Origin of the sequence: Streptomyces sp. MRC013, from assembly GCF_023614235.1 — a bacterium.
Taxonomy (GTDB): domain Bacteria; phylum Actinomycetota; class Actinomycetes; order Streptomycetales; family Streptomycetaceae; genus Streptomyces.
Map to the genome: position 1 here is coordinate 1,086,696 of NZ_CP094264.1, position 56,741 is coordinate 1,143,436.

Here is a 56,741-nt window from a genome sequence, read left to right on the forward strand (position 1 = left end):
AGGTTAGCCGGGCGGCCCCGGCCTGCGGAAATCAGTTGCCGCGCGGGTCGCGCCGCCCGGGCCGCCCCGGGGTGCCCGGCCCGCCGCCGGCCCGCCGCCCGCGCAGGGGCAGGGGGGGCGCCCATCACCGCGTACGGGCGGGTGGCGCTCGGGAAGTGGACCCGGCGGGCGAGGTCCTCGTAGCCGAGGGAGCGGTAGAGCCTGCGGGCGGGGCTCTCCGTGTCGATCGCCGAGAGGATCGAGCGGGGCTCCCGCGCCGTGCCGGTGATGGTGGTGATCAGCTCCGTGCCGATGCCGCGGGCCTGGTGGGCGGGGTGGACGTGGAGCTCGGTGATGACGAACGAGTCGTCCAGCCAGTCCTCGTTGCCCTCGCGGACCAGGTAGGGCTGGACGACCGTCGACCACCAGTGGGCGCGGTCGTTGGGCATGCCGTACACGAAGCCGACGAGGCGCCCGTCGGGGGTGGTCGCGCCGTACGCGCGGGCGCCCCGGCAGGCCATGTGGCGGACCACGATGTGGCGGCGCACCGCGACCTCGGCCCCGCTCAGCCCGAAGGCGAGGGCCTGCACGGCCAGCGCGTCGTCCACCCGTGCCGTCAGGTCGAGCGGTCCGACCACCGCGGCGTCATCCATAGCCGAACCCTACGTCGCGTCCGCGCCCTCAGAACAGCACGCTCATGAACGCGCCCACCTCGCGGAAGCCGACCCTGCGGTACGCGGCCCGGGCGGGCTTGTTGTAGTCGTTGACGTACAGGCTGGCCACCGGCGCCACGTCCGCGAGGGCGTACCGCAGGACGGCGGCCATGCCGGTCTCCGACAGGCCCCGGCCCCGGTACTCGGGGGCGACCCAGACCCCCTGGATCTGGCACGCCCTGGGCGTGGCCGCGCCGATCTCCGCCTTGAAGACGACCCGGCCGTCCTCCACGCGCGCGAAGGACCGGCCGGAGGAGACCAGTTCGGCGACGCGCGCCTGGTACAGCAGCCCGCCGTCGCCCGCCGTCGGGGAGACGCCGACCTCCTCGGTGAACATCGCCACGCACGCCGGCATGATCAGGTCCATCTCGTCCTTGCGGACGCGGCGGACCAGCGGGTCCGGCTCCACGTCGGCGGCGGGCCGCTCGGCGACCATCAGCGGCTGGTGGGGCCGTACGTCGCGGGCGGGGCCCCAGCCGGGTTCGAGGAGGCGCCACAGCTCGGCGGTCGGCTCGGCGGGGCCGACGATGGAGGAGCAGCGGCGGCCGGTGCGGCGGGCGCGGTCGGCGAAGGCGCGGACCGCTTCGGGGGTGGCGCAGACGGGGACGAGGTTGGCGCCCGCGTAGCACAGGGAGCGCAGCCGCCCCCCGGAGTACCAGCCCCACATCTCGCCGCCGAGGCGCCACGGGTCGAGGCCGGCGGCCCGGACGCGGGCGGTGACGAACGTGTTGGCGACGGGCTCGCTGTCGAGGACTGCGAGCGCGGCGCCGAGGTCCCCGGGCTCGAGGACCCGGGTGGTGGTGTGCGTCAACACGGGGGCCTCACCAGTGGGTCTGTCGGTTCCCGCACTGTACCCGGCGGCACCGCGACCGTGCGGGGCGCTCTCCCCGGGGGCCGCTCCGCCCCCGGGGCCGCCCGGCGTCCTTCCGGCGGCCGGCCGTGTCCGCCGCCCCGCGTCCGCGTGGCCCCGTGCCGGCCCCGCCTCCGCGAGCCGGGGCCGGGGCCGGGGCGCCGGCGGGGCGGGAGGGTCAGCCGACGGAGACCTCGGGCCCCCGGAGGGCACACCGTCCTTCTCCATCTGCTCGGCGATCTTCAACGCCTCCTCGATCAGCGTCTCGACGATCTTCGACTCGGGCACCGTCTTGATGACCTCGCCCTTCACGAAGATCTGTCCCTTGCCGTTGCCCGAGGCCACGCCCAGGTCCGCCTCGCGGGCCTCGCCGGGGCCGTTGACGACGCAGCCCATGACGGCGACGCGCAGCGGGACCTCCATGCCCTCGAGCCCCGCGGTCACCTCGTCGGCGAGCTTGTACACGTCGACCTGGGCGCGGCCGCACGACGGGCACGAGACGATCTCCAGCCGGCGCTGGCGCAGGTTCAGCGCCTCCAGGATCTGGATGCCGACCTTCACCTCCTCCGCCGGCGGGGCCGACAGGGAGACGCGGATGGTGTCGCCGATGCCCTCCGACAGCAGCGCGCCGAAGGCCACCGCCGACTTGATCGTGCCCTGGAAGGCCGGTCCCGCCTCGGTGACCCCGAGGTGGAGGGGGTAGTCGCACTGCTCGGCCAGTTGCCGGTAGGCGTTGACCATCACGACCGGGTCGTTGTGCTTCACCGAGATCTTGATGTCGTGGAAGCCGTGCTCCTCGAAGAGGGACGCCTCCCACAGGGCGGACTCGACCAGCGCCTCCGGGGTGGCCTTGCCGTACTTCTGCAGCAGCCGCCGGTCCAGGGAACCGGCGTTCACCCCGATGCGGATCGGGGTGCCGTGGTCCTTCGCCGCCCGGGCGATCTCCTTGACCTTGTCGTCGAACTGCTTGATGTTGCCCGGGTTCACCCGGACCGCCGCGCAGCCGGCCTCGATGGCGGCGAACACGTACTTCGGCTGGAAGTGGATGTCCGCGATGACCGGGATCTGCGACTTCCTCGCGATCACGGGGAGCGCGTCAGCGTCGTCCTGCGTGGGGCAGGCCACGCGGACGATCTGGCAGCCGGACGCGGTCAGTTCGGCGATCTGCTGGAGCGTCGCGCCGACGTCGGACGTACGGGTCGTGGTCATGGACTGCACCGACACGGGCGCGTCACCGCCCACGGCGACGGGACCGACCTGGATCTGCCGACTCTTCCGGCGCTCGGCCAGCTTGGTCGGAACGGACGGCATGCCGAGAGAAATCGCGGTCATCTGCTGTGCAACCCCAAGGTGTGATCGAGGTCCCGGTATCGGCGGGCTCCGGGCTCCGAGATTACAGGTGGGCCACGCCCGGCGGCACACCACGGCGGGGCGTGCCGCTCCCGGGCGGCGACCGGAGGCTCCCGGCCGTCCGGCCGCCGTCCGGGCCGCCCGGGAGCGGGGTGCGGGCTACGAGATCCTCACCGGGTTCACGATGTCGGCGAGGAGCACCAGCACCGTGAAGCAGACGAAGACGCCCGCGACGACGTACGCCACCGGCATCAGCTTCGCGACGTCGAAGGGGCCCGGGTCGGGGCGGCGCAGCAGCCTCGCCAGGTGACGCCGCGCCGACTCCCACAGGGCGCCCGCGATGTGGCCGCCGTCGAGAGGCAGCAGGGGCAGCATGTTGAAGAGGAACAGCGACAGGTTGAACGTCGCGAGGACCAGCAGGAACGACGCGGCGATGTTCTGCGTCGGCACGTCGAGGTTCATGACCTCGCCGCTGATGCGGGCGGCGCCGACGATGCCGACCGGGGAGTCGGCCCCGCGCTCGCCGTCGCCGAAGGTGGCGTCCCACAGGTCGGGGACCTTGCCGGGGAGCGCGACGACGGCGTGGACGCCGTCCTCGATCATGTCGCCCATGCGGTCCACGGACTGGCCGAAGGTGAGCGGGACGATCTCGGTCCTGGCCGCGAAGCCGAGGTAGCCGGCCGGGACGTACTCGCCGGGGACCGCCTCTCCGTCGGCGTCCTTCTTCACCACCATGTTCTTCTCGAGCACGGGGTGGAGGTCGAGCCGCCGGCCGTCGCGCTCGACGGTGATCGTGGCGGGGCCGATCGTGTCGCGGATGCGGCCGGACAGCTCGGCCCAGTCGGCGACGGGCTCGCCGTCGAAGGCGACGATCCGGTCGCCCTCCCTCAGGCCGGCGGCGTGGGCCGGGGACTCCCTGTCGCCCCTGGCGCACGTGTCGCGCTCCTCGCTCTGCGCGATGACGCACCTCTGGACGCCGGCGACCTCGGTGGTCTGCGTGGCGAAGCCGAACGACATGGCGACGCCGAGGAAGATCGCGACGGCGAGGACCAGGTTCATGAACGGTCCGGCGAACATGACGACGACGCGCTTCCACGGCTTGCGCGTGTAGAACAGCCGCTTCTCGTCGCCCGGCTGCAGTTCCTCGTACGCCGCCGAGCGCGCGTCCTCGATCATGCCGCGCCAGGGGGAGGTGGAGCGGGCCTCGACGCGGCCGTCCTCGCCGGGCGGGAACATGCCGATCATGCGGATGTAGCCGCCCAGGGGGACGGCTTTGATCCCGTACTCCGTCTCGCCCTTCCTGCGGGACCAGAGGGTCGGGCCGAAGCCGACCATGTACTGGGGGACGCGGATGCCGAACAGCTTGGCCGTGGACAGGTGGCCCAGCTCGTGCCAGGCGATGGAGATCAGCAGTCCCACGGCGAACAGCGCGATGCCGAGGATCGTCAGCAGTACGGTCATGCGCGGACCTCCACGGTCGTTCCTGCGGCCTCGGCGGCCAGCTCGCGGGCCCGGGAGCGGGCCCATGCCTCCGCTTCCAGGACGTCCTCGACCGTCAGCGGGGTTCCCGGGTCGGGTGCGCCGTGCTCGGCGACGACCTCGGTGACCGTGTCCATGATGCCGGTGAAGGGCAGCGCGCCGGCGAGGAAGGCGTCGACGCACTCCTCGTTGGCGGCGTTGAACACGGCCGGGGCCGTGCCTCCCAGTCCGCCGACGTGCCGGGCCAGGCCGACGGAGGGGAACGCCTCCGTGTCGAGCGGGAAGAACTCCCAGGTGGACGCCGTGGACCAGTCGAAGGCGGGGGCGGCGTCCGGAACGCGCTCGGGCCAGCCCAGGCCGATGGCGATGGGGCCGCGCATGTCGGGCGGGGTGGCCTGGGCGAGGGTGGAGCCGTCGGTGAACTCCACCATCGAGTGCACGTAGGACTGCGGGTGGACGACGACCTCGATGCGCTCGAAGGGGATGTCGTACAGCAGGTGGGCCTCGATGACCTCCAGGCCCTTGTTGACGAGCGTGGCGCTGTTGACGGTGATGACGGGGCCCATCGCCCAGGTGGGGTGGGCGAGGGCGTCCTCGCGGGTGACGCCGGCCAGCTCGGCGCGGGTGCGGCCGCGGAAGGGGCCGCCGGACGCGGTGACGACGAGCTTGCGGACGTCGGCGCGGGTGCCGGCGGCGAGGGCCTGGAACAGCGCGGCGTGCTCGGAGTCGACCGGGATGATCTGGCCGGGCTTGGCGACGGCCTTGACCAGGGGGGCCGCCGACGATGAGCGACTCCTTGTTGGCGAGGGCCAGGGTGCGGCCGGCTTCGAGGGCGGCGAGCGTCGGGGCCAGGCCGATGGAGCCGGTGATGCCGTTGAGGACCGTGTGGCAGTCGGACGCGGCGAGCCGGGAGGCGGCGTCCGGGCCGGCGAGGATCTCGGGGAGCGGCTCGGTCCCGTACCGCTCCGCCAGCGCCTCCCGCAGGGCCGGCACCGCGTCCTCACGGGCCACGGCGACCGTGCGGACGCGCAGCCGGTGCGCCTGCTCGGCGAGGAGCCCGGGCCGGCCACCCGCGGCGGAGAGCGCGGTGACGCGGAACCGGCCGGGGTTGCGCAGCACCAGGTCGATGGCCTGGGTGCCGATGGACCCGGTGGAGCCGAGGACGACGACGTCCCGGCGGCCTTCGGCCGGATCGAAGGCGATGTGCGGGTCGGCGAGGGGTGCTGGGCTGTCGCTCATGCCCCCATTCTCGCCGCATCGGGCACCGGTGTTGACCGGCTTCCCCGATGACGCCCCCGGAGGGCGCCGGGGGGCGCGGTGCCGGGGGTCCCGGGCGGGGGCCGGTGCCGCGGCGGGCGTGCGGGGCCGCCCCCGCGGTGTGCCCCTCCCGCGCACGGCGACGGGCCGGGGCCCGCGTTCACACCGGCCGGCCCGGCGGAACGCTAAGGCGGCCGGAGCCCCTGCGCAGTGGGCTAGCTTTGCCGCCCCTGACCTGCTGTTTCTTCCTGACCTGCGGGCTTGCGACGCTTTTCCTCCCGCATCTTTCCTCATCTGCCCGCATCCCCCATCGCTGGAGACCTCCCCTGTTCCCGCGGGAACAGGGCGGGAACACCAGCCAGGCCCCGGACAGAGGGAAGGCCCGGCGGTCGGCCGCCGGGCCTCCTCACATCACGCCCCGTCAGCTTACGGAGCATGGACCGGAACGCACTCGCCGGCAATTGCCAGTCGGGTTTGCACACGCTCGGATCATGTCCGAAAACGTGTATGACACACAAGTCCCGGCCGCCACCAGCTCCCCGCCTCACACGCGTCCGGCAACCTCGTTCACCCGAAAGGGTGGACGGACAGCGAAGCCCCGTGCCCCGCTGTAAAACCTGATCGCCACGCCCTTCGCCGCCGCCGCGCCTGCCCCCTGACCCCCGGCGGCAGGCACACCACGGCCCCGACACCATTCCCCTCTGGCGCCGGGGCCGACGCTCCGGGACGTCGCGGCGCTCGCCGGCGTGTCCACGGGCACGGTGTCCAACGTCCTCAACCGGCCCGAGACTGTGAGGGAGACCACACGGACACGGGTCGAGAAGGCCATCGCCGAAGTCGGCTTCGTCCGGTCGGCCGGCACAACACGGGAAGCCGCCCACTGGCGCCGGTCCGGCCACGCACAGTGGATCTTCACTCCGGCCGCCACCGGCTGGTACCCGAAGAAGGCGCCGGCCGAGGCGCATCCCGTTCCAGTGACCGGCGGTCCCTTCCCCGGCGCCCCTGTGCGCGGCCGTAACGCCTCCGGGCGAGCCGAGGCGTGCTGGGTGCCGATCAAGGACCGGCTGCCCCGCCACGGCCTCCGTCACGGCCACCGCACGCTCATGGAGGAGCTGGGCACCCCCAAGGTCCTGATGGACGAGCGGATGGGCCACGAGGACGGATCGGTCGGCGCGCGGTATTCGCACGTGACCGACTCCCTGCGCGCCACGCTCATGGAACAGCTCACCGAGGTCTGGCACGCCTCCCTGGCCGACCGTCTCGCTCTCCACCCCCGGTCGCCGGTGCCGGTGCTCGACCGGCTGTTGCAGGAGTTCGCCCAAGCCGCGTGACACCCTAAAACAAGATCACACCTAGTTGAGACCCAGGCACCCAGATACAAAGCAATCAGGGCCGGTCTCCCCGAAGGGAAACCGGCCCTGACCTGGTACTTCACTGTCGGGGTGGCGGGATTTGAACCCACGACCTCTTCGTCCCGAATTAGGGACGCTACGTAACTGACGTGTGGCCCGCGACTCTCTGACCTGCACTGTAGTATTGCAAACGCGCAGGTCAGGGGCGTGAATTCAAGACTTTTCCCCGGTCCCGTGACGTCTGGCCGATCGCTGGAACACCTCTCCCGCATGTCTGACTTCTTCAAGATCACACCTGGTTTACACCCAGAATCGGCAGAAGTGTGTCAGACGTACGCCCAGGTCAGGGTGCGGGTAATAGTGCCGCCCCGCACCTCGCGCGACACCCTCAGAACTGGATGCCACACCCGGGACTCTGGTCAGTTCACCGGCCACAGGACGAGCGCGCGAACGGCTTCACCCACGGAGCTGGTTGATCCGATCCCAGGTGCCCACGTCCATCACAGACCCCCGTCCGGGGCGTGCGCCAGCGTCGCCGCCCGCTCCGCCATCGACCGCTTCCATTCCGTGCCGTCCTCGTCGGCGATCTCCCGCCACAGAGCCGCGGTAGCCAGACCGAGCGCGCTGAGTGCTTCCTGCGACGCACTGCGCCACGACGGGAACCGTCCGGCGAAGGTGAGCGCCGAGTCCACCGAGTGGCCGGCCTCCATGAGCCGCAGCGCTAGGGCGCCCGGGTCGATCCACGCCGCGCCCCGCGTCGGCCATGCCCAGTCCACGAGCCGGGCCCGATCGCCGACGATCAGGACGTTGTCCGGCGCGAAGTCTGTGTGCAGCAGCGTCGTCCCCGCGAACAGATGCAACGTGCCCGGCGGCGCGTAGTCCGCCCACCGGTCGACCGCGTCCTTGATGTCGACGTCGGTCGGGGCCGTGACCCCTTGCAGCTCGGTGAGCGCCGCTTCCACGAGCGGCAGATCCGCCGACCCGGGCGCGTAGTCGGCGTGCCGACCGTCAACCACCTCGTAGCCCAGCAGGCTCCAGCCGTCCAGCTCTAGATGCCAATACAGGCGCGGGCAGGACGTCGGCAGGTGCGGAGCCACAGCCGCCTCACGGCGCTGGGCGCTCACCTGCGGATGGTCGGCCGGGATGCCCTTCACGAAGACGCTGCCGCTGTCGGTCTCCAGGACCGAAGCGATGCCGGAATTCATGCCGCCGCTCACGGTCACCGCCTGATGTACGGCGCCGGTCTTGTCCGCAACGGCCTGGAGGACATCGTCGGGAAGCTGCTCGAAGGGGATACGGGTCATCGACACGCGCGGGTCCTTGGGTGCTCGGGGGAAAGGGGATGCCGCCCCGGCCAGGGTACGGCCGGGGCGGCATCAGGGGTGGAACGATCGGAAGCGGGTCGAGCCCGCCCCGGTCCTAGTAGGGCTGGTCGTCACCGGCCGAGCAGGAGCACTCGGCTCCCTCGGCGGCCGTGTCCAGGTCAGCGATGATCTGGAACTCGTTGTCGCCGATCGTCGCGGCGGGCAACGGCACCGGCAGCGCGCCGACCGGCCCGTCCGACGGGCGGCGGCCGATGGTGACCGCCACGGGCTGGCGCGGCGGGGCGAGGGCGGCAGTGGGCGGAGTCATGATCCGTAACCTCCATGCTGGCAGTAGAGCTCTCGACGGTCCCCCGCCTCCTGGTAGAGCTTGGCAAGCGGCCGACACGTGCGACACGTGTCCACCTTCGTGCAGCCAGAGCATCCACCGGTGCGGAGCTGTAGGGACTCGGCGATCACGCCGAGTCGGGTGAGGGCTTCGACGCCCTCGGTGACGAGGTTCACGTTCGGGTCGCGGCCGACCTTGCAGACCGACGCGATGCCGTGCGGGTTCACGTGGAAGAACGTCCGCCCGGCATTGCAGCCCGTGAAGATGCTCCGGGGCTTGAGGTCTGCGTACGACTGCGAGGCGAGGGGATTCGCGCCGCCGTCGATCGTCGGCGACATGTTCGTGAACACCTCGTGGTGGAAGCCGTACGACTGGCACAGGGCCACCATCGCGTCGACCTCGTGGGCGTTGTCGTCCGACACGATCACGTTCAGTCGGACCGGTAGGCCGTCCTCGCGGGCGGCGTCCAGGCCCTTGATCCACCGGTCGTAGGCGCCGCGGTTCTTGGCGACCTTGTCGTACGTCTCGGCGGCCGCCCCATAGACGCTCACCGTCAGCCGGTACGGCCGGTGGCGGCGGAACAGGTCCCGGATCTGCGGCTTGCGCAGCGACGACCCGTTCGTGGAGACCTGGACCATCATGCCGAGCTGGTGGGCGTAGATGTACGCGGCGCCGAACTGCTTGTCGATCAGAGCCTCGCCGCCGGTGATCTGCAACCACAGCACGCCGGCCTCCTGCATCACCTGGAGGAGGCGCTGCTTGCCGTCCCAAGGCAGGCCGGAGAACTTCTTCTCGGGGAGGTAGCAGAAGTCGCAGTCGTAGTCACAGCCGAGGTTGATCTCCCACGAAGCCCGCCCGTACCCGTAAGCCGAGCGCTCGCGGACCAGGAGGACGTCGCCGGCCGGGGCTTCGGGCAGCTTGATACCCCACGCCTGTGCCGCCGCGTCGCCCACCCAGGCCGGGAGCACCAGACCTTCGCGGGTCGCGGTCGCCAGCTCCTCGTAGCGGACCTCGGGAATCCGTACGCCCGATGCCTGGCCCGGCCGCAGCAGGAGGTACTGGGCGAGGAACGGGCTCGCCACGAGCTGCGGTACATCGGTGCGATCCTCCTGTGCTGGTCTGGGACTCGTCGTTGTTGTCACGGCGACCTCCACGATTGGTCAGGCCGATGCGGCCTCAAAGCCGCGGGTGGTGTGCAGGTGGATCAGGGCTTCCAAGCGCCGAATGCAGCGGGTGCAGCACGTGAACGGCGCTTCCCCTGCCTCCGCGCTCTGTATGGGCCCGATCCACAGGACGGGCACGTCTGTGGCTTCGCAGCGCCAGCACAGACCGATGACCCAGGCGCTATCCTTGGCGCTCACCCGGTCTTGACCCCGAAGCAGAGGGCACCAAGCATCCCGACGAGGATCACCACATAGAGGACTTGTCTCCCCCGCTCAGCCACCGGGGGCCTCCGCGTCGGCGTCGAGATTGGCCCACACGCGCTTGCCCCACCGCAGGGGCTCGACGCCCCACCGGCCGGGACACAGAGCCTCCACGATGAGCAGGCCGCGGCCGGACTCCGCCAGGTCCACGACGGGGCGCAGGAGCAGCGCCGGCAGGATGCGGGACAGGTCCACCACAGCTACCTGGACGACGGACCGGTCCACCCGCGAGGCGGTCACCCGGATCGTGTCCCGCCGGCCGTGGTTCACGGCGTTGGCCACCAGCTCGGTCACGACGAGCTGCGCGGAGTCGGTGACGACCTCCAGGCCCCACAGCCGCAGCGCGCGGTCCACCAGGCGCCGCGCCGCACCGGCGGACTCCGCACGGCGAGGCAGGCACTCCGTGAACGCGGGCTTCCCGCGCACCAGGGTCTCGACCATCAGGCGCGCACCGTTCCTCGTGAACCGGGGGGCCAGGCCATCGGCCGAGGCCGGGAGCGGCGCCTCTGCGGGGCAGGGCGGGGTGGACAGGGCCTTACGCATCGCCGTCGCCTTCCTCGCCGGTGGGCTCACGGGTAGCCGCCACCCCCAGGGAGACGAGGGCCGCGAGTCTGTCCGGCGGACACAGCAGACCCGGACCGTCGAGCGGCACCACCCACCACGGCCCGGCCTTTTGAGGCTCAATCACATCCGGGGCCGGGACCAGCAGCAGCGCGCGGTAGGGGTGGCTCATGGAGCCCTCCACCTGCCACGTCATGGCCACGGACGGGGGCACGAGGGCCGTGTAGGACCCCTGGTCCGGGAACCCGTCGCGGCTGTAGAAGACGGGACCGCCCTCCAGGCTCTCCGCGAGCGGCGGCGCGCACTTCACCGGGTCGTCAGGGCGAGCGCGGCGTGGACCAGCTCCTCGCGGATGATGACCGCCCCGAACAGGACACCCGGGCGCAGCCACGCCGCGCCCCGGTTCTTCCACTCCGCGATGCCCTGCTGAATTGACGGGGCGGAAGGCAGGGGCCACGTCCCGTCTGTGAACGCCCTCTCACCGGCGGTCGCCACCCAAGTGATCGACTCCTCCACGCGCTGTTCCATGTATGCCCCCAAGCGGCATTTATCTGGATCGCTGTGACCTACGTCATGCAACCGGCGCTACCGTGACGGGGACAACACCGGTTGGCGCCCGATGCGTTTACCGGGTTTAACGCCCTGCTTGGGAGGGTGCACACACCGTGACGACTTCTCGCGCGCGCAATGAAACTCTCCGACTCGCCTTGGAACAGGCGGGTCTGACGTACGACCAGTTCGCCGCAGACATCCGCCGCATCGCGGCCGAGGCCGGCGAGACTCTCCGCACGAACCGGTCCGCCGTGGCCCACTGGGTCGCCGGCCAACCACCCTCCCCGGAAACCGCCGCCTACATTGCGGAAGCCCTGTCCCGTCGCCTCGGGCGGCACCTCACCCCGGCCAATCTCGGCTGGCAGGTGCCCGAACATGGCAACGGGTCCGACGCCCGGCTTGGGTTGGGCATCGGACCCGATCCAGTGGACATCGTACGGCGAATCGGGGAGGCCGACATCAACCGCCGAAAGATCCTTACGGGAGCCGCGTACAGCGTTGCCGCCGCTGCCCTGCCTCTTGGCCTCGCACAGGCGGCGGAAGCACAGGAGCGCGCAGCGGGCGCAGCAGGGCGCATGGTCGGGGAAGGCGACATCGACGCCGTCCGCTCCATGCTCAAGGCGTTCACCGCGATCGACGAGCGCCAAGGCGGGCTGCACGGCCGTTCCGCCGTCATCCAGTGCCTCCGGACCGACGTCGCCGACCTCACCCGGGCCCGGTTCGCGAAGGAGGCCGTACGCGGGGATGCCCTCACGGCCGTGGCTGCTTTCGTGTTCCTCGCCGGGTGGAAGGCCTACGACGCCGGGGAACACGGCCTCGCCCAGCGCTACTACCTCCAGAGCCTGGGCCTGACCCGGGAGGCCGGCAACCCGCTCCACGAGGCGTGGGTGCTGCGGATCATGGCCCACAACGGGATGGACATCGCCCGCCCCGAGCACACGCTGGACCTCGCGGACGCTGCCCTGTCCCTGGCCACGGGCCGCGCCGAGCCCGGGATACTGTCCATGTTCGTCGTCTGCCGGGCCCGCGCGCTCGCGGTCGCCGGCCGCGGCCCGGAGGCCGTCGCGGAGGTCCGCCGGGCCCAAGACCTCGCCATCCGGGGCGAGGACGACGTCCTGCCGTACTGGCTCACCCTGTCCGGCTCCCCCCGCGCGGCCGTGGCCTCCCACGCCGCGAAGGTGTTCCGTGCTCTCAAGGACCACCCCAACGCGGCCAAGCAGTACGCCTCCGCCGGGCGCGGCTACGGCGCCGTCGACCAAGGCGGCCTGTCCCGCATCACGGCCCTGTCCCTGGCCGCCCTGGGCAAGGAGCAAGCCGCCCAGGGGCACCTGGAGCAGGCGTGCACCACGTGGGACCAGGCCCTCACGTACTTCAGCGGGGTGTACTCCGATCGGGCGGTCAAGCAGGTCGGTTCCATTCGCCGGCAGCTCACCGTCTTCGAGCGGCGCGGCGTCGGCGCTGCCTCGCTCCTCAATGAGCGGGCCCGCTCCTGGCAGCTCACCCATGCCTGACCTGGGCACACGAATACGCCTCGCTCGGGTTGGCGGTGAGCGGGGCGTCTCCGTCGGGACGCGTAGCACTTCAGCAGCATCAGCATCGGTAACTGACGGACCCGCAATAGGCCGCACGTGTAGTGACGTTCCTGTGACACGAGGCAGAGGGCGGCCCGCTCCCGGAGTCGTGGAGGGGGACGCCCGGCATCACCCTCCGGGGGGCAGTTGTTGGTGGTGCTCGGGGTCCTCGCGTTCCGAGCCGCACAATCGGGCCAGGCGCCGGGTTGGCCCGCTCGCGCTTCTGCTCGCGAGCAGGTGAGCCCGACACCGGGACCGGCACGACCTCAGCCCGGCGAAGACCAGGCCGCCCGGACACGTCCGGACACGTGTCCGGCCTGGTCGGGGGGCGGCCGGATCCTCGGGCACGGGGACCTGAGCCGTCGCACAGTGGGCTCCGGCCGCCGGGCCGGCCGTACGGGCGGCCGGGTTACAGGGCCAGTCCGGTGAGGACCAGGACCCGCTCGTAGGTGTAGTCCTCCATGGCGTACGCGACGCCCTCGCGGCCGACGCCGGACTGCTTGACGCCGCCGTACGGCATCTGGTCGGCGCGGTACGAGGGGACGTCGCCGACGACCACGCCGCCGACCTCCAGCGCGCGGTGGGCGCGGAAGGCGGTCCGCAGGTCGCGGGTGAAGACACCGGCCTGGAGGCCGAACCTGGAGTCGTTGACCTCGGCGAAGGCGGCGGTCTCGCCGTCCACCCGGTGCAGGGTCAGGACCGGGCCGAAGACCTCCTCGCAGGCGAGGGTCGTGCCGGCGGGCAGGTCGGCGAGCACGGTCGGGGCGTAGGAGGCGCCCTCGCGCTTGCCGCCGGTGAGGAGGGCGGCGCCGCCCTTGACGGCCTCGTCGACCCACGCCTCGACGCGCTTGGCGGCGTCCTCGCTGACGAGCGGGCCCACGTCGGTCGACTCGTCGCCCGGGTCGCCGGTGCCCTGCGCCTCGACCGCGGCGACGATCTTCGGGACGAGCCGGTCGTAGACCGAGGCGTCCGCGACGACCCGCTGGACGGAGATGCAGGACTGCCCGGCCTGGTAGTTGGAGAAGGTGGCGATGCGGGTCGCCGCCCAGTCGAGGTCCTCCTCGGAGGACCAGTCGGCCAGCACCACGGCCGCGGCGTTGCCGCCGAGCTCCAGGGTGCAGTGCTTGTGCGGCACGGACTGCTGGATGGCGTAGCCGACCTTGTCGGAGCCGGTGAAGGAGATGACCGGCAGGCGCTCGTCCTGGACCAGCGCGGGCATGCGGTCGTTGGACACCGGCAGGACGGACCAGGAGCCGGCGGGCAGGTCGGTCTCGCCGAGCAGTTCGCCCAGGAGCAGGGCGGAGAGCGGGGTGGCCGGGGCCGGCTTGAGGATGATGGGGGCGCCGACGGCGATGGCCGGGGCGACCTTGTGGGCGCACAGGTTCAGCGGGAAGTTGAACGGTGCGATGCCGAGGACGGCGCCCTTGGGGAAGCGGCGCGTCAGGGCGAGGCGGCCGGTGCCGCCGGCGTCGGTGTCGAGGCGCTGGGCCTCGCCGCCGTTGAAGCGGCGGGCCTCCTCGGCGGCGAAGCGGAAGACGGAGACGGCGCGGCCGACCTCGCCCCGGGCCCACTTGAGGGGCTTGCCGTTCTCGGCGGTGATGAGGCGCGCGATCTCCTCGGTGCGCTCGGCGAGCCGCTTCGACACGTGGTCGAGGGCGGCGGCGCGGACGTGCGCGGGGGTGGCGGCGAACTCGTCGACGACGGCGTGGGCGGCGGCCACGGCCTCTTCGACCTGGGCCTCGGTGGGCACGCTCACCCGGCCGACGAGGCGGCCGTCCCAGGGGGAGGTGACGTCGAAGGTGGTCTCGCCGGCGGCCTGGCGGCCGGCGAGCCAGAAGGCGTGGGTGGCAGTCATCGCGGTCCCGGCCCTTCCGAGTAGTGGGGTGTCTGGCACACGTGCTTGGCGCTCACCTCACACGGTAGGCCCGGTGGAGCGGCTGGGGGTTTGTCCGCCGTGGAGTGGTAGCGGATCCGGCTCCGCCGGTTCGGCGGGGACGGGGCGCCGTTCGGCGCGGACGATCAGCCAGACGCCGGCGACGACGACGGCGCCGCCGAGGGCGATGGACCAGGTCAGCGCCTCGTCGAGGATCAGCCAGCCGAGGAGGACGGCGACGACCGGGTTGACGTAGGCGTAGGTGGCGGTGAGGGAGAGCGGGGCGCTCTGCAGGAGCCAGGCGTACGCGGTGAAGGCGATCAGCGAGCCGAAGACGGCCAGGTAGGCGAGAGCGGCCCAGGAGCGGGTGGAGACGTCGGCCAGGTCCAGTCCGCGCTGCTCGCCGCGGACGAGGCCGACGAGGGCGCAGCCGAGGCCGCCGGCCAGCATCTCGTAGGCGCTGGCGGTGAAGGGGTTGCGGGGCATCGGGATGCGGGAGGAGGAGAAGGAGCCCGCGGACCACATGAGGGTGGCGACGACGATGGTGAGGACGCCGCCGATGTGGACGTCGCCGCTCAGACCCGGGAGGCTGAGGACGGCGAGCCCGGCGAGCCCGAGCAGGACGCCGGCGTACGCCGAGGGGCCGGGGCGCTCGCCGAACACGCTGCGCAGGAGGACCACCCAGGCCGGCATGACGGCGACGAGGAGGGCGGTGAGGCCGGAGGGCACGGAGGTCTCGGCGAGGACGACGAGCCCGTTGCCGCCGACGAGCAGCAGGAGGCCGACGGCGGCGGCGGAGGCGAGCTGGGGCCGGGTGACCTTCAGGGCGCCGGGTCCGTGGCGCCAGGCGAGCAGCGCGGCGAGGAGGAGGCCGGCGACGACGAAGCGGGCGCCGGCGGAGAGGAAGGGAGGCAGGGTCTCGACGGCGATGCGGATGCCCAGGTAGGTGGAGCCCCACACGAGGTACACGATCGCCAGTGCGGCCCATACGGCGCCGCTGATGCGCGCGGTTGTCATGAGCAGGAGAGTAGGGACGCGGCGGCCGTTCGGCAAAGAACCTGCCCGTTTCCGGGCACGGGGCCATGGGTTCTGGTATCGATGGGGCGGTTTTCCCTCTACTTGGCAGGTTGGTCGCGCTTCGTCGGCCGGTCGCCCGTCGCCTTGAGGGCGAGCCACAGCTCCATGCGCACGTCCGGGTCGTCCAGGGAGCGGCCCAGGATCTCCTCGACCCGCCGCATCCGGTACCGCAGCGTGTGGCGGTGCACGCCCAGGTCCGCCGCGGCGGCGTCCCACTGCCCGTGCCGGGAGAGCCAGGCGCGGACGGAGGCGACGAGGTCGCCGCGGCCGGTCGCGTCGTGCTCGTACAGCGCCCGCAGCATGCCGTCGGCGAAGGCCCGTACGGCGTCGTCGGCCAGGAGCGGCAGCAGGGACCCCGTCGCCAGCTCCTCGTGCTCGACGAGGGCGCGGCCGCGCCGGCGGGCCACCGACAGGGCCTGCTCGGCCTGCTTGTAGGCGGTGGCCGCCGCTATCGGGCCGGCCGGGGCGGACAGGCCGATGACGACCCCGGCGTCGCCGGCCTCGCGGGCGGCGTACGCGTCGCAGGCGGCGACCACCGCTCCCCCGTCCCCGGCCAGGGCGACCAGCCGGTCGTCGCCCTCCGGGACCGTCAGCACGGCCTCCCCCGCGTGGGCGGCGGCCGCCTCCAGCGCGTCGGCGAGCACGGCGAGCGGGGGTTCGGCACCCGCCTCCGCCTCGCCCGCCGCCTCCGCGGCCAGCAGCCGGAACGGGGCGTCGAGCAGGCTCCCGTACAGGTCCCCGGCGACCGTGCGGGCGTGGTCGGGCTGCCCGGCGAGCATCATCCTCAGCACCGCCGCGCCGAGCCGCTGCTCGGCGGCCTGCAGGGACCGCGACCGCTCCGTGGTGAGGGTGAGCAGCGCGATCGCCGAGTGCACGGCGTACCGCTCCGCCGTGCCGGGGGCCGCCCCCGTGCCGACCGCCAGCACGCCGCGCACGCGCCGCCCGGTGCCCAGCGACTGGAGCTCGACCCGGTCGTCGGTGCCCCCGACGACGGTGCTGGCCGGGGCGGGGCGGTCCCTCAGCCGCTCCACGTCCGGGGTGAGCCGGGCGGCCCGCCGCGCCGCCCAGTCGGGCGCGGCGGTCAGGACGGCGCCGGACGCGTCGTACAGCGCCGCCCAGCCGTCGACGTGCGCGGCCAGCCTGGCCACCACGGCGTCGGGGCCCTCGGCCAGCGCCGCCCGGGTCAGCTCCCGCTGTGCCTCGAACCCGGCGGTCACGGCCCGGTACTGGTCGGCGGCGAGCGCGGCGGAGACCGCCTTGGAGATGGCGAGGAACGGGGTGCGGCGCGGCACCTCCAGCAACGGCAGCCCCTCCTCGCGGGCGGCCTGGAGCAGGGCGGCCGGGATCTCGTCGTGGTTCACGCCGACCGCGAAGCCGACCCCCACCACCCCGGCCCGGGCCAGCCGGCGGACGTACCGGCGCATCGCCCCGGCGTCCTGGGCGTCGAGCGTCATGGCGGTGGTGAGCAGCAGCTCGCCGCCCTCCATGTACGGGACGGGATCGGCGAGCTCGCTGACGTGGGCCCAGCGGACGGGCGTGTCCAGGCGGTCCGCGCCGGTACGCACGACGAGCTTGAGCGCGGAGTGCTGGACGAGCGAGGCGAGGGTGAGCGGCATGGGACCGGCGGGCCTTCGGGAGGGGATACGGGGGACGGTTTTTCGCCGTCCCGTATGAACGGCTCCCTTCGATTCTGCCAGGACGTATGACTGCCGCCCACGGTGCGGCTCATCCCCGCAGGTCGACCAGGAGCGGCGGCGCGTGCTCGCCGTGGACGCCGGTGACCGACAGGACGGCGTGCCCGGCGGGCACCCCGTGCGCCAGTTCGGAGGCCGACCAGCGCTGCCGCTCGACCTCCCGGACCGTGACGGCCTCGGCGGTGGCGGCGCGGCCGGTGACCAGGCGCCGCACGAAGTGCACGGCCTTGGTGAACGGTTCGTCGGAGACGATCTGCCGGTTGGTGACGTCCCGCGCCTGCACCCACTCGGTGCCCCACACCTCCGCGAACCTGCCGCCGTCCCACGGCGCGAGGCCCGCGAACGCCATCCGGCAGCCGACCGCCCCCAGCAGCGGCCCGCGCAGCGCCTCCGGCACGTCCTCCAGGGTGCGCAGCGACAGCACCACCCCCGCGTGCGCGGAACGCAGCCGCTGGACGGCGCGCACGGAGTCGGCGGTGATCGTGTCGGTCGCGTCGTCCAGCACGAGGCAGGCGAACAGCGACCGGTCGGCGCGGGCCAGGGCGGCCTCGGCGAACTGCGCGAGCAGCAGCCGGGTGATGATCCGGGACGCCTCGGCGTGGCCGCGCTCCGGCAGGTCGACGCGGACGCGCAGCGGGTGCTCGACGGCGCGCAGCGAGAAGCGGCGGTCCTCCCCGTCGGTGGGGAGGAGGCCCGCGAAGGCGGGCCGGTCCAGGAAGGCGACGCGCTCGGCGAGGAGGACCGCGACGTCGTCGCCGCGCTCGACCTGCCGGGCCCGGGCGTCCAGCTCGCGCAGCTGAGCGGGGTCCCCGGCGACGTCGGCGCGCAGCCGGGCGAGCGCCTCCGGGGCGCCGCCGAGGAGCTCGCGCAGCTCCGGTACGGCGGGGAAGCGGCCGTGGGCGGCCCGGTACGGTCCGATGAGCTGGGCCAGCGCGGTCGCGGCGCGGCGGGTCTCCGGGAGGAGGTCGCCGACCAGGGCCTCGGCGAGGGTGCGGGCGGCCTCGTCGGGGTCGTCGGCACCGCCGTACAGGTCGAGGCGGTGCCGTGCGTCGGGGCGGCCGACCGCGATGACGACGTCGAACGCCGCGTCCGGGGCGAGGGGCGAGCCCTGGGCGGTGACGGCGACGACGGCGGCCCGGTTGGCGAGCGCCTGGAGGCACAGCGACTCGGTGACGGGCCGGACGAGGCGGGCGGTCTTGCCGGACGCGGCCGGGCCCACGGCGAGGAGGGACGTGCCGAGCAGCGCCGGTTCGAGGGCGACGCCGATGGTGCGGCGGGCGTACGGGTTGCGGGGGTGGTCGGCGGCGGCGCCGATGCGGACCTGGCCGGTGGCGAGGTCGTGCACGGCGGTGCGGACCGGGAGGTCCCGCTCGCCGGAGGGGTGGGCGCAGGCGGCGGGGCCCTGGGCGCGCACCGCGTCGGTGAACGCGGCGAGGCGGCCGGGGTGGGTGCGCACACCCTGCCAGGCACGCTGGATGCGGGCGTAGTCCACGTCGCCGAGCGCGCCGGTGCGGACGGCCTCGGCGAGCCGGTCCGCGGCCTCCACCAGGCCGGCGGCGCGCAATTCGGGCCAGTCGGCGGGGTCGGCGCCGTGGCGGGGCGGCGGGGGCGGGGCGGCCTCGGCGCGGGAGCGGCGGGCGTAGCGGCGGAAGATCTCCGGGACGTGGCCGACGCGGGCGAAGAAGACGAGGAGGCCGCCGCCGACCAGCGCGTAGTAGACGTAACTGGCGGTGGCCCAGGTGGACGGCTCGTAGCGCCAGGAGTCCGGGGTGAGGACGAGGAAGGGCCACAGCCAGTAGTGGCCGAGGTAGCCGTTCCACAGCAGGGACCACAGCAGCCAGCCGCTGAGCAGGGAGATCACCGCGCCCGCGAGGAGCCTCCGGAGGGGGACGAGCTCGGGCTCCTCCCGGGGGGCGGGGGCGGTGGCCGAACCGCCACACGCCCGGCTCGGCCTGCGGGCGCGGGGTGCGCAGCCAGTCGGCGACGGACGCCCCGCCCGGCGGCGCGGGCGGGACCGGCGGCGGGGGCGGCGTGCTCCGGGCCGCCGCTCCCGGCGGGGCCGGCGGGAGCGGCGGCGGACCGGCCGGGCGCGGGACGGGACCGGCGTGGGCGCCCCGTGCCTCGTACGACGTACCGTCCCTGTCCATCAATCCTGCCCCCCTGAGCTGCCGGGCCGCGCGCGTCTGTGCACCGGTCAATCTAATGCCCGCGCGGGGTGCCGGGGCCGGTCGGCGCGGACGCGGGCGTCCCCGGGGCGGCGCTATGTCCGCCGCGGACAACGGCGCCGGCCGGACCACTCCCGAACGGCGCATGCCGGGGTGACCCGCCGGGGCCTAGCCTGCGGGGGAGAGCAGACACAGCGTCCGTAAGCACCCCCAGGAGCCCCGCATGACCGAAATTCCGCAGGAGCGCCGCGTCGTCACCGCCATCCCGGGCCCGAAGTCGCAGGAGCTCCAGGCCCGCCGCGTCGCCTCCGTCGCGGGCGGCGTCGGTTCCGTGCTGCCGGTGTTCACCGCCCGCGCGGGCGGCGGCGTCATCGAGGACGTCGACGGCAACCGCCTCATCGACTTCGGCTCCGGCATCGCCGTGACCTCCGTGGGCGCCTCCGCCGAGGCCGTCGTCCGCCGCGCCTCCGCGCAGCTGGCGGACTTCACCCACACCTGCTTCATGGTCACGCCGTACGAGGGGTACGTGGAGGTCTGCGAGGCGCTGGCCGAGCTGACGCCGGGCGACCACGCGAAGAAGTCGGCGCTGTTCAACAGCGGTGCCGAGGCCGTCGAGAACGCGGTCAAGATCGCCCGTTCGTACACCGGGCGCCAGGCCGTCGTCGTCTTCGACCACGGCTACCACGGCCGCACCAACCTCACGATGGCGCTGACCGCCAAGAACATGCCGTACAAGCAGGGCTTCGGGCCGTTCGCGCCCGAGGTCTACCGCGTCCCGGTCGCCTACGGCTACCGCTGGCCGACCGGCCCGGAGAACTGCGGCCCCGAGGCCGCCGCGCAGGCGATCGACCAGATCACCAAGCAGATCGGCGCCGAGAACGTCGCCGCGATCATCATCGAGCCGGTCCTCGGCGAGGGCGGCTTCATCGAGCCGGCCAAGGGCTTCCTCCCGGCCCTGGTGAAGTTCGCCGACGACAACGGCATCGTCTTCGTCGCGGACGAGATCCAGTCCGGCTTCTGCCGCACCGGCCGGTGGTTCGCCTGCGAGGACGAGGGCGTCGTCCCGGACCTGATCACCACCGCCAAGGGCATCGCGGGCGGTCTGCCGCTCGCCGCCGTCACCGGCCGCGCCGAGATCATGGACGCCGTGCACGGCGGCGGCCTGGGCGGCACCTACGGCGGCAACCCGGTGGCCTGCGCCGGCGCGCTCGGCGCCATCGAGACGATGAAGGAGCTCGACCTCAACGGCAGGGCCGGGCGCATCGAGGAGGTCATGAAGGGCCGCCTCGCCGCCATGCAGGAGAAGTACGAGGTCATCGGGGACGTCCGCGGCCGCGGCGCCATGATCGCGATCGAGCTGGTGAAGGACCCGGCGACCAAGGAGCCGAACCCGGAGGTCGCCGCCGCGCTGGCGAAGGCCTGCCACGCCGAGGGCCTGCTGGTCCTGACCTGCGGCACCTACGGCAACGTGCTGCGCTTCCTGCCCCCGCTGGTGATCGGCGAGGACCTGCTGAACGAGGGCCTCGACATCCTCGAGGGCGCCTTCGCGGGCATCTGACCCGCGGGGACGTGAAGAAGGTGTGGGGGGCCGATGGCGGGTTGGGGATCCGTCTGTCGGTCCCCCCTTCCGGTCGCGTAACGTCGGGGCCGATGAGAGAAGGACCCCGCCCGCAGGGGACTGCGGGCGGATCCGGGCCGGGGCCTCCCCAGTTCCGCCCCGGACGTGCCATAGCGCACACCGCCGGGACTCCGCGTACCGGCGATCCTCACCGATCGGGCCGCCGCCCGCCCCACACCCCCCGGGGCGAGCGGCACACCGGTCCTGACGGCCGTCCCGGAACACCCCCTGTTCCGGGACGGCCGGCTTTCGTCGTGGCGCTGCTCTCCCTGTGCGGGTTCCTGCTCGTCACCTGGCAGGTGGCGGTGGACGGCCCGCTCGCCGGGCTGGACGAGCGCGTCGGGCGGTCCCTGGTCGGCCGCGGCCCCGAGCGGTTCGCGGAACTGGGCGCTGACCTCGGCAACGTGCCCGTCGCCCTGCCCGTGCTGGCCACCGCCGCGGCGTACGCCGTACGGCGCGGGCGGCGGCGGGCGGCCCTGTACGCGGGCGCGGCCATGGCGCTCGTGCCGGCCCTGGTGGTCCCCCCTGAAGCTCCTCCTCGACCGGCCCGGCCCGCTCACCGACGCGGCGGGCCACTACCCCTCCGGGCACACGGCGACCGCGGTGGTGGCGTACGGCGCGGCGGCGCTGCTGGTGCACCGGCGCGCGCTGGTGCCCGTCGCCGCGGTGCTGACGGCGGCGACGGGGGCCGGCCTGGTGCTGCGCGGCTACCACTGGCCCCTGGACGTGGTGGGCGCGGTGCTGCTGTTCGGAACCGGTTTCGCGGGTTTCGCCGGCTTCGCCGCCCGCGGGCCCCGGGACCCCGCAGGGCCCCCGGCCGCCGAGGCGGGGCGTGCCCGTGCGGGGTGCCGGCGGCGGCTGCCATGCTGGCGCGCATGGAACGACGGGAAGAGCTGGTCGAGCGGGTCGGCAGGGGGGAGCGGGTGAAGTTCCTGCACTTCTGGGGGCACCGCCCGCGTCCCGACGGACGGATCGGGGCGGGTTGCCTGAGCCAGTGGTGGCCGTCGCCGTTCACGGTGGACGGCGTCGTCTACGCGACGGCGGAGCACTGGATGATGGCCGCCAAGGCGCGGTTGTTCGGCGACGCCGAGGCGGAGCGGGAGGCGGTCTCGGCGGCCGGTCCGGCGCTCGCCAAGAGGGCGGGGCGGCTGGTGCGCGGCTTCGACGAGGCCGTCTGGGAGCGCGAGCGGTACGGGATCGTGGTGGCGGGCAGCCGCCACAAGTTCGCCCACCACCCGGAGCTGCTGGGTTTCCTGCTCGGCACGGGTGAGCGGGTCCTGGTGGAGGCCAGCCCGATGGACCGCGTGTGGGGCATCGGGCTCGCCGCCGACGACGAGCGCGCCCGCGACCCGGCCCGCTGGCGGGGTCTCAACCTGCTGGGCTTCGCGCTCATGGACGCCCGCGAGGAGCTGCGCGGACGGTAGGGCGGCGGCGGGGGCCGGACGACGGCGGCCCGGCGCACCCGGGAGGTGTGCCGGGCCGCGCGGGCCGACGGGGACGGGGCCGGTCAGCCGGCGGGGGACGCCATGCCCATGGCGCTGGCGAACACCAGCAGGAGGAGGGCGGGGAACAGGACGGCCGAGATGATGCCGGTGACGAGACCCGCCGTGGCCGCGCCCTTGTTGGTCGCCTCGCCTCGGTTGGCCTTGCCGCGGCCGACCGCGCCGAAGATGATCGCGAGGATGCCCAGGATCACGCCGATGAACCAGAGGGCGACGGTCAGGTTGCAGACGACGCCGATGATGCCGAGCACCAGGCCCGCGGTGCCCAGTCCGTTGCTGGGCTGGGGCACCGGCACGCCGTAGGCGGGCGCGGGCGCCGCGTACGGCGAGGGCTGCGGGGCGACCGGGTAGCCGGCCGGGGGCGGTGTGGGGGCGGCCGGTGCCGGGTACCCGTAACCGGGCTGCGGTGGCCGGCCGTCGCCGTACGGACCGGGTCCGAAGCCACCGGGCTGCTGATACGGGTCGGACATGCGTGGTCTCCCCTCCGAGAACTCGTCGGCCCATCGTATGGCCCGACGATCACCTGGAGGGCGTGGTCCCCGGATCCGCGAGGGACAGGAAGGTGGCGTACCGGTCGCCGTGGTCCCGGTCGCCGTCTTCCTCGCCGCTCTGGACGATCGCCCAGACGATGGCGCCCAGGATCAGGACGCCGAGCACGATGCCGACCGCGCCGGTGACGATGCCCGCCGTGGCCATGCCGCCGTTGTCCGCCTCGCCCCGCTGGACGCGCTTGCGGCCGATGATGCCGAAGACCAGGGCGAGGATGCCGAGGACGATGCCGAGGCCGTAGAGGAAGCACGTCACGATCGAGACGATGCCGATGACCATCGAGGCGACGCCCAGCCCGTTCACCGGTCGGGGGCCCCACGCGCCGACGCCGCCGTACGTCCCGTGGTGCGAGCCGGGGTAGGGGCCCGGGTAGCCGTAGCCGCCCGTGGCGGGCGGCGCCGGGTAGCCGTACGGGCCGGGGGCGGGCTGCGCGGGCCCGCCGGGCGCGACCGGGGGCGGCGGCAGCCGGTCGCCGGCCGACGCGCCGAAGCCGGCGGCGGGCATCGACGTCACCGTCGGCTGATCGTGCCGCGCGGACGGCACGGGCCGGCCCGGACCGGACCCCTGCGGCGGCCGGCTCTCCGGCGGCGCCCAGGGATCGTTCCGCTCGGTGTTCTCTGACATGAGGCTCCCCCATCGTGTCCGGACATGCTAGCGACCCGCCTACGATGATCCGTGACCCGGGACGGCTCACCCACGCGGAGGACCACGATGACCGATCTGCGCCCCTTCATCGCGGGCCTGCCCAAGGCGGAACTGCACGTCCACCACGTCGGTTCGGCCTCCCCCCGGATCGTCTCCGAGCTGGCCGCCCGCCACCCCGACTCGAAGGTGCCCACGGACCCCGAGGCGCTGGCGGACTACTTCACCTTCACCGACTTCGCACACTTCATCGACGTCTACCTGTCGGTCGTCGACCTGGTCCGCACCCCCGAGGACGTCCGGCTGCTCACCTACGAGGTCGCCCGCGACATGGCGCGGCAGAACATCCGGTACGCGGAGTTGACGATCACCCCGTTCAGCTCGACGCGGCGCGGGATCGACGAGAAGGCGTTCATGGCGGCCATCGAGGACGCCCGCACCGCCGCCGAGACCGAACTCGGCGTGATCCTGCGCTGGTGCTTCGACATCCCCGGCGAGGCCGGTCTGGAGGCCGCGGAGGAGACCACCCGCCTCGCCCTGGACCTGCGGCCCGAGGGGCTCGTGTCGTTCGGCCTCGGCGGGCCGGAGATCGGCGTGCCGCGGCCGCAGTTCAAGCCGTACTTCGACCGGGCCGTCGCGGCCGGCCTGCACTCCGTGCCGCACGCCGGCGAGACGACCGGCCCGCAGACCGTCTGGGACGCGCTGAACCACCTGCGCGCCGAGCGCATCGGCCACGGCACGAGCGCCCCGCGTGACCCGGCGCTCCTCGCCCACCTCGCCGAGCACCGCATCCCCCTGGAGGTCTGCCCCACCTCCAACATCGCCACCCGCGCCGTCGCCGACCTCGACCGGCACCCGATCAGGGAGATGGCGGCCGCCGGAGTCCTCGTCACCGTCAACTCCGACGACCCGCCGATGTTCGGCACCGACCTGAACACCGAATACGAGGTCGCCGCCCGCCTCCTCGGCCTCGACGAGCGGGGCGTCGCCGCCCTGGCGAAGAACGCCGTCGAGGCGTCCTTCCTCGACCCGGCCGGCAAGGAGCGGATCGCCGCGGAGATCGAGGCGTACACGGAACGGTGGCTCGTGCTCTGACCCGCGCCGACAATGGGGCACATGCGCACCGTCACCGTCGTGGGGCACCGGGGCGACCCGTACCGGGTCCGTGAGAACACGGTCGCGTCGATCCGCTCGGCGCTGGCCCGCGGCGCGGACGCCGTGGAGGTCGACGTCCGGCTCACCTGGGACGGCGTCCCGGTCCTCCTCCACGACGACACCCTGCGGCGGCTGTGGCGCGTCGACCGGCCGCTCGCGGCGCTGAGCTTCGCCGAGGTGCGGGAGCTGACCGGACCGGAGGGCGTGCCGACGCTCCACGAGGCGCTGGCCGCGTCCGCCCCGCACCGCGTGATGATCGACCTGCCGGGCGCCACCGAGGCGTCCGTGCGCGCCGTCGTCGGCGCCGTCCGCGAGTGCGACGCCGAGGACCGCGTGTACTACTGCTCCGGCGCGCCCGCCATGCTGCTCGTCCGCGCCGCCGACCCGGCCGCCGAGATCGCCCTGACCTGGACGACGCTCGCGCCGGTCCGCCCCGTCCTGCTGGACGCGCTGACCCCGCGGTGGCTCAACTACCGTTTCGGACTGGTCGGCAGGGCGCTCGCGGACCGGGCCCACCGCGACGGGCTGCTCGTCTCCGCGTGGACGGCCGACACCCGCAGGACCATGCGCAAGCTGATCGCCGACGGGGTGGACTCGATCACCACCAACCGCGTGGACGCGCTCAACGCCGTACTGACGGGAGCCCGTACGTGACGGGCGGCCGCGCCGGTGCCGCCCGCGGCGCGCGGGCCCGAAGCCGCCGACCGGGCGGGGCGGAGGCGGCGGGCCGTCCGCGGGGCGCCCCGCGCGGAGACGGCCGGAGGGCGGACCCCGCGGGGTCCGCCCTCCGGCGCGTCGTCGGGCGTCAGCCCAGGGAGGTCATCACGTGCTTGATGCGGGTGTAGTCCTCGAAGCCGTACGCGGAGAGGTCCTTGCCGTAACCGGACTTCTTGAAGCCGCCGTGCGGCATCTCGGCGACCAGCGGGATGTGGGTGTTGATCCAGACGCAGCCGAAGTCCAGCGCCTTGGACATGCGCATCGCGCGCGCGTGGTCCCTGGTCCAGACGGAGGAGGCCAGGGCGTACTCGACGCCGTTGGCGTACTCCAGTGCCTGCTCCTCGTCGCGGAAGGACTGGACGGTGATGACCGGGCCGAAGACCTCGTTCTGGACGATCTCGTCCTCCTGCTTGAGGCCGGAGACGACGGTCGGCGCGTAGAAGTAGCCCTTGTCGCCGACGCGGTGGCCGCCCGCCTCCACCTTGGCGTGCGCGGGAAGGCGGTCGATGAAGCCGCTGACCTGCTTGAGCTGGTTGGCGTTGTTCAGCGGCCCGTACAGCACGTCCTCGTCGTCAGGCGCGCCGGTCCTCGTGCCGGCGGCGGCCTTGGCGAGGGCGGCGACGAACTCGTCGTGGATCGACTCGTGGACCAGGACGCGGGTGGCCGCCGTGCAGTCCTGGCCGGCGTTGAAGAAGCCGGCGACGGAGATGTCCTCGACGGCCTTGTCGACGTCGACGTCCTCGAAGACGACGACCGGGGCCTTGCCGCCGAGCTCCAGGTGGACGCGCTTGACGTCCTTGGCGGCCGACTCGGCGACCTGCATGCCGGCGCGTACGGAGCCGGTGATGGAGGCCATGGCCGGGGTCGGGTGCTCGACCATCATCCGGCCGGTGTCGCGGTCGCCGCAGACGACGTTGAAGACGCCCTTGGGGAGGATCGAGCCGATGATCTCGGCGATCAGGACCGTCGAGGCGGGCGTCGTGTCGGACGGCTTGAGGACGACGGTGTTGCCCGCGGCGAGGGCCGGGGCGAACTTCCACACGGCCATCATCATCGGGTAGTTCCACGGCGCGACCTGGGCGCAGACGCCGACCGGCTCGCGCCGGACGATCGAGGTCATGCCCTCCATGTACTCGCCCGCGGAACGGCCCTCCAGCAGCCGGGCGGCGCCCGCGAAGAAGCGGATCTGGTCCACCATCGGGGGCAGTTCCTCGGTCCGCGTGAGGCCGACGGGCTTGCCGGTGTTCTCGCACTCGGCGGCGACCAGGTCCTCGGCGCGCTCCTCGAAGGCGTCCGCGATCCTCAGCAGGGCCTTCTGGCGCTCGGCGGGGGTGGTGTCCCGCCAGGCGGGGAACGCCGCGGCGGCGGCCTCCATCGCGGCGTCCACGTCGGCCTGGCCCGAGAGCGGAGAGGTGGCGTAGACCTCCCCGGTGGCGGGGTTGACGACGTCGATGGTCCGTCCGTCGGCGGCATCCCGGAACTCGCCGTTGATGTAGTTGCGCAGACGACGCAGTTCGGTGGTCACGTGGCCACCCCTCCTGTCGATTTCGGTGTCCGTGGTCACCCCCGGTCCGGTGGTGCCGTTCGGCGGGTGGAACACCCAGCCTAGTCGCTCATATCACGCTTTCGACAGGCCCGACGCTCCGTCACTTTTCTTTCTGCGGAAAAGCTGGCATCGCACCATTGATTCCATGGTCGTCGAGTTGTCGGGGCGACGAGTCCTGGCGCAGAGCGGGGTACGGCCCGCCGAAGCGCGGGTTCCGGGTCCGTCGGCGGACGGCCCCCGCGATCGACGCCGTGTCCCCGGCGACCACCCGAGGGCGGCCCGGACGCGCCCGCGCGGGTGCATCCGGGTCGCGGGCGTTCCCCGCGGCGGCGCCGTCCCGCGGGGACCGGCGGACTACGTGTTATGTTCCGACCGGTTCGGGGGGATGGTCAGAAGGCTCCGAGCTGATCCGAGGGGATGAGAGACATGGCGGCCCCGCCCGACAACGACGTGCTGTGGGCGCGTTCCCTGCACCACACGCACAACGGCTCCCCCGCCCTCAGCGGCGTCTCACTCGGCGTCCGCGAAGGCGAGATCCTCGCCGTCCACGGCCCGCGCGGCTGTGGGAAAACGACTCTGCTGCACTGCCTCGCCGGCCGGACCGTCCCCGAGGAGGGGGAGGTCTGGTTCGACGGCGCGCCCGTCCACACCATGGGTCCGCCCCAGCGGGAACGGCTCGGCCGCGACCGGTTCGCCTGGATCGACCCCGAGCCCGCCCTCGTACCCGAGCTCACCGCCTGGGAGAACGCCGCCCTGCCCCTGCTGCTGCGCGGCGTCCCCCGCCGGACGGCCAAGGCCGCCGCCCTCGAGTGGCTGGAGCGGCTCGACGTCGGCGACTGCGCCAAGCGGCGGCCCCGCGCCCTGCTCCAGTCGCAGCGCCAGCGCGTCAGCGTCGCCCGCGCGTTCGCCGCCGAGCCCGCCGTCCTCTTCGCCGACGAGCCCGCCGCCGCCCTGCACAGCGCGGAGGGGACGCGGGTCCTGCGCGCCCTCACCGCCGCGGCGCGCTCGCACCGGGTCACGGTCGTCCTCGCCACGTACGACGCGGAGGTCGCCGCCCTCGCCGACCGCGCCGTCGCCCTGTTCGACGGACGCCGCGTCGACGCCCCGCGGGCCGCCGAGGTGGAGGGGCGCGACGCGTGCTCGCTCTCCGTCTGACCCGCGGCGCCCACCCCTCCCTCCTGCTGCGGCGGCTGCTCGTCGCCGTGGCGTCGGCCGGGACGGGCTTCCTGCTGCTGTGCGTCCTCGGGCACGCCGTGGCGCACCCCGACCGGGCTCCCGCCTCCCTGCTCCGGCTCGCCTGGTGCGCCCTGCCGCTCGCCGCCGCCGTGCACCTGGCGGTCGCCGTGGCGCGCACCGATCCGGGAGCCCGCCCCCGCCCCGGGCTCTTCTCCGCCGGGCTCGGCCCGTTCCGGCTCGCCGCCGTCGCGGCCGCGTCGACCGCCGCCGCCTGCGCGCTCGGCTCGGCGCTCGCGCTCCTGTCCTACCTGCTCCTGCGCGGTGGCCTGCCCGGCCTGCCCGGCCTGCCGCCGAACGGGGCCGCGGCCGGGCCGTCGGCCGGCACGCGGCCCCTGCCGGTGCCGGCCGCGCTGACGCTGCTCGCGCTGGTTCCGGCCGCCGCCTCCACCGCCGTCGCCCTGGCCCTGCGCCCCGGCGGGCGCGCGTCCGGCCGGCGGCGGCCCCCCGCCGCAACGGGCACCGCCGGTGCCACTGCCCCCCTCCCCGCCGCCCGCGAGCCGTCCGGCCCGGCGCCGGCCGGCCTGCCCTGGGGCGTCGCCCTCGTGGCGGCGGGCCTGGCCCTGGAGGTGTACGGGACGCGCGGCGCGGGCGGCGGGGTGCCGCTGCCGGGCGGCGTGCCCGGCGGCCCCGCCCCCGTACTGGCCGGCTGGGCCCTCACCGCCCTGGGCCTGGTCGTGGCCGGGCCCGGCCTCGCCCACCTGTGCGGGCGGCTCCTGCAGGCGTACCGGCCGGGTACGGTGCGGCTCCTCGCGGGCCGCGCCCTGATGGACGAGTCCCGCCGCATCGGCCGGCCCCTCGGCGTGCTGTGCGCGGTCGTCTCCGCGGGGGTCGCGGTGAGCGCCCTGTACGCGCGGACGGACGCCCGGCCCCCCGGCCCGCTGTCCGGGCTCGGCGCGGCCCTCGTCCTGGTGTGCGCGGTGGCCGCCCTGTCCGCCGCCGCCGTGGAGAGCCGCCAGCACCGGGCGGGCACGACCGCCGTCCTGCGCCGGCTCGGCGCCCCGACGGGCCTGCTCCGCTCGGCCGCACTGCTGCGCGCGGCGGTTCTGGTCGCCGGGTTCGCCCCGCTGGCCTGGCTGACGGCCGCGCTGACCGCGCTTCCGCTCCGCCCCTGAGACCGGCGGGCCCGGCGGTCGCGGAACGCCCCGGATCCGATGGCCGCACGGCACGCCTCCGCCCCACTGCCGCGGCCGCGGCCACCGGATCCGGACGCCGGAGGCGTTCGATCGGGCCGCCGCGGGCGGCGGCCCCGCCGGGCGGCGCGTAGGACCCCTTGAACCCAAGAAGGCCCCCCGGCGGCCTCCCGCGCCGCCCCGGCCGACACGGTGGAGGAGGCCGCGGCGGAACCGCTCCGCCCCGCGGGCCGCTGGGCCGCCGGGGGGCGCCGGCCGCACGAGCCGGGACGCGGGCGCTCCCCGCGGGGCGGAACGGGACCCTCCCCCGGGGCGACGTCCGCGCGGACCCGCGCCGGAAGCCTGGCCGCATGGGACCGAAACGGTGGTGGGCGGCGTGGCCGTCCTGGGCGGGGAGCGCCGCCTTCGTGTGGAGCGCGCTGTACGCGGCGGGTGCGGCACTGGCCGCGGCGACCGGCCCGGCGTTCGGGTACGCCCTGCTCGGCGGGGCCGCCCGGGGCGCGGCGGCGCAGTGGGCGTCGGCCGCGCTGTACGGGGGCGCGGCGGCGCTGGCGTACGGGATGCGGCGGTGGCCGGGACGGGTGTGGCCCGGGCGTGCGGCGTGGGGGGTGGTGGTGCTGTGCCTGACGTCCGGGTTCGGCTTCCTGCTGAGCCTGACGCGGGTGCTGGCGTTCCTCAGCCGCGACCAGCCGCCGATGGACTGGGCCGCGTGGGCCAACCAGGGCGTCGCCCTGGCGGGCGCCGCGCTGTGGCTGGGCGCGGCGTTGGCGCACCGGCGGCACGGGCGGGGCGTGTGCGCGCACTGCGGGGGCGTCCGCGCGTCCACGGACGCCCGGCCCACGAGGGCGGGGCTGGTCGCTGCGGCCGCACTCGTGCCGTACGCGGTGACGAAGACGGCCTGGGCGCTGGGCTGGACGGCCGGGTACGCCGGTGAGGGCCGTCCCGGCCTGGATCCGCGCTACGCGAGCGACCTGGCGATCCGGCTGTACGCGCACGGGGTGGACGCGACCGCCGTGCTGGCCGTCGTCGGGATGGGGCTAGCGCTGGCGCTCACCCGCTCGTGGAGCGCGGCGCCGGTACGGGCGGTGCTGCTGGCGCTCGGGTGGGCGGGGGCCGCGGCGCTCGTCCCGTTCGGGGTGTTCCTGGCGGTGACGGGGGTGCTGGTGTGGGCCGGGCCGGTCGACGTGGGGCTCGGGGACCACGCCCCTTGGGTGGTGGCCGTCGCGTACGGGGGCTTCTCGGTGTACGGGGCGGCACTGGGGCGCGCGACGGGGACGTACCGAGCGCGGACGCGCCGCCCGTGTACACGGTGCTGATCGTCAGCCGAGGACGACGACCTCGTCCGGGGTGAACGCGACGCCGACCACCGCGCCCCGCTCCGGCGCGTCCCGCAGGGCGCACTCGGCCTCCAGCGGGGGCGCGTCCGCGCCGTCGGGCCGCAGCAGGACCGCCACGTGGTGGCCCCGGAACGTCCGCCCCTCGACCGTGCACCGCAGTCCGCCGGCGGGGGCGCCGAGCCGTACGCCGGCGGGTCGCACCAGCAGCCGCGCGGCGCCCCGCGGGGTTCCGGGCGGTACGGGCACCCGGCCCCACGCGGTGTCGGCGGTGTCACCGCTCACGGTCGCGGCGACCACGTTGCCGAAGCCGAGGAACCGGGCGACGAACTCCGACGCGGGCCGCTGCCACACCTCCAGCGGCGTGCCCGCCTGCGCGACGCGGCCCTCGTGCATGACGACGACCCGGTCGGCGAGCGCGAACGCCTCGGACTGGTCGTGCGTGACGGCCAGCACGGTCGTGCCCAGCCGGCCGAACAGCCCGCGCAGCTCCGTGACGAGCCGCTCCCGCAGGCCCCGGTCGAGCTGGCCCAGCGGCTCGTCCAGCATCAGCAGCCGGGGACCGGGGGCCAGCGCCCTGGCGAGCGCGACGCGCTGCTGCTCACCGCCGGACAGCGCGGCGACCGACCTGCGCTCGGCGCCCGGCAGGCCCACGAGGTCCAGCAGCTCCGCGACGCGCGCGGCCCGCTCGGCGCGCGGCACCCCGCGCATCCGCAGCCCGAACGCGACGTTCCCGGCCACGTCCCGCTGCGGGAACAGCTGGTGGTCCTGGAACATCAGCCCGACCCCGCGCCGGTGCACGGGCACGCCGACCTGGTCGGCACCGTCCAGCAGCACCCGGCCGGCGTCGGCCGGCTGGAGCCCGGCGACCACCCGCAGCAGGGTCGACTTGCCGCTGCCGCTGGGTCCGAGGACGCACACGGTCTCGTGCTCGGCGACCGCCAGGTCCACCGCGTCCAGCGCGGTGCGGGCGCCGAAGCGGACGGTCACGCCCTCCAGCCGGAGCAGCATCGTCAGAACTCCCCCCGCGGTCCGCCCGGACGCGTTCGAGCAGCAGCAACGCGACCGCGCAGACCACCATCAGGATCGTGGACAGCGCCATCGCCTGCCCGTAGTTGAGTTCGCCGGGCCGGCCGAGCAGCCGCGCCACGGCCACCGGCAGCGTCGGACGGTCGGCGCGGGCGAGGAACACGGTGGCGCCGAACTCTCCGAGCGACACGGCGAACGCGAACCCGGCGGCGACCAGCAGCGCCCGCCGCACCATCGGCAGGTCCACCTCCCGCCACGCCCGCAGCGGTGAGGCGCCGAGCACGGCGGCGGCCTCCCGCAGCCGCGTGTCCACCGCGCGCAGGACGGGCAGCATCGTCCGCACGACGAAGGGCACGCCGACCAGGGCCTGCGCCAGCGGCACCAGGATCCACGACGCGCGCAGGTCCAGCGGCGGCTCGTCCAGCGTGACGAGGAAACCGAAGCCGACGGTGACGGCGGACACGCCGAGCGGCAGCATCAGCAGCGCGTCGAACCCGCGCACCAGCCGCCCGGCCCGCCGGGTGAGCGCCGCCGCGGCGAGTCCGCCCACCACGACGGCGACGGCCGTCGCGGCGAGCGCGAACCGCAGGGAGTTCCCGACCGCCTCGAGCGGCGGGACGGCGAACGTGCCGCCGCTCGCCTCCGCCGACCGCAGTGCCCGGTAGAAGCCGAGGCCGCCGGAGGCGTCCAGCGAGCGGGCGACGAGCACCCCGAGCGGCAGCACCAGCAGCAGCCCGGCGGAGGCGAGGACCCCGCCGAGCAGCGCCCACTGCCCGGCGCCGCGCGGCCGGCGCGCGGTGCGCGCCGGGTCGACCAGCCGCAGCGCGGTCTCCCGGCGCCGCACGGTCCACGCGTGGAGCGCCAGTACACAGGCGACGGCGGCGAACTGGACGAGGGTGAGCACGGCGGCCGTCGGCAGGTCCAGCAGCTGCGCGGTCTGCCGGTAGACCTCCGCCTCCAGCGTGCGGTAGGCGGGCCCGCCGAGGATCGCCACGACGCCGAAGGAGGTGTACGTGAAGAGGAACACCATCAGCGCGGCCGCGGCCACCGCCGGGCCGAGCGCGGGCAGCGTCACCCGGCACCAGGCGGCGAGGCGGGACGCGCCGAGCACCCGCGCGGCCTCCTCCTGCCGGGGGTCGAGCTGCGCCCACAGCCCGCCCACGGTCCGGACGACGACGGCGTAGTTGAAGAAGACGTGGGCCAGGAGGATCGCCCACACGGTCGTGTCGAGGCGGACGCCCCACAGCTCGTCGAGGAGCCCGCCGCGCCCGAGGAGCGCCAGGAACGCCGTGCCCACGACCACGGTCGGCAGCACGAACGGCACGGTGACCACCGCCCGCAGCACCTGCCTGCCGGGGAAGTCGAAGCGGGCGAAGACGTACGCGCCGGGGAGCGCCACCAGCAGGGTGAGCGCGGTCGAGGCGAGCGCCTGCCAGGTGGTGAACCACAGGACGTCGAGGACGTCCGGCCGGGTCAGGACCTCGCCGAGCCGGCCGGGCCGCCATCCCTCGTCCGTCCTCAGGCCGCGCCCGACGATGGTCGCGACCGGGTAGGCGAAGAAGACGGCGAAGAAGGCGGCGGGCAGCAGGAGGAGCGCACCGCGCACCGCGCCGCCGCGGGCGCGCACCGGCCTCGCGCCCCGTGCGCAGGCGTCCTCCACCGGGCGTCCGCCTACTTCAGGACGAGCGAGGACCACGCCCGGACCCACCGGTCGCGGTTCTCGGCGATCTTCTCGGGCGCCATGGTCAGCGGCTCGTCGACGGCGACGCCGTGCCTGGTGAACAGCTCGGGCGGTTTCGCGTCCTCCACCACCGGGTGCACGAACATGTTCAGCGGCATGTCCTCCTGGAACCTCTTCCCGATCATGAAGTCGAGGAGGGCCTTGCCGCCCTCCTCGTTGGCGGCGCCCTTCAGCAGCCCGGCGAACTCGATCTGCCGGTAGCAGGTGCCGGGTGCGACGCCGGTGGGCGCCTCGGCGGGCCTCGGGTCGCCGTAGAGGACCTCGACCGGCGGGCTGGAGGCGTACGAGACGACGAGCGGCCGGTCGGCCTTGGCCTTCCTGCCGCCGGCGGAGCCGGAGAACTCCTGGTTGTAGGCGATCTCCCAGCTGTCGACGACCTTGACGCCGTTGTCCTTCAGCTTCCTCCAGTAGCCCTGCCAGCCCCCGTCGCCGTACGCGGCGGCCGTGCCGAGGAGGAAGCCGAGGCCGGGCGACGACCGCTCGGGGTTCTCCACCACGAGGAGGTTCCGGTAGGCGGGCTTCGCCAGGTCGTCGAAGGTCTCCGGCGGGGCGAGCCGCCGGTCGGCGAAGAACTTCTTGTCGTAGTTGACGCAGACGTCGCCGTAGTCGATCGGGGTGACGCGGCGCCCGTCCCGGTCGAGCCGGAAGGCGGGGTCGACCCGGTCGAGGCCCTTCGCCTCGTACGGCTCGAACACGCCGTTGTCGAGGGCGCGGGAGAGGGTCGTGTTGTCCACGCCGAAGAAGACGTCGCCCTGCGGGGCTCCCTTGGTGAGGACGGCCTTGTTGACCGCCTCGACGGCGTCGCCGCTCCTGAGGACCTTCACCGTGTAGCCGGTCCGCCGGGTGAACTCCTTCAGCACGGCGTCGGAGGCGGCGAAGGAGTCGTGGCCGACGAGCGTGACGGTCTTCGGCGCGCCGCCGCCGGCCTCGTCACCCGCCCCGCCGGATCCGTCCCCGCACGCCGTGAGCGCCGCGGCGCCCAGGGCGGCGGCGACCGCGCCCGCGGTGATCTTCTTGGTGGTGCTCACTCATTCCTCCTGGGACGGCCAGGAAGAGGCGCTGCCCCGTCCGCCGCGGACGCGGCGGGCGGGGCGCAACAGCTCGAGTGACGGCCGAACTCCCTGCCCGGAACGGCCCGGGCGGGGTTCAGAGGGTCTGCGGTCCGGTGGTCACCGCACTCTCAGCGCTGTGGCGCTCCCCTGTCGGAGTATCCGGATGTTCGGGCTCCAGACTACAGCGGGGCGTTTTCCGGTCAGCGCTCGGCCGCCGCGAGCTGGCCGCACGCCCCGTCGATCTCCTGGCCGCGGGTGTCGCGGACGGTGACCGGGACGCCGTGCGCGGCGACGGCCTCGACGAACGCCCTCTCGTCCTCGGGGCGGGAGGCGGTCCACTTCGAGCCCGGAGTGGGGTTGAGCGGGATCAGGTTGACGTGGACCCGCCGGCCCTTGAGGAGCCGGCCGAGGAGGTCGCCGCGCCACGCCTGGTCGTTGATGTCGCGGATCAGCGCGTACTCGACGGAGACGCGCCGCCCGGACTTCTCGGCGTACTCCCACGCCGCGTCGAGCACCTCGCGGACCTTCCAGCGCGTGTTGACCGGGACGAGCGTGTCGCGCAGCTCGTCGTCGGGGGCGTGCAGCGACACGGCGAGGCGGCACTTGAAGCCCTCGTCGGCGAAGCGCAGCATCGCCGGGACGAGACCGACCGTCGAGACCGTGATGCCGCGCTGCGACAGGCCGAGGCCGTCCGGCTCCGGGTCGGTGAGGCGGCGGACGGCGCCGACGACGCGGTTGTAGTTGGCGAGCGGCTCGCCCATCCCCATGAAGACGATGTTCGACAGCCGCGCGGGGCCGCCGGGGACCTCGCCGTCGCGCAGGGCGCGCATCCCGTCGACGATCTGGTGGACGATCTCGGCGGTCGACAGGTTCCGGTCGAGACCGGCCTGGCCGGTGGCGCAGAAGGGACAGTTCATCCCGCACCCCGCCTGCGACGAGACGCACATCGTCACGCGGTCGGGGTACCGCATGAGCACCGACTCGACGAGCGTGCCGTCGTGCAGCCGCCACAGGGTCTTGCGGGTCGTGTCGCCGTCGCACGAGATGTGCCGGACGACGCTCATCAGGTCCGGCAGCAGCTCGCCGGCGAGCTTTTCGCGGGAGGCGGCGGGGATGTCGGTCCACTCGGCGGGGTCGTGGGCGTACCGGGCGAAGTAGTGCTGGGACAGCTGCCGGGCGCGGAACGGCTTCTCACCGATCGCCGCCACGGCCGCCTTGCGCTCCGCGGGGGTGAGGTCGGCGAGGTGCCGCGGCGGCTTCTTGGCTCCGCGGGGCGCGACGAAGGTGAGTTCGCCAGGGACGGGGCGTACCACGCGAGCAACTCCTCGTGAGGGCTGAGGTCCGGGCCCCGCGCGTGCGGGGGCGGGGGCGGCTTCCGTGCCGGAGCCGGGGGACCTCACCGGGTCGTCCCCGCGTCGGCGGGGAGGGGGAAGGGCCCGCGACGCGATGCCGCGGGCCCTTCCAGAGTACCCGCCCGCGGTCAACCCGCTCCGACGAAGACCACCAGCAGCAGCCACACGACCGGCGCCGTCGGCAGCAGGGAGTCCAGGCGGTCCATGATGCCGCCGTGGCCCGGCAGCAGGGTTCCCATGTCCTTGATGCCCAGGTCCCGCTTGATCATGGACTCGCCGAGGTCGCCCAGCGTGGCGCTGACCGCGACCGCGAGGCCCAGGAGCAGGCCCTGCCACCACGCGCCGCCCTCGACGAGGAACCCCATGCACAGCGCCCCGGCGGCCATCGCGAAGGCGATCGCGCCGAACAGGCCCTCGCGGGTCTTGCCCGGGCTGATCCGCGGTGCCAGCTTGTGCCTGCCGAAGCGCCAGCCGACCGCGTACGCGCCCGTGTCGCTGACGACGGTCAGCAGCAGGAACGTCAGCACCCGCTGCGGCCCGTCGTCCGCGGCCAGCATCAGCGCCACGAACGTCGCCAGGAACGGCACGTAGAGGGCGGCGAACACGCCGGCCGTGACGTCCTTGAGATATCCCTCCGGCGGTTCCGCCATCCGCCACACGAGCACCGCGAGCGCGGTCAGCGCCGTCGCCACCCAGGCGCCCTCGGCCCCGCGCACGTACCCGGCGACGACCATCGCCACACCGCCGGCGGCGAGCGGGACGAGCGGCGCCCTGAGGCCCTTGCACTCCCGGAGCCTGGAGGTCAGCTCCCACAGGCCGACGACGACGGCGATCGCTATCACGCCGACGAAGACGGCCTTCTGGACGAAGAGCGACGCGACGATCACCGCGCCGAGACCGACGCCGACCCCTATGGCGGCCCGCAGGTCGCGTCCGGCCTGCTTCCTCTGCCGCTCCTGTCTCTTCCGCTGCGAGCGGCCCTGCGGCTCGGCGGGCTCCGGTGGCATGGGCTCCTGCGGCATCTCGTCACGGACCGGGGGGCCGCTCGGCCGAGCGGCCCCCCGGTCATGGTCGTCCTGGTCTCCGCCGGCGGGGGCTCCGGGCGCGGTGGGCACGGGGCGGGTGTGCTGCGCGGCGTGCTCGTCGAGGGCGGGGCCCGCCGGGGCGGCCGGAGCACGCCCCTGGCCGGGCGGGCCCCAGTGCGCGCCTCGCGGCGGGGCCCCCGGGGAAGCGTCGTTCATCAGACCTCGAGCAGCTCGGCTTCCTTGTGCTTGAGCAGCTCGTCCACCTGCGCGACGTACTTCGCGGTGGTGTCGTCGAGCTCCTTCTCCGCACGGCGGCCCTCGTCCTCACCGACCTCGCCGTCCTTGACGAGCTTGTCGATGGTCTCCTTGGCCTTGCGGCGGACGGCGCGGATCGAGATCTTCGCGTCCTCGCCCTTGCCCTTGGCGACCTTGATGTACTCGCGGCGGCGCTCCTCGGTGAGCTCGGGGAAGACCACCCGGATGATGTTGCCGTCGTTGGAGGGGTTGACGCCGAGGTCGGAGTCGCGGATCGCCTGCTCGATGTTGCGCAGGGCGGTCTTGTCGAACGGCGTCACCACGGCCATGCGCGGCTCCGGCACCGAGAAGGAGGCCAGCTGGTTGATCGGCGTGAGGGCACCGTAGTAGTCGGCCACGATCTTGTTGAACATGGCCGGGTGCGCACGCCCGGTGCGGATCGCGGCGAAGTCGTCCTTGGCGACCAGGACGGCCTTCTCCATCTTCTCCTCGGCTTCGAGGAGGGTCTCTTCGATCACCACTTGCTCCTGCGTGTCTTGGTTTCGTCCCGGCGTGCACCACGGCCGCGGAACCTGCGTCGCGTCTTCTCCTGCACGGTGTCCGACCGGCAGGACTTTGTCCATCCCCGGCCGGGCGGCGGGGGTCCCTCCCGCCCGAGCGGGGCCGAGGGCCCCGGAGAGTCAGTGCCGGGTGCCCTCGTCACTCACGAGAGTGCCGATCTTCTCACCCTTCACGGCGCGGGCGATGTTGCCGGCCGTGAGGAGTTCGAAGACGAGGATCGGCAGCTTGTTGTCGCGGCAGAGGGTGATGGCGGTGGCGTCGGCGACCTTGAGGTCGCGGGCGATCACCTCGCCGTACTCCAGGGCGTCGAACCTCACGGCGTCCGGGTTGGTCTTCGGGTCGGAGTCGTAGACCCCGTCGACCCCGTTCTTGCCCATGAGGAGGGCCTCGGCGTCGATCTCCAGGGCGCGCTGGGCGGCGGTGGTGTCGGTGGAGAAGTACGGCATGCCCATACCGGCACCGAAGATCACGACGCGGCCCTTCTCCAGGTGGCGCACGGCACGCAGCGGGATGTAGGGCTCGGCGACCTGCCCCATGGTGATCGCGGTCTGGACACGGGACTGGATGCCCTCCTTCTCCAGGAAGTCCTGGAGGGCGAGGCAGTTCATCACCGTGCCGAGCATGCCCATGTAGTCGGAGCGTGCCCGGTCCATACCGCGCTGCTGGAGCTCGGCGCCGCGGAAGAAGTTGCCACCGCCGATGACGACCGCGATCTGCGCGCCGTCCCGGACGACCGCGGCGATCTCGCGGGCGATGGCGTGCACGACGTCGGGGTCGACGCCGAGGCCGCCGCCGCCGGAGAACGCCTCGCCGGACAGCTTCAGGAGGAAGCGGCCGGCTTTCTTACCGGTGTTGTCGTCGCCCTGTGCGGCGCCCTGATTCATTGGAGATCTCCTCGTGCGCATACGAAGAAGGCCATTGCCGGGGGTGCTGGTGTCCCTGTGCGGCAATGGCCTCCTCGTCAGATCTGCGGCCGTCCGGCGCGGACGCGGACGGCTGCTGCGACCCCACGGGGTCCGGTGTCCGTCGTGTGCGGACTCAGATGCCGACCTTGATGCGCGTGAAGCGCTTCAGGGTGACGCCGGCCTCGTCCAGGATCTGCTGGACGGACTTCTTGTTGTCGAGCGCGTACGGCTGGCCGAGCAGCGTCGCGTCCTTGAAGAAGCCGTTGATGCGGCCCTCGACGATCTTCGGCAGCGCGGCCTCGGGCTTGCCCTCGGCGCGGGTGGTCTCCTCGGCGACGCGGCGCTCGGCCTCGACGACCTCGGCCGGGACGTCCTCCTTGGAGAGGTACTTCGGGGCGAAGGCGGCGATGTGCTGCGCGACGCCCTTGGCGACCTCGGCGTTCTCCTTGTCGAGCTCGACGAGGACACCGATCTGCGGCGGCAGGTCCGGCATGGTGCGGTGCATGTACGCGGTGACGTAGCCGCCGGAGAACTGCGCGAAGCGGTCGAGGACGATCTTCTCGCCGAGGTTCGCGTTGGCCTCGTCGACGAAGGCCTGGACGGTCTTGCCGGGCTCGATCTCGGAGGAGAGCAGCGCGTCGATGTCGGCCGGGGCGGTGGCGGCGACGTGCTGGGCGAGCTGGGCCGCGACCGACTGGAACTTCTCGCCCTTGGCGACGAAGTCCGTCTCGCACTTCAGCTCGACGAGGACGCCGGAGGTGTTGTCGTCGGCGATCAGGGAGACGACGGCGCCGTTCTCGGCGGAGCGGCCCTCGCGCTTGGCGACGCCCTTCTGGCCCTTGATGCGCAGGGCCTCGACGGCCTTGTCGACGCTGCCGTCGGACTCGTCCAGCGCCTTCTTGCAGTCCATCATGCCGGCGCCGGTGAGCTCGCGAAGCTTCTTGACGTCAGCGGCGGTGTAGTTCGCCATGATCTGTGAATCTCTCTCGGAGTCTGGAAGATCTACCAGGATCTATGGGATGACGGAGGGGGCTTGCGGCCCCCTCCGTCGACGACCGGACCGGTCGGGCCGGGCGCGGGCCCGGACCTCGGGGTCGGGACCGCTGGTCAGGCCTGCTCGGCCTCGGCGGCCGGAGCCTCCGCGGCGGGGGGCCTCGGCGGCGGGAGCCTCGGCCGGCTTCTCGGCGGCCTCGTCGGAGTCCGCCTTCTTCTCCCCCTCGAGCAGGTCGCGCTCCCACTCGGCGAGCGGCTCACCGGCCGCCTTGTCGCCCGGCTTGCTGTCGCCGGTGGCGACGCCGGAGCGGGCGATGAGGCCCTCGGCGACGGCGTCGGCGATCACCCGGGTGAGCAGGGTGACGGAGCGGATCGCGTCGTCGTTGCCCGGGATCTTGTAGTCGACCTCGTCGGGGTCGCAGTTGGTGTCGAGGATCGCGACGACCGGGATGTTGAGCTTGCGCGCCTCGCCGACGGCGATGTGCTCCTTCTTGGTGTCGACGATCCAGACCGCGCTGGGCACCTTCTGCATGTCGCGGATGCCGCCGAGGGTCTTCTCCAGCTTGGCCTTCTCGCGGGAGAGGACCAGCAGCTCCTTCTTGGTGAGGCCGGACGCGGCCACGTCCTCGAAGTCGATCGCCTCGAGCTCCTTGAGGCGCTGGAGGCGCTTGTACACGGTGGAGAAGTTGGTGAGCATGCCGCCCAGCCAGCGCTGGTTGACGTACGGCATGCCGACGCGGGCCGCCTGCTCGGCGATGGCCTCCTGCGCCTGCTTCTTCGTGCCGACGAACATGATGGAGCCGCCGTGCGCGACGGTCTCCTTGACGAACTCGTAGGCGCGGTCGATGTACGACAGCGACTGGAGCAGGTCGATGATGTAGATGCCGTTGCGCTCGGTGAAGATGAAGCGCTTCATCTTCGGGTTCCAGCGACGGGTCTGGTGACCGAAGTGGACGCCGCTCTCCAGCAGCTCCCGCATCGTGACGACGGCCATGGCCGTATCTCCTTGAAGTGTCGGTTGTTCCCTGACGCCCCGGCGCGCTGTGCCACGAATGGACCGATGAGCGCTGCCACGGCCGGTGAGGGTGGTGGCGGGGCGTGCGAAGTCGACCCGGTGGCCCGGGTCGCCAGAAGAAGTGTACGGGACCTGGGCACCGCCGGGTGACGGCGCTGTCCACAAGCGGCGCCGTCGTCCACAGACCGCGGCCGTGATCCACCCGAGTGGGCGGATCGGGGGGGACAGTGCGGGCATGGACCGACGCTCTGCGTTCGCCGCCCCGCCGGCGGCCCCGGTGCTCCTGCTGCTCCTGCTGCTCCCCGTCGTGGTCGCGGGCGCGGCCGCCGGGCCGGTGCCGCGCGCCCCGGCGGCCTGGCCGGCGGCGTCGCTGCGGGCGGGTCCGGGCGGGGACACGGCGCCGTCCGGCGGGCCGCCCGCGCGGGAGGCCGTGTGGCCCGTGGGGCCGCCGCGGGCGGCGGTGGTGCGGGGTTGGGAGCCGCCCGTGTCCGCGTACGGACGGGGACACCGGGGCGTCGACCTGGCGGCGGCGCCGGGTACGCGGGTGCGGGCGGCGGCCGCGGGGCGGGTGTCGTTCACGGGGCCGGTGGCGGGGCGGGGCGTCATGGTGGTGACGCTCGCGGCGCCGCCGGGCGCGGTGGCGCCGAGGATCACGTACGAGCCGGTGCGGGCCCTGGTGGAGGCCGGGACGGAGGTGCGGGCGGGGCAGGTGGTCGCCCTGACGGCCGCCGACGCGGCGTCGCACTGCGCGGGCACGTGCCTGCACTGGGGGCTGAGGCGGGGGGACGCCTACCTGGACCCGCTGTCGCTCCTGCCGCCCGCGCTGCTGCGGCGCCCGCCGTCCCGGTTGCTCCCCTCGGGGTGAGGGCCGCGTGCGGTGTCAGGGGCGGGCGACACCGCGCAGGGCGACGGCGACCGCCGTGTCGGCGATGGCGGACGGCTCCTCGGCGGCACCGAGTTCGATGCGGCGGACGGCCGCGTCGACGACGCCTTGGAGCAGCATCGCGGTGAGCCGGGGCTCGGGCCGGCCGAGTTCGGCGAGGGCCCCGACGACGATCGCGACGAGGCCGCCGTGGGCGGCGCGGATCTTCTCGCGGGCGCCGTCGTCCAGTTCGCTGGCGGAGATGGCGACGACCGCGCGGTGCCGGCGGTCGCCGACGAGCTCCAGCTGGCGGCGCACGTACGCCTCGACCTTCGCCTCCGGGGTGGCCGCCCGCTCCATGGCGGCCTCGACCTCCGCCGCCCAGACCGGGAAGTCGGCCGCGCACAGCTCCTCGACGACGGCGGCGCGGGAGCGGAAGTACTCGTACACCGACGACCGGGCGAGCCCGGTGCGTTCGGCGAGGGCGGGAAAGGTCAGCGCCTCCGTGCCGCCCTCGGACAGCAGGGAGCGCGCCGCGTCCAGCAGGGCGGCGCGCTGCATCGTCCGGTGCTCGGCCACGGAGGCCGCTCGAATCCTTGGCACGGGTCCCACTGTACGGCCGCCCGCCCGGCCCCGGAGGGCCCTCCCCGGTCAGCGTCCGACGTCCGCCAGCTTCGCCCTGAGCTGGAGGACCGACTTGGTGTGAATCTGGCTGACGCGGCTCTCCGTGACGCCCAGGACGTTGCCGATCTCGGCGAGGGTGAGGCCCTCGTAGTAGTAGAGGGTGACGACGGTCTTCTCGCGCTCGGGGAGGGTGTTGATGGCCCGGGCGAGCAGGCGGCGCACCTCCCGGCCCTCGGCGACCTCGACGGGGTCGTCGGCGGCGGTGTCCTCCAGGGTGTCCATGAGGCGGTCGCCGTTCTCGCCGCCGACGTGCAGCAGCTCCTCGAGGGCGACGACGTTGGCCAGGGACAGCTGGCTGAAGACGGCGTGGAGGTCCTCGACGGGGATGCCCATCTCGGCGGCGACCTCGCTCTCGGAGGGGGTGCGCCGCAGCCGCGCCTCCAGGGTGGCGTAGGCGCGCTCCACCGCCCTGGCCTTCTGGCGGACGGAGCGGGGGATCCAGTCCAGTGCCCGCAGCTCGTCGATCATGGCGCCGCGGATGCGGGTGATCGCGTAGGTCTCGAACTTGATGGACCGGTCGACGTCGAACTTCTCGATGGCGTCGATCAGGCCGAAGACCCCGGAGGAGACGAAGTCGGCCTGCTCGACGTTGGGGGGGAGGCCGACGCTGACCCGGCCCGCGACGTACTTCACGAGGGGCGAGTAGTGCAGGATCAGCTGTTCCCGCAGCCGCTCGTCGCCCGTTTCCTTGTACGACCGCCACAGCTCGTCCAGCGACGAGGGAGCGGCCGGCCGGCCGCCGCCCCGGGCGGCGGGCGGCGGAACCGCAGCGCGGTCGGACCCGGAGGTGTGCTGGGGCATGCGTCGCCTTGAGCCGTTCTGCCGTGGTGTGCGGGGATGGACGGGGTAGCGGTGAGCGTAGCGTGACTGAGCCGTCGCAGTGAGCGAAGACGGAGGGATCGTCCGCAGGCGGGATCACGCCGTCGGCCGCATCTTCGAACGGCGGCGGCGGACCGGCCGTGGGCGGTTCCGCCGCCGCCGACGGGGCAGAGATGGTCATCGGGTTCACCTTTTCACCCGATTGCTCCAGGTCAAGGACTGCCTCGCCGGGCATCCGGGTGGCCTCTCCCGGGGGCCGCCAACCGCCAGACGTCGCCATGCCGTTCGACGTACCCGAGGGAATGGAGCTCGTACAGTCTGCCGAGTGCGTCGTCAACGCTCGTCCCGGCGCTCGCCGCCACGTCGGGGACGGTCGCGGTCCGGCCGGGCCGCGGGAGCGCGTCGAGCACGCGCGCGGTGAGCGGGTCGAGGAGGTCCCGCGGGACGACGGGGCCGCGCCGGTCGGGGGCCAGCTCCCCGATGTCGCCGACGAGTTCGACGACGTCGTCGGCGTCGGTCACCAGGACGGCGCCCGCGCGCAGGAGTTCGTGGACGCCGGCGGAGAGTCCGCTGGTCGCGGCGCCGGGGACGCCCATCGTGTGGCGGCCGAGCCGCTGGGCGTCGCGCGCGGTGGCGAGCGCTCCGCTGCGGTGGGCGGCCTCGACGACGACGGTGCCCCGGGTGAGGGCCGCGATGACGCGGTTGCGCAGCAGGAACCGGGCCGGCGTGGGGTGGTCCCCGGGTGGCAGCTCCCCCAGCACCAGTCCCTGCTGGGCGATGCGCCCGATCAGCCCGGCGTGCCCGCGCGGGTAGGCGACGTCGACGCCGCAGGCGAGTACGGCGACCGTGGCGCCGCCCGCGCCCAGGGCGCCGCGGTGGGCGGCGCCGTCGACGCCGAACGCCGCACCGGAGACGACGACCCAGCCGCGCTCGGCCAGCCCGGCGCCGAGCACGGCCGCCATGTGCGCCCCGTAGGGCGTGCACGCGCGGGCGCCGACCAGGGCGACGGAGCGCAGCGCCCACCTCCGCAGGTCGGCGGGGCCCCGCACCCAGAGCCCCACGGGTCTCGCGTCGCCGAGGTCGTCGAGCTGGCTGGGCCACTCGGCGTCGCCGGGGACGACGAACCGCCCCCCGAGCGCCCCGACCAGCTCCAGGTCCTGCTCGGGCCGCACCCGGGCCGCCCGGGCGAGGTATCCCCGGAGGCGCCGCTCGCCCACCCCGGTGAGCGAACCGCTCCGGTACGGCTCCGCGGTGAGCCGCCGCAGCAGCTCCGTCGGACCCAGTTCGCGCAGCCACCGCCCGCCGTGCTCGTCTCCCGGTTCGAGCACCCGGCACAACCCCGCCCGGGCCGCCCGTTCCTCGTCCGCCGCCGCCCCGGCGCCCCCGGTGCCCGGCCCCGGCGCGTACCCGGCGGGCGCGCCCGCCGGCCGTGCCTCCGCTCCCCCCGCCGGCCCCGCCTCCGGGCCGGTGTGCCGGAGCCCGCCCGCCCGTGTGCTCCCGGCGCCCGTCACCGCGGTCCTCCCGCGCTCACCGGTACGCCCCGCGGGACACCGGTGCGCATCTCCAGGGCGAGGTTGACGTCGCCGGCGTCGGGCCGGGCGCGGCCGGCCAGGTCGGCGAGGGTCCAGGCGGTGCGCAGGACCCGGTCGAGGCCGCGGGCGGTGAGCAGACCGCGTTCGATGTCGCGTTCGGCGGCGGCCAGCGCGCCGGGGGCCGGGTGCCAGCGGGTACGCAGTTCGTGACCGGGCACCTCGGCGTTGCGGGTCCACGGCGTGCCGTCCAGGCGGGCGGCGGCGCGCTCCCTCGCCGCCCGGACGCGCGCGGCGACCGCGGCGGTGGACTCGCCCTTCGCGGCGAGCAGGTCGGCTCGGCTGACCGGTTCCACCTCGATCCGCAGGTCGACACGGTCCAGGAGCGGTCCCGACAGGCGCGACTGGTAGCGGCGGATCACCGACGAGGGACACTCGCAGGCGTGCCCGTGCGCGCTGTACCGGCCGCACGGGCACGGGTTCGCGGCGAGGACCATGAGGAACCGCGCCGGGAGCCGCACCACACCCGCCGCTCGCGCCACGATCACCTGGCCGGACTCCAGGGGCTGCCGCAGGGCGTCCAGGGCCTTCCCCGGGAACTCGGGGGCCTCGTCCAGGAAGAGCACGCCCCGGTGTGCGAGCGAGACGGCTCCCGGACGCGGCAGTCCGTTGCCGCCGCCGATCAGGGACTGCATCGTCGCCGAATGGTGCGGCGCGCAGTACGGCGCCCGGCTCACCAGCGGTTTCCCCGGGGGGAGGATGCCGGCCACGGAGTGGACCGCGGTCACCTCCAGCGATTCGCCGCGGGTCAGCGGCGGCAGCAGGCCGGGCATCCGCTCGGCCAGCATGGTCTTGCCCGCGCCGGGCGGACCGGACAGCAGCAGGTGGTGGCCGCCGGCGGCGGCGACCTCCAGCGCGAGCCGTGCGGCACGCTGCCCCGCGACGTCCGCCAGGTCGGGGCCGGTGCCGGGGTCGGCGGCCAGTCCCGTGCCCGCCCCGGCTCCGGGGACCACCAGACCGGCCAGCATCGGGGCGGGTCTGCCCTCCTCGCCCGGCTCCTCCTCGGGCACCGGGGCGTCGGTGAGGACCGCGACCAGCTGGCGCAGACTCCGTACGCCCAGCACGGACACCCCCGGGACGAGCGACGCCTCCCCCGCGGTCTGCTCGGGGACGACGACGTGCTCGTATCCGGCCTCGGCCGCCGCCAGGACCGCAGGCAGCACGCCCCGCACCGGCCGGACCCGGCCGTCGAGGCCCAGCTCCCCGACGAGGACGAGGTCCGCGATGGCGCGCGGATCGATCAGCTCGGCCGCCGCCATGACCGCGCAGGCGACGGCGAGGTCGAATCCGGAGCCGGCCTTGGGCACCGACGCGGGGCTCAGCCCCACGGTCAGCTTCTTCTGCGGCCACGGGGCGCCGGAGTTGACCATCGCGGCCCGCACCCGGTCGCGGCTCTCCGACAGGCTCTTGTCCGGCAGGCCCACCAGCGTGAACGCCGCCACCCCCGGCTCCAGGTCCGCCTGGACCTCCACCACCACCCCGTCGACGCCGACCAGCGCCACCGAGCACGTCCGGGCGAACCCCATCAGGCCACCCCCCGCACATGGTGCACGACGGGCGCGCCGCGCCGGGGCAGCACCACGCCGACCAGGTCGATGCGGACCCCTCCCGGGGGCGGCCCGCCGTGCCGGTCGAGCCAGCACTCGGCGAGCCTCCTCAGCCGGTCCGCCTTGGCACGCGTGATCGCCGCCAGCGGGTGCTGGAAGGCGCCCACCCGGCGGGTCTTCACCTCGCAGACCACGACCGCGTCGCCGTCGCGGGCGACGATGTCGATCTCGCCGCCGCGTCCGCAGCGCCAGTTCCTGGCGAGGACGGCCATGCCCGCCTCGCCGAGCCGGCGTACCGCCAGCCTCTCCCCGTACTGTCCGAGTGCCCCCGTGGCGTTCATCCCGGCACCACCTCCGGTACCGACTGTGACGCCTCGGGCGCTCGGTCGTGGATCCCGGTGGACAACCGGTCCCGCTGTGGAGAACCCGGCCACCCGTACGGGTGGATCAGCTGCCCGGGAGCTCCAGGTCCGTCTTGTTCAGCTCCTCGATGTTCACGTCCTTGAACGTGAGCACCCGTACCTGTTTGACGAAACGGGCCGGCCGGTACATGTCCCAGACCCACGCGTCCGCCATCGACACCTCGAAGAAGACCTCGCCGTGCACCGAGTGCACCTGCATCTCGTAGTCGTTCGTCAGGTAGAAGCGCCGCTCGGTCTCGATGACGTACTTGAACAGCCCGACGACGTCTCGGTACTCCCGGTAGAGCTTCAGCTCCATCTCGGTTTCGTACTTCTCGAGGTCCTCGGCGCTCATGGCATGTTCCCCTTCAGCCGTGCGTGCCCCCATTGTGCGCCAGTCATCCGTACCCCTGGACGATTTCCGGGGACAGGACGACCGGCGCGGGCGGCGGGCCCTCGTCGAGCAGCGTGCGCAGCAACTCGGCGAGTCGTGTCGGGTACACCGTCTCACGGGCCGTCGACAGTTCGGCGGAGGTCCACCACCTCAGTCCCGCGACGCTGCGGGTCTCCAGCTCGGTGAGGCGGTCGCCCAGGGCCGCGGCGGTGTGCCGGGTCCGGGCCAGGTAGTACCACTCGTCCTGGTTCCAGCGGCGCCCGGCGAACGGGAAGGAGCAGATCCGCCGCCACACCACCGGTCCGAGCTCGACGTCGGTGACGCCGGTCTCCTCGGCCAGCTCGCGCAGCGCGGCCTCCTCGCGGGTCTCGTCGCCCTCGACGCCGCCGCCCGGGGTGAACCACCAGGTCCGCGTCGGGTCGTCCGGCTCATGGCCGTGCAGGAGCAGGATCCTGTCGTCGGGGTCGAGCAGCACGGTCCGCGCGACCCGCCGCAACTCGCCCTGCGGCAGTCCCGCGGGGAGGTCCCCGGGCGGCCCGTCCGGTCGCCGGCCCCCCGCCGCGCGCCCGTGCCCGTCCCCCAGCCGCGCCCTCCCGTCAGCCACGCGTCGCCCCGCTCCGCTTCCGGGGCCGCGATCCCAGCCGTGCCAGCGGCCCGTACGCGGCCCCGCCCAGCACCAGCGCGGCGCCGATCGCCACGGCCCAGGCCAGCGGCCGTACGGGGCCGGGGGCCGACACTCCGCCCGGCAGGGCGGCGAAGCCCTGCGGCCGGTCGACCATCCCGAGCCCGCCCGGCGGCCACACGACGGCGTCGAGCCGGGCGGCGACGGCGCTGCGGGGCACCGACCCCCTCCCGGCGTCCTGGAGGTGCGCCCGCGAGTCCTGCGATCCCGCGCGCTGGTCGCCGAGGAGGAAGAGGCTCCCCTCCGGCACGGTCGCGGCGAACTCCGTCGGCGAGGCGGCCTCCCCCGCGCCCCAGCCCTGGGAGCGCAGGTACGGTTCCCGGACGGGCTCGCCGTCGACGGTGAGCCGGCCGTCCGCGTCGCAGCAGGCGACCTCCTCGCCGCCGAGGCCGACGACCCGCTTGACCATGGGCAGGTCGCCCCAGGTGCGGTCCGTGAAGACCACCACGTCGCCGCGCCGCACCTCGGAGCCGTCGATCCGTTGGGCCAGGACCCGGTCGCCCGCCCCGACGGTCGGGCTCATCGAGTCGGTGGGCACCGTGTAGGGGCGGTACAGGACGGCTCCGCAGGCGAACCCGCCGAGGAACAGCACACAGCCGACGGCCACGGCCAGCCCCGACAGCACGCCGCCGAGACAGCCGCGACCGCCCGTACGCATCGTTCCGCCCATCCCAGCACTCCCCGCTCAGGAGATCGAGTGTCCCGGGAGGGCACCCTACCCGCGCCCGCTACCGGGCGGTACGCCCCGCGGAGGCGCCGCTCAGGAGCGCGTGGCCGCGGCGTCGCGCGCGAGGATCCGGCCGCGGCGCCACAGCACCAGCGGCAGGGCGCCGGCGAGTCCCAGGGCCCCGGGGCCGGCGGCCGCAGCGGCGGCCGCGCCCAGCCCGGGCCGGTCGAACGCGTCCGGGACCGGCAGGGCCGACCAGCGGTCGAACGGCCAGGCGACGCTGATCGCGCGGCCCACGACCTTCTCGTTGGCGACCGTGCCGCCGCCCGGGAGCTCCCGGTGGTAGCGGGAGTCCAGCGAGTTCTGCCGGTTGTCGCCCATCACCCAGACGCGGCCCTCGGGCACCTCGACCGGCCCGAAGGGCTCGTCGTCGCACGGCGTGGAACCCGGGTACAGGTACGGGGTCTCCTCCAGCGCCTTGCCGTTGACGTGGACCTTTCCGCCCTTCTTGCACTCGACGGTGTCACCGCCGACCCCGATGACGCGCTTGATCAGGTTCTGCTTGTCGGGCGGCGGCATCAGGCCGACGAAGCTGAGGAACCGCTGCAGCGGGTTCTGCTCGGGTGCGGGCTCGTCCAGCCAGCCGCCGGGATCCTCGAAGACGACGACCTCGCCGCGCTCCGGCTCGGAGCCGAACCAGGGGGTGAGCTTGTCGACCAGCACCCGGTCGCCGCGCTGCAGCGTGTTCATCATCGACTCGGAGGGGATGGAGAAGGCCTGCACCAGGAAGGTCTTGATCAGCAGCGCCAGCAGCAGGGCGATGCCGATCAGCAGCGGCAGTTCCTTCCAGAAGGAGCGCTGCTTCCTCGGCTGCGGCAGGTCGCCGTCGTCCACGCTGTCGTCGTCCACGCTGTCTTCCTCGGCGTTCTCGGCGTTCTCGGCGCTCCCCGCGCCGGCTGCGTGCGGCGCGTCGCTCCGGAGGGCCGCGCTCTCGGTCACGCCCGCGGCGGGCGCCCCGCCCGGGCCGGGGGACGGGTCCGCGAGCGGCTCGCGCCCCTTCTCCGGCTCATCGCGTCCGGACCGCGCGCCGACCGCCAGATCCCCCACGTCCACTCCTCAATCCGTGTTCTCGCCCGCCCCCGAACCAGGGGGAGGCCCATCACTCCCATAACGAGCGGGAGTTCCGCAGGGGTCGGGAGCCGTAGCGATCCGTTCGCGTACCAGGAGGACACACTATGCGACGCGCCGAGCGCCGTCGCGGTCCCGGGCGGCGCGTCCGGGACCGCGGCGAACGCGTCCCCGCCGTCCAGTCCGCGCCAGTGGCCGAACGGCCAGGCGATCGCGAAGGCGCGCCCCACGACCTGCTCCTCCGCGATCGTCCCCCGGAACGGTCCGTCGAGGTGGAAGCGCGAGTCGGCGGAGGCGGAGCGGTGGTCCCCCAGCACGAACAGCCGCCCCCGGGGACCTCGACCTCGAACGGGATCCGCGAGGGCTCGTCACCCGGATGGAGGTACGGCTCGTCCAGGGGCACGCCGTTGACGGTCACGCGCCCGTTCGCGTCGCAGCACGCGACGGTGTCCCCGCCGACGGCGATCACCCGCTTGATGAGGTCCTGCGCGCCGTCGGAGGGCAGCAGGCCGATGAACGACAGGGCCCACTTGGCCCGGGCGACCAGCGGGGCGTCCCGCGGCTCCGCCCGCTCGGAACCGAGCCAGCCGCCGGGGTCGCGGAAGACGACGACGTCGCCGCGTTCCGGCCGCGCTCCGAACCAGGGGGTCAGCTTGTCGACCAGGACGCGGTCGTCGATCCGGATCGTCTGCTCCATGGAGCCGGACGGAATGACGAACGCCTGCACCAGGAAGGTCTTCAGGACGAGCGCGATGAGCACCGCGGCGGTGACGAGCAGGGGGATCTCCCTGATCCCGGACCGGCGCCTGCGCCGCTTCACCCTGCGGGCGAGCCTGCGCCGCTCGGCCCGGCCGGGCAGCGGGCGGCGGCCGTCCGCGGTCCGCGAGGCGGACGGCCCGGGGCGGGCGCGATGGCCGCCGCGCCGGCCGCGGCTACCCATGGCCCCCGCCCGGGACCGGGGCGTCCGGTACGGCCCCGAAGGCGTCCGTCGCGTCGATGCCGGACCAGCGCCGCGCCGGCCAGCCGATCCAGTCGGCCCGGCCGATCACCATGTCGACGGGGACCGTGCCGCCGCCGGGCGCGCCCAGGTGGTCGCGGGAGTCGCGGGACTGACCGCGGTGGTCGCCCATGACCCACAGGGTGCCGTCCGGCACCACGATGTCGAACCGCACCTCGGAGGGGGCGTCGCCGGGGTGGAGGTACCCCTCCCGGACGGGGGCGCCGTTCACCTCGATCCTGCCCGCCGCGTCGCAGCACACCACCCGGTCGCCGCCGACGCCCACGACGCGCTTGACGAAGCCGGTGCCGGCGGGTTCCGCGAGGCCCAGTGCCGCCGCGGTGTCGTGCAGGAGCCCGGTGACCGGGCCCTTCTCCGGAACGCCGTGGACGAAGGAGCCGGCCCCGTCGAAGACGACGACGTCCCCGCGCGCGGGCCCGGCGCCGAAGCGGTACGCCAGCTTGTTGACGATCACCCGGTCGCCCACCCGGAGCGTCGGCTCCATCGACCCGCTGGGGATCTGGAAGGGCTGGATGACGAAGTGGCCGACGAGCAGCGTGCCGACGGCCCAGGCGAGGCCGAACAGGCCGACGGTGCGCCGGGAAAGCGCGAAGCGCGACCTCCGCTCCGGCCGCCTTCCGGCGTCGGGGGGGAGGTCGCGCTCCGTGTGCTTGGCTTCGGTGTCCATCGGGGCGAGCCTAACCGGCCGTCCGTGGAGCTCGCCCGAGGCGTGGACGCGCGGGCCGAGCCGGGGCTCAGTTGTCGCGCTTCTCCTTGATCTTCGCGGCCTTGCCGCGCAGCTCGCGGAGGTAGTACAGCTTCGCACGGCGGACGTCACCGCGGGTGACGAGCTCGATCTTCTCGAAGATCGGGCTGTGCACCGGGAAGGTGCGCTCGACGCCGACGGAGAAGGAGACCTTGCGGACGGTGAAGGTCTCGGAGACGCCGGAGCCCTGGCGGCGGATGACGACGCCCTTGAACTGCTGGATCCGGGAGCGGTTGCCCTCGATGACGCGAACGTGGACGTTCACGGTGTCACCGGGGCGGAACGCGGGGATGTCGGTCCGCAGGGACGCGGCGTTGACGGTGTCGAGCACGTGGGACATGGTCGTCTGCTTCCTCGCTGATGCCACAGGTCATCAGCGGAAACTGGAAAGTCGGGGTCGGGTGGCCGTGCGTCGGGTGCGGCGCGTGTCCCCCTGTGGCAGGGGCGCCGACCGGGCGTACGGCAGCGGCCTATTCTTCCACGGTCCGCGGCCTGCGCCAAAATCGGCCGTCCGGTTCGGATGCCCAGCCGAGCAGGGAGAGGGTCTCGCGGTCCTTCCTGTCGAAGGCGGCGGGATCGCACCGCTCGACGAGGTCGGGGCGGTTCAGCGCGGTGCGCCGGAGCGCCTCGTCCCGCCGCCACCGGGCGATCCTCCCGTGGTGGCCGCTGAGGAGGACGTCGGGGACGTCGTGGCCGCGCCAGACGGGGGGCTTGGTGTAGACGGGGCCCTCCAGGAGGTTGGCCATGGCGCCGGGCGCGAAGGAGTCGTCCCGGTGGGACTCGGCGTTGCCGAGGACGCCCGGGAGGAGCCGGGCCACCGCCTCGGTGATCACCAGTACGGCCGCCTCCCCACCGGCCAGGACGTAGTCGCCGATGGACACCTCGTACACGGGCATCCGCGTGGCGTACTCGTCCACGACCCGGCGGTCGATGCCCTCGTAGCGGGCCGGCGTGAAGAGCAGCCACGGCCGCTGCGACAGCTCGACGGCGACTTCCTGGGTGAAGGGCCTTCCGCTGGGCGTGGGGACGACGAGTGCGGGCCCGCGGGCGCCGGCCTCGTATCCGGCGGCGATGACCTCGTCGAGGGCGTCGCCCCAGGGTTCGGTCTTCATGACCATGCCCGGACCGCCGCCGTAGGGCGTGTCGTCGACGGTGTGGTGCCGGTCGTACGTCCAGCGGCGCAGGTCGTGGACGTGGACGTCGAGCCGGCCGCGGGCGCGGGCCTTGCCGACGAGCGAGACGTCCAGCGGGTCGAGGTACTCGGGGAAGATCGTGACGACGTCGAGCCGCATCAGCGACCGTCCCCGTCCCCGGCGGTCCCGCCCTCGGTCCCGGTGCCGGCGGGAGCGACCTCCCCGCGGGCCGAGGCGACGACGGCGCGGTCGTCGATGAGGCCCGGCGGCGGGGCGACGACCACCCTCTGCCCGTCGAGGTCGACCTCGGTGACGATCTCCTCGACGAAGGGGATCAGCACCTCGCCGCCGTCGGGGCGCTCGACGACGAACAGGTCCTGGTACGGCAGGTGGGAGACCTCGCTGATCCGGCCGACCTCGGTGCCGTCGGCGAGGACCACGTCGAGGTCGACCAACTGGTGGTCGTAGTACTCGTCCGGCTCCTCGGGACGCTCGTCGGGGTCGACCTCGGCGATGAGGAGGACGTTGCGCAGCGTCTCGGCGGCGTCTCGGTCGCGCACGCCCGCGAAGCGCAGCAGGAGCCGGCCGCTGTGGACGCGGCCGCTCTCGATGGTGAGGGGCCCGGCGGAGGCCGGGTCGGTGGCGAGTACGGCGCCGGGCGCGAGCCGCAGCTCCGGCTCGTCCGTACGCACCTCGACGGTGACCTCGCCCTTGATGCCGTGGGCGCGGCCGATCCGCGCGACTACGAGCTGCACTTCCTGGACTCTCCTGTCGGACGACGACGGGCCGGGGCGGGCCGCAGCCCTCCCCGGCCCGTGCGCCGGTTGTTCAACTTCGCTCAGCGAACCTGGTCCACGTCGACGAAGTCGACGCGGATCCCCCGGCCGCCGAGGGCACCCACGACCGTACGCAGTGCGCGCGCGGTACGGCCGTTGCGGCCGATCACCTTGCCGAGGTCGTCGGGGTGCACCCGGACCTCGAGCACTCGTCCGCGGCGCAGGTCGCGCGAGGCGACCCGCACGTCGTCGGCGTTGTCGACGATGCCCTTCACGAGGTGCTCGAGAGCCTCCTCGAGCATGCTCAGGCCTCGGTCGACTCGGAGGACGCGGCCTCGGCCCCGTCCGCCTTCTTGTCGGCCTTCTTGGCCTTCGGGGTGATGGCCTCACCCTTGGCGTCGTCGCCCTCGATCGACTTGGCGAAGGCCTCGAAGGAAGCGCGCTTGTCCTCCTTGGTGGCCGGGGCCAGCAGCGGCTTCTCCGGGGCCGGCAGGCCCTTGTGCTTCTGCCAGTCGCCGGTCAGCTTCAGGATCGCGAGGACCGGCTCGGTCGGCTGGGCGCCGACGGACAGCCAGTACTGCGCGCGCTCCGAGTCGACCTCGATGCGCGACGGGTTCTGCACCGGGTGGTACAGGCCGATCTCCTCGATCGCCCGGCCGTCACGGCGGGTGCGGGAGTCGGCGACGACGATGCGGTAGTGAGGCGAACGGATCTTGCCCAGACGCTTCAGCTTGATCTTGACTGCCACGGGTGTGGTGTCTCCTGGTCTTGACGTGGTTGGGCACGACGGGATGCCACGTGGGGTTGCGGTACCCGAGATGCCCGATGGACGCGTCAGCCGTAGGAGAGAGGGGTCCTGTTCGACTGTCGAGTACAGCTAGCCATTGTGCCACACCGCGCACGGCCGCCGGACCCCGGGACCGCGGACCGCGGGTCACCTGGCGGCACCCACCGCCTCCGGGATGCGGAAGGGCTTCCCGCAGCCGCCGCAGACGATCGGCGCCTGGGCCAGGACCGACGGGACCACCCGGACGTTGCGCCCGCAGTCGCAGACCGCCTTGACCCGCACGCCGCCGCCGGACGAGCCGTGCCGTGCGGCGGGTCCGCGGAAGGAGCGTTTGGTGTCGGCGGTCGCGGCGGCGGTGTGCGCCCTGAGTGCGCGCTGCAGCCGCTCGATCGTCGGCCGGTACCGGCGCTTGGCCTCGGGACTGAGCGTGACCAGCGAGAAGCCGCTGCTGGGGTGCGGCTCTTCGGAGTGGTCCAGGCCCATCTCCTCGGCGATCGCCAGGAACCGGCGGTTGTGGTAGCGGCCGGCACGGGAGGTGTCGCGGACCCCCGGGCGGCGGCGATGCCGTGGACCGCCTCATGGAGCAGCCTCTCGAAGGAGAGCTCCGCGCCGCAGGCGGACGAGGACTCTCCGATCAGGGACTCGGGCGCAGCGAGATCGGGTAGTTCGGGATGGTGCCTCTGGATGTCGGCCCACGCCCGTGCCAGTTCCGCGGCGAGGACAGGTGGTGTCGTGCTCACGTCGTGAACAACGAGCCGGGAGGCCGTCGGGTTCCATTCCGGGGCATCCCAAATATTTTGCACGTACCCGTCAGTTGCCATTGTTGTGTCCTCACGAGGGTCAGTGCGCTGATCTGCGGAAAAGCCACACAGCTCACATCAAGATGGTACGTAGGGGCGCGGTCTCGGGCTCCCCGGGGCGTACACCCCGGCTTTCGCCCGTTCCCGCGCGCCGGTCTGTGCTCGCAGGGTGGCGTTCGGTGACGGTACATCACCGCGGGCGACGTTACCCTCACCCTCCGGGACCCACGCCACCGGCCCCACTGCCGTGGCGGGATTCGCACGGTGGCCCCACTATGGGAGGTGGTTCGTGCCGGGCCAGGGGGCGCACGACCGGGGCACGCGAGCACTGCGGCCCGATCCCCTGGACGCGGGGACGGAAGCGGAGTTCTCTGGCTGCGGACCGTGCGAGCGCACGTACACGGGGGCCGCCGACCAGGGCACGGACGCACAGATCGACTCTCGGCTGATTGGGGCGCTTTCGATGACACCCATGCTCGTCCAGCACCACCCCCACCCGGCCCCGGCCCCCGCGGCCGTCGACGCGCCGGGGCGCGCCCGCGACTGGGCGGAGATCCAGGAGCGGATGCTGGTGCCGCTCTACGAAGCGGTGTACGAGCACCTGGAGGTCCGCGCCGGGACACGGCTCCTCGGTCTCGGCTGCGGCTCGGGGCTCGCCCTCCTCATGGCCGCCGCCCGCGGAGCCCGGGTCACCGGAGTGGACACCGACCGCGCACGCGTGGAGCTGGCCAGGGAGAGGCTGCTCCCCGACCCGGCGGCCGCGGGCCCCGGCTCCCGCGGCGGCCCCGGTCCGGAGCCCATAGTCCTGTGCGGCCCGCCCGACGCGGCCGCCGGCCCGGAGGGCCCCCCGTACAACCTCGTCACCGCCTTCCAGCCGGTCGGCTCCGCGGCCGGCGACTCCGACGGCCTCGTCCCCGTCCTCGCCCGCGCCGTCCCCCTGGCGGAGCGCGGCAGCGCCGTCGTCCTCACCGGCTGGGGCCCGCCCGAGCGGTGCGCCGCGACCGCCGTGTTCCGCGTCGCCGGCCGGCTCGCCGAGCGGCTGTCCGGCCGCGGTGCCTGGCGGCCCGCCCGCCGCGACGACCTGGAGGAGGTGGCCGCACGCGCCGGACTCCGGCCCGACGGGTCCGGCCGGGTCTCCTGCCCCTTCGGCTACGCGGACACCGACAGCGCCGTACGCGGGCTTCTCTCCACGGGCCTCTTCGACGCGGCCGTGGCCGCCTCCGACCGGACGACCGTGGAGAAGGAGATCACCGAGGCGCTCCACCCCCACGTCCGCCACGACGGCACGGTCTGGATGCCGAACGTCTTCCGGTACCTCGTCGCCCGGATCCGGTGAGTCCGCCCCTCCGCGCGGCGGCCGACGGTGCCTCCCCGGAGCGCGCCGCGCCCCCGGTCCGGGGGCGCGGCCCCGGCGGGGCGTCCCTTCCTCCGACGCCGGCCTCGGGGCCTCCGCCGGCTTCCGGTCCTCCCCCGGCGGCGGGTGCCCGAGCGGCGCTCGCCGACGGTGTGCCGCATCCCGCCGTCCACCCCGGTCCGGTACCGCCGGCGAGCCCTCACACCGCCTCGCCAGGCGCCCCCGCGAGCCCCTCCCCCACCCGGCCGCTCCCCGCACCCCGCGTCGGGAGCACCGCGGACGTGCGGTCGGGCCGGGGGGCGGCCGGCGGGAGCCGGGGGGGCGGCGCCGCGGACGTGCGCCTTCCTCCGCCGGCGCGCACGGACAGAGGGGCGCCCGTCCGGGACGGGCGCCCCTCGACCGCCTCCACGGGCCGCCACCGGCCGGCGTCAGCGCATGAACTTCTTGAACT

General features: G+C 74.1%; 47 protein-coding genes and 10 pseudogenes (1 of these 57 only partly in view). 12 read left to right on the forward strand and 45 right to left on the reverse strand.

What is annotated here, in order from left to right; all coding sequences use genetic code 11:
• Nucleotides 1–236: 236 nt before the first annotated feature.
• The 5 genes and pseudogenes from LUW75_RS24560 to dxr all read right to left on the reverse strand — a co-directional run.
• Nucleotides 237–632, reverse strand: a pseudogene (locus tag LUW75_RS24560) (GNAT family N-acetyltransferase); the annotation flags it as partial.
• A 28-nt stretch (nt 633–660) separates the two neighbouring features.
• Nucleotides 661–1,359, reverse strand: a complete 699-nt coding sequence (locus tag LUW75_RS24905) for a GNAT family N-acetyltransferase (protein WP_250337544.1) — start codon at nt 1,357–1,359, stop codon at nt 661–663.
• A gap of 378 nt (nt 1,360–1,737) precedes the next feature.
• Nucleotides 1,738–2,874, reverse strand: a pseudogene (gene ispG / locus LUW75_RS04765) (flavodoxin-dependent (E)-4-hydroxy-3-methylbut-2-enyl-diphosphate synthase); the annotation flags it as partial.
• Nucleotides 2,875–3,051: 177 nt separating this feature from the next.
• Nucleotides 3,052–4,353, reverse strand: coding sequence for a M50 family metallopeptidase (locus tag LUW75_RS04770; protein WP_250334511.1), 1,302 nt, complete (start codon nt 4,351–4,353; stop codon nt 3,052–3,054).
• A pseudogene (gene dxr, locus LUW75_RS04775) lies at nt 4,350–5,610 on the reverse strand (1-deoxy-D-xylulose-5-phosphate reductoisomerase). Before dxr ends, LUW75_RS04770 begins: the two are co-directional and overlap by 4 nt.
• Nucleotides 5,611–6,338: 728 nt before the next feature.
• Here dxr and LUW75_RS04780 point away from each other — a divergent pair.
• Nucleotides 6,339–6,959 (forward strand): annotated as a pseudogene (locus LUW75_RS04780) (LacI family DNA-binding transcriptional regulator); the annotation flags it as partial.
• Nucleotides 6,960–7,480: 521 nt separating this feature from the next.
• Here LUW75_RS04780 and LUW75_RS04785 read toward each other — a convergent pair.
• From LUW75_RS04785 to LUW75_RS04810, 6 genes are all read right to left on the reverse strand, one after another.
• Nucleotides 7,481–8,284, reverse strand: coding sequence for a phosphotransferase family protein (locus LUW75_RS04785; protein ID WP_250337545.1), 804 nt, complete (start codon nt 8,282–8,284; stop codon nt 7,481–7,483).
• A gap of 115 nt (nt 8,285–8,399) precedes the next feature.
• On the reverse strand, nt 8,400–8,612 hold the full coding sequence (locus tag LUW75_RS04790; protein WP_168438501.1) for a hypothetical protein: 213 nt from the start codon (nt 8,610–8,612) through the stop codon (nt 8,400–8,402).
• Nucleotides 8,609–9,712: a radical SAM protein gene (locus tag LUW75_RS04795; RefSeq protein ID WP_250337546.1), complete on the reverse strand. Its 1,104-nt coding sequence runs from the start codon at nt 9,710–9,712 to the stop codon at nt 8,609–8,611. Before LUW75_RS04795 ends, LUW75_RS04790 begins: the two co-directional genes overlap by 4 nt.
• A gap of 354 nt (nt 9,713–10,066) precedes the next feature.
• A complete protein-coding gene (locus LUW75_RS04800; protein WP_168438504.1) occupies nt 10,067–10,495 on the reverse strand; it encodes an ATP-binding protein in 429 nt (142 codons plus the stop codon).
• 94 nt (nt 10,496–10,589) lie between these two features.
• Nucleotides 10,590–10,925 (reverse strand): hypothetical protein, encoded by a 336-nt coding sequence (locus tag LUW75_RS04805; RefSeq protein WP_250334512.1) that lies wholly within the window; start codon nt 10,923–10,925, stop codon nt 10,590–10,592.
• Nucleotides 10,922–11,143: a hypothetical protein gene (locus LUW75_RS04810; RefSeq protein ID WP_250334513.1), complete on the reverse strand. Its 222-nt coding sequence runs from the start codon at nt 11,141–11,143 to the stop codon at nt 10,922–10,924. The genes LUW75_RS04805 and LUW75_RS04810 overlap by 4 nt, the downstream gene beginning before the upstream one ends.
• Nucleotides 11,144–11,280: 137 nt before the next feature.
• Here LUW75_RS04810 and LUW75_RS04815 point away from each other — a divergent pair, with 137 nt between their 5' ends.
• Nucleotides 11,281–12,678: a hypothetical protein gene (locus LUW75_RS04815; protein ID WP_250334514.1), complete on the forward strand. Its 1,398-nt coding sequence runs from the start codon at nt 11,281–11,283 to the stop codon at nt 12,676–12,678.
• A 469-nt stretch (nt 12,679–13,147) separates the two neighbouring features.
• Here LUW75_RS04815 and LUW75_RS04820 read toward each other — a convergent pair whose 3' ends face one another.
• The 4 genes and pseudogenes from LUW75_RS04820 to LUW75_RS04835 all read right to left on the reverse strand — a co-directional run bounded on the left by LUW75_RS04820 (nt 13,148) and on the right by LUW75_RS04835 (nt 19,529).
• On the reverse strand, nt 13,148–14,593 hold the full coding sequence (locus LUW75_RS04820) for an aldehyde dehydrogenase family protein (RefSeq protein WP_250334515.1): 1,446 nt from the start codon (nt 14,591–14,593) through the stop codon (nt 13,148–13,150).
• Between the two features lie 57 nt (nt 14,594–14,650).
• Nucleotides 14,651–15,628, reverse strand: coding sequence for an EamA family transporter (locus LUW75_RS04825; RefSeq protein ID WP_250334516.1), 978 nt, complete (start codon nt 15,626–15,628; stop codon nt 14,651–14,653).
• A gap of 98 nt (nt 15,629–15,726) precedes the next feature.
• Nucleotides 15,727–17,304 carry a PucR family transcriptional regulator gene (locus tag LUW75_RS04830; protein WP_250334517.1) on the reverse strand — a complete coding sequence of 526 codons (1,578 nt, stop codon included), beginning with the start codon at nt 17,302–17,304 and terminating at the stop codon, nt 15,727–15,729.
• A gap of 109 nt (nt 17,305–17,413) precedes the next feature.
• Nucleotides 17,414–19,529: pseudogene (locus LUW75_RS04835) on the reverse strand (ATP-binding protein).
• Nucleotides 19,530–19,770: 241 nt separating this feature from the next.
• Here LUW75_RS04835 and gabT point away from each other — a divergent pair.
• The 3 genes and pseudogenes from gabT to LUW75_RS04850 all read left to right on the forward strand — a co-directional run bounded on the left by gabT (nt 19,771) and on the right by LUW75_RS04850 (nt 22,589).
• A complete protein-coding gene (gene gabT, locus LUW75_RS04840) occupies nt 19,771–21,105 on the forward strand; it encodes a 4-aminobutyrate--2-oxoglutarate transaminase (RefSeq protein WP_250334518.1) in 1,335 nt (444 codons plus the stop codon).
• Nucleotides 21,106–21,419: 314 nt separating this feature from the next.
• Nucleotides 21,420–21,918 (forward strand): annotated as a pseudogene (locus LUW75_RS04845) (phosphatase PAP2 family protein); the annotation flags it as partial.
• Nucleotides 21,919–22,040: 122 nt separating this feature from the next.
• On the forward strand, nt 22,041–22,589 hold the full coding sequence (locus tag LUW75_RS04850; protein WP_349816396.1) for an NADAR family protein: 549 nt from the start codon (nt 22,041–22,043) through the stop codon (nt 22,587–22,589).
• A gap of 83 nt (nt 22,590–22,672) precedes the next feature.
• Here LUW75_RS04850 and LUW75_RS04855 read toward each other — a convergent pair whose 3' ends face one another.
• Complete coding sequence (locus LUW75_RS04855; RefSeq protein ID WP_250334520.1) at nt 22,673–23,137, reverse strand: DUF4190 domain-containing protein; 465 nt, start codon at nt 23,135–23,137, stop codon at nt 22,673–22,675.
• Nucleotides 23,138–23,186: 49 nt separating this feature from the next.
• Entirely contained in the window at nt 23,187–23,840 is a 654-nt protein-coding gene (locus tag LUW75_RS04860; RefSeq protein WP_250334521.1) for a DUF4190 domain-containing protein, read from the reverse strand.
• 87 nt (nt 23,841–23,927) lie between these two features.
• Between LUW75_RS04860 and LUW75_RS04865 the strand changes: the two genes are divergently transcribed.
• Both LUW75_RS04865 and LUW75_RS04870 read left to right on the forward strand, forming a co-directional pair.
• Nucleotides 23,928–24,953 carry an adenosine deaminase gene (locus tag LUW75_RS04865; protein WP_250334522.1) on the forward strand — a complete coding sequence of 342 codons (1,026 nt, stop codon included), beginning with the start codon at nt 23,928–23,930 and terminating at the stop codon, nt 24,951–24,953.
• A gap of 21 nt (nt 24,954–24,974) precedes the next feature.
• A complete protein-coding gene (locus LUW75_RS04870) occupies nt 24,975–25,667 on the forward strand; it encodes a glycerophosphodiester phosphodiesterase (protein WP_250334523.1) in 693 nt (230 codons plus the stop codon).
• A 151-nt stretch (nt 25,668–25,818) separates the two neighbouring features.
• Here the strand turns inward: LUW75_RS04870 and LUW75_RS04875 are convergent, their stop codons facing one another.
• Nucleotides 25,819–27,255, reverse strand: coding sequence for a gamma-aminobutyraldehyde dehydrogenase (locus LUW75_RS04875; RefSeq protein ID WP_250334524.1), 1,437 nt, complete (start codon nt 27,253–27,255; stop codon nt 25,819–25,821).
• A gap of 447 nt (nt 27,256–27,702) precedes the next feature.
• Between LUW75_RS04875 and LUW75_RS04880 the strand changes: the two genes are divergently transcribed.
• From LUW75_RS04880 to LUW75_RS04890, 3 genes are all read left to right on the forward strand, one after another.
• Nucleotides 27,703–28,431, forward strand: a complete 729-nt coding sequence (locus LUW75_RS04880) for an ABC transporter ATP-binding protein (protein ID WP_250334525.1) — start codon at nt 27,703–27,705, stop codon at nt 28,429–28,431.
• A complete protein-coding gene (locus LUW75_RS04885) occupies nt 28,413–29,624 on the forward strand; it encodes a hypothetical protein (RefSeq protein ID WP_250334526.1) in 1,212 nt (403 codons plus the stop codon). Before LUW75_RS04880 ends, LUW75_RS04885 begins: the two co-directional genes overlap by 19 nt.
• Before the next feature lie 368 nt (nt 29,625–29,992).
• Nucleotides 29,993–30,958, forward strand: coding sequence for a hypothetical protein (locus LUW75_RS04890; protein ID WP_250334527.1), 966 nt, complete (start codon nt 29,993–29,995; stop codon nt 30,956–30,958).
• 3 nt (nt 30,959–30,961) lie between these two features.
• On the opposite strand, the gene LUW75_RS04895 is transcribed toward LUW75_RS04890, so the two are convergent.
• The 9 genes and pseudogenes from LUW75_RS04895 to rpsB all read right to left on the reverse strand — a co-directional run bounded on the left by LUW75_RS04895 (nt 30,962) and on the right by rpsB (nt 40,883).
• Complete coding sequence (locus tag LUW75_RS04895; protein WP_462933691.1) at nt 30,962–31,987, reverse strand: ABC transporter ATP-binding protein; 1,026 nt, start codon at nt 31,985–31,987, stop codon at nt 30,962–30,964.
• A 10-nt stretch (nt 31,988–31,997) separates the two neighbouring features.
• Nucleotides 31,998–33,611 (reverse strand): annotated as a pseudogene (locus tag LUW75_RS04900) (ABC transporter permease); the annotation flags it as partial.
• Between the two features lie 65 nt (nt 33,612–33,676).
• On the reverse strand, nt 33,677–34,774 hold the full coding sequence (locus LUW75_RS04905) for a thiamine ABC transporter substrate-binding protein (protein WP_250334528.1): 1,098 nt from the start codon (nt 34,772–34,774) through the stop codon (nt 33,677–33,679).
• 224 nt (nt 34,775–34,998) lie between these two features.
• Nucleotides 34,999–36,111: a dual-specificity RNA methyltransferase RlmN gene (gene rlmN, locus LUW75_RS04910; protein ID WP_250334529.1), complete on the reverse strand. Its 1,113-nt coding sequence runs from the start codon at nt 36,109–36,111 to the stop codon at nt 34,999–35,001.
• A gap of 167 nt (nt 36,112–36,278) precedes the next feature.
• Nucleotides 36,279–37,391 carry a phosphatidate cytidylyltransferase gene (locus LUW75_RS04915; RefSeq protein ID WP_250334530.1) on the reverse strand — a complete coding sequence of 371 codons (1,113 nt, stop codon included), beginning with the start codon at nt 37,389–37,391 and terminating at the stop codon, nt 36,279–36,281.
• The gene (gene frr / locus LUW75_RS04920) at nt 37,391–37,948 is read right to left on the reverse strand and encodes a ribosome recycling factor (RefSeq protein ID WP_250334531.1); all 558 of its coding nucleotides are present in this window, start codon (nt 37,946–37,948) and stop codon (nt 37,391–37,393) included. Before frr ends, LUW75_RS04915 begins: the two co-directional genes overlap by 1 nt.
• A gap of 162 nt (nt 37,949–38,110) precedes the next feature.
• On the reverse strand, nt 38,111–38,875 hold the full coding sequence (pyrH, locus tag LUW75_RS04925) for a UMP kinase (protein ID WP_250334532.1): 765 nt from the start codon (nt 38,873–38,875) through the stop codon (nt 38,111–38,113).
• Between the two features lie 154 nt (nt 38,876–39,029).
• Nucleotides 39,030–39,866, reverse strand: a complete 837-nt coding sequence (tsf, locus tag LUW75_RS04930) for a translation elongation factor Ts (RefSeq protein WP_250334533.1) — start codon at nt 39,864–39,866, stop codon at nt 39,030–39,032.
• A 137-nt stretch (nt 39,867–40,003) separates the two neighbouring features.
• Nucleotides 40,004–40,883, reverse strand: a pseudogene (gene rpsB / locus LUW75_RS04935) (30S ribosomal protein S2).
• 256 nt (nt 40,884–41,139) lie between these two features.
• Here rpsB and LUW75_RS04940 point away from each other — a divergent pair.
• A complete protein-coding gene (locus tag LUW75_RS04940; RefSeq protein ID WP_250334534.1) occupies nt 41,140–41,769 on the forward strand; it encodes a M23 family metallopeptidase in 630 nt (209 codons plus the stop codon).
• Nucleotides 41,770–41,784: 15 nt separating this feature from the next.
• On the opposite strand, the gene LUW75_RS04945 is transcribed toward LUW75_RS04940, so the two are convergent.
• From LUW75_RS04945 to LUW75_RS05025, 17 genes and pseudogenes are all read right to left on the reverse strand, one after another.
• Complete coding sequence (locus LUW75_RS04945) at nt 41,785–42,345, reverse strand: TetR/AcrR family transcriptional regulator (protein WP_250337548.1); 561 nt, start codon at nt 42,343–42,345, stop codon at nt 41,785–41,787.
• A gap of 72 nt (nt 42,346–42,417) precedes the next feature.
• Nucleotides 42,418–43,251, reverse strand: a complete 834-nt coding sequence (whiG, locus tag LUW75_RS04950; protein ID WP_250334535.1) for an RNA polymerase sigma factor WhiG — start codon at nt 43,249–43,251, stop codon at nt 42,418–42,420.
• A 230-nt stretch (nt 43,252–43,481) separates the two neighbouring features.
• Nucleotides 43,482–44,780 (reverse strand): DNA-processing protein DprA, encoded by a 1,299-nt coding sequence (gene dprA / locus LUW75_RS04955; protein WP_462933692.1) that lies wholly within the window; start codon nt 44,778–44,780, stop codon nt 43,482–43,484.
• Nucleotides 44,777–46,384 (reverse strand): YifB family Mg chelatase-like AAA ATPase, encoded by a 1,608-nt coding sequence (locus LUW75_RS04960; protein ID WP_250334536.1) that lies wholly within the window; start codon nt 46,382–46,384, stop codon nt 44,777–44,779. The genes dprA and LUW75_RS04960 overlap by 4 nt, the downstream gene beginning before the upstream one ends.
• Nucleotides 46,384–46,746 carry a YraN family protein gene (locus LUW75_RS04965; protein WP_250334537.1) on the reverse strand — a complete coding sequence of 121 codons (363 nt, stop codon included), beginning with the start codon at nt 46,744–46,746 and terminating at the stop codon, nt 46,384–46,386. The genes LUW75_RS04960 and LUW75_RS04965 overlap by 1 nt, the downstream gene beginning before the upstream one ends.
• Nucleotides 46,747–46,852: 106 nt before the next feature.
• On the reverse strand, nt 46,853–47,161 hold the full coding sequence (locus LUW75_RS04970) for a DUF2469 domain-containing protein (RefSeq protein ID WP_149178923.1): 309 nt from the start codon (nt 47,159–47,161) through the stop codon (nt 46,853–46,855).
• 43 nt (nt 47,162–47,204) lie between these two features.
• Nucleotides 47,205–47,711, reverse strand: coding sequence for an NUDIX hydrolase (locus tag LUW75_RS04975; protein WP_250337550.1), 507 nt, complete (start codon nt 47,709–47,711; stop codon nt 47,205–47,207).
• A gap of 85 nt (nt 47,712–47,796) precedes the next feature.
• Nucleotides 47,797–48,552 (reverse strand): signal peptidase I, encoded by a 756-nt coding sequence (gene lepB, locus LUW75_RS04980; protein ID WP_250334538.1) that lies wholly within the window; start codon nt 48,550–48,552, stop codon nt 47,797–47,799.
• Nucleotides 48,553–48,642: 90 nt separating this feature from the next.
• Complete coding sequence (gene lepB / locus LUW75_RS04985) at nt 48,643–49,647, reverse strand: signal peptidase I (RefSeq protein WP_462933784.1); 1,005 nt, start codon at nt 49,645–49,647, stop codon at nt 48,643–48,645.
• Nucleotides 49,616–50,617, reverse strand: a pseudogene (gene lepB / locus LUW75_RS04990) (signal peptidase I). Before lepB (LUW75_RS04990) ends, lepB (LUW75_RS04985) begins: the two are co-directional and overlap by 32 nt.
• Nucleotides 50,610–51,362, reverse strand: a complete 753-nt coding sequence (lepB, locus tag LUW75_RS04995) for a signal peptidase I (RefSeq protein WP_250334540.1) — start codon at nt 51,360–51,362, stop codon at nt 50,610–50,612. Before lepB (LUW75_RS04995) ends, lepB (LUW75_RS04990) begins: the two are co-directional and overlap by 8 nt.
• 67 nt (nt 51,363–51,429) lie before the next feature.
• Nucleotides 51,430–51,780 carry a 50S ribosomal protein L19 gene (gene rplS, locus LUW75_RS05000; RefSeq protein ID WP_250337551.1) on the reverse strand — a complete coding sequence of 117 codons (351 nt, stop codon included), beginning with the start codon at nt 51,778–51,780 and terminating at the stop codon, nt 51,430–51,432.
• A gap of 130 nt (nt 51,781–51,910) precedes the next feature.
• Nucleotides 51,911–52,732 (reverse strand): tRNA (guanosine(37)-N1)-methyltransferase TrmD, encoded by an 822-nt coding sequence (gene trmD / locus LUW75_RS05005; protein WP_250334541.1) that lies wholly within the window; start codon nt 52,730–52,732, stop codon nt 51,911–51,913.
• A complete protein-coding gene (gene rimM, locus LUW75_RS05010; protein WP_250334542.1) occupies nt 52,732–53,328 on the reverse strand; it encodes a ribosome maturation factor RimM in 597 nt (198 codons plus the stop codon). Before rimM ends, trmD begins: the two co-directional genes overlap by 1 nt.
• An 83-nt stretch (nt 53,329–53,411) precedes the next feature.
• Nucleotides 53,412–53,651 carry an RNA-binding protein gene (locus tag LUW75_RS05015; protein WP_250334543.1) on the reverse strand — a complete coding sequence of 80 codons (240 nt, stop codon included), beginning with the start codon at nt 53,649–53,651 and terminating at the stop codon, nt 53,412–53,414.
• Between the two features lie 2 nt (nt 53,652–53,653).
• Nucleotides 53,654–54,097 carry a 30S ribosomal protein S16 gene (rpsP, locus tag LUW75_RS05020; RefSeq protein ID WP_250334544.1) on the reverse strand — a complete coding sequence of 148 codons (444 nt, stop codon included), beginning with the start codon at nt 54,095–54,097 and terminating at the stop codon, nt 53,654–53,656.
• 186 nt (nt 54,098–54,283) lie between these two features.
• Nucleotides 54,284–54,876: pseudogene (locus tag LUW75_RS05025) on the reverse strand (hypothetical protein).
• A 523-nt stretch (nt 54,877–55,399) separates the two neighbouring features.
• On the opposite strand from LUW75_RS05025, the gene LUW75_RS05030 reads away from it, so the two are divergent.
• A complete protein-coding gene (locus LUW75_RS05030) occupies nt 55,400–56,272 on the forward strand; it encodes a methyltransferase domain-containing protein (protein WP_250334545.1) in 873 nt (290 codons plus the stop codon).
• A gap of 446 nt (nt 56,273–56,718) precedes the next feature.
• On the opposite strand, the gene ffh is transcribed toward LUW75_RS05030, so the two are convergent.
• Nucleotides 56,719–56,741, reverse strand: partial view of a signal recognition particle protein gene (gene ffh, locus LUW75_RS05035; protein ID WP_250334546.1) — the end only. 1,528 nt of this gene lie beyond the right edge of the window; the window shows 23 of its 1,551 coding nt (coding positions 1,529–1,551); the start codon falls outside the window, past its right edge; it ends in the stop codon at nt 56,719–56,721.

Coding starts and splice junctions, on each gene's coding strand:
- LUW75_RS24905 (WP_250337544.1), bottom strand. CDS start 1,359: ATGTGGGGCTGGTACTCCGGGGGGCGGCTGCGCTCCCTGTGCTACGCG.
- LUW75_RS04770 (WP_250334511.1), bottom strand. CDS start 4,353: ATGACCGTACTGCTGACGATCCTCGGCATCGCGCTGTTCGCCGTGGGA.
- LUW75_RS04785 (WP_250337545.1), bottom strand. CDS start 8,284: ATGACCCGTATCCCCTTCGAGCAGCTTCCCGACGATGTCCTCCAGGCC.
- LUW75_RS04790 (WP_168438501.1), bottom strand. CDS start 8,612: ATGACTCCGCCCACTGCCGCCCTCGCCCCGCCGCGCCAGCCCGTGGCG.
- LUW75_RS04800 (WP_168438504.1), bottom strand. CDS start 10,495: ATGGTCGAGACCCTGGTGCGCGGGAAGCCCGCGTTCACGGAGTGCCTG.
- LUW75_RS04810 (WP_250334513.1), bottom strand. CDS start 11,143: ATGGAACAGCGCGTGGAGGAGTCGATCACTTGGGTGGCGACCGCCGGT.
- LUW75_RS04820 (WP_250334515.1), bottom strand. CDS start 14,593: ATGACTGCCACCCACGCCTTCTGGCTCGCCGGCCGCCAGGCCGCCGGC.
- LUW75_RS04825 (WP_250334516.1), bottom strand. CDS start 15,628: ATGACAACCGCGCGCATCAGCGGCGCCGTATGGGCCGCACTGGCGATC.
- LUW75_RS04830 (WP_250334517.1), bottom strand. CDS start 17,304: ATGCCGCTCACCCTCGCCTCGCTCGTCCAGCACTCCGCGCTCAAGCTC.
- gabT (WP_250334518.1), top strand. CDS start 19,771: ATGACCGAAATTCCGCAGGAGCGCCGCGTCGTCACCGCCATCCCGGGC.
- LUW75_RS04850 (WP_349816396.1), top strand. CDS start 22,041: ATGGAACGACGGGAAGAGCTGGTCGAGCGGGTCGGCAGGGGGGAGCGG.
- LUW75_RS04855 (WP_250334520.1), bottom strand. CDS start 23,137: ATGTCCGACCCGTATCAGCAGCCCGGTGGCTTCGGACCCGGTCCGTAC.
- LUW75_RS04860 (WP_250334521.1), bottom strand. CDS start 23,840: ATGTCAGAGAACACCGAGCGGAACGATCCCTGGGCGCCGCCGGAGAGC.
- LUW75_RS04865 (WP_250334522.1), top strand. CDS start 23,928: ATGACCGATCTGCGCCCCTTCATCGCGGGCCTGCCCAAGGCGGAACTG.
- LUW75_RS04870 (WP_250334523.1), top strand. CDS start 24,975: ATGCGCACCGTCACCGTCGTGGGGCACCGGGGCGACCCGTACCGGGTC.
- LUW75_RS04880 (WP_250334525.1), top strand. CDS start 27,703: ATGGCGGCCCCGCCCGACAACGACGTGCTGTGGGCGCGTTCCCTGCAC.
- LUW75_RS04890 (WP_250334527.1), top strand. CDS start 29,993: ATGGGACCGAAACGGTGGTGGGCGGCGTGGCCGTCCTGGGCGGGGAGC.
- LUW75_RS04895 (WP_462933691.1), bottom strand. CDS start 31,987: ATGCTGCTCCGGCTGGAGGGCGTGACCGTCCGCTTCGGCGCCCGCACC.
- LUW75_RS04915 (WP_250334530.1), bottom strand. CDS start 37,391: ATGAACGACGCTTCCCCGGGGGCCCCGCCGCGAGGCGCGCACTGGGGC.
- pyrH (WP_250334532.1), bottom strand. CDS start 38,875: ATGAATCAGGGCGCCGCACAGGGCGACGACAACACCGGTAAGAAAGCC.
- tsf (WP_250334533.1), bottom strand. CDS start 39,866: ATGGCGAACTACACCGCCGCTGACGTCAAGAAGCTTCGCGAGCTCACC.
- LUW75_RS04940 (WP_250334534.1), top strand. CDS start 41,140: ATGGACCGACGCTCTGCGTTCGCCGCCCCGCCGGCGGCCCCGGTGCTC.
- whiG (WP_250334535.1), bottom strand. CDS start 43,251: ATGCCCCAGCACACCTCCGGGTCCGACCGCGCTGCGGTTCCGCCGCCC.
- LUW75_RS04960 (WP_250334536.1), bottom strand. CDS start 46,384: ATGGGGTTCGCCCGGACGTGCTCGGTGGCGCTGGTCGGCGTCGACGGG.
- LUW75_RS04965 (WP_250334537.1), bottom strand. CDS start 46,746: ATGAACGCCACGGGGGCACTCGGACAGTACGGGGAGAGGCTGGCGGTA.
- LUW75_RS04970 (WP_149178923.1), bottom strand. CDS start 47,161: ATGAGCGCCGAGGACCTCGAGAAGTACGAAACCGAGATGGAGCTGAAG.
- lepB (WP_250334538.1), bottom strand. CDS start 48,552: ATGGGCGGAACGATGCGTACGGGCGGTCGCGGCTGTCTCGGCGGCGTG.
- lepB (WP_250334540.1), bottom strand. CDS start 51,362: ATGGACACCGAAGCCAAGCACACGGAGCGCGACCTCCCCCCCGACGCC.
- rplS (WP_250337551.1), bottom strand. CDS start 51,780: ATGTCCCACGTGCTCGACACCGTCAACGCCGCGTCCCTGCGGACCGAC.
- trmD (WP_250334541.1), bottom strand. CDS start 52,732: ATGCGGCTCGACGTCGTCACGATCTTCCCCGAGTACCTCGACCCGCTG.
- LUW75_RS05015 (WP_250334543.1), bottom strand. CDS start 53,651: ATGCTCGAGGAGGCTCTCGAGCACCTCGTGAAGGGCATCGTCGACAAC.
- LUW75_RS05030 (WP_250334545.1), top strand. CDS start 55,400: ATGACACCCATGCTCGTCCAGCACCACCCCCACCCGGCCCCGGCCCCC.